This window comes from Frankia sp. AvcI1 (genome assembly GCF_001420875.1).
GTDB classification, from domain to species: domain Bacteria; phylum Actinomycetota; class Actinomycetes; order Frankiales; family Frankiaceae; genus Frankia; species Frankia alni.
This window is the reverse complement of sequence record NZ_LJFZ01000005.1, coordinates 1-55770: the sequence shown is the minus strand read 5'-3', so window position 1 is coordinate 55770 and position 55770 is coordinate 1. Positions and strand designations below refer to the sequence as shown.

General features: G+C 72.6%; 28 protein-coding genes, 2 tRNA genes, 2 rRNA genes and 69 pseudogenes. 21 read left to right on the top strand and 80 right to left on the bottom strand.

Features of this window, described 5'->3' with window-relative positions:
• Positions 1–24: 24 nt before the first annotated feature.
• Positions 25–383, bottom strand: a pseudogene (locus UK94_RS42555) (glycerol-3-phosphate dehydrogenase); the annotation flags it as partial.
• A 1-nt stretch (position 384) separates the two neighbouring features.
• A pseudogene (locus UK94_RS42550) lies at positions 385–616 on the bottom strand (glycerol-3-phosphate dehydrogenase); the annotation flags it as partial.
• Between the two features lie 550 nt (positions 617–1166).
• Here UK94_RS42550 and cofC point away from each other — a divergent pair.
• Positions 1167–1907 (top strand): 2-phospho-L-lactate guanylyltransferase, encoded by a 741-nt coding sequence (cofC, locus tag UK94_RS07045; protein ID WP_011606892.1) that lies wholly within the window; start codon positions 1167–1169, stop codon positions 1905–1907.
• Between the two features lie 48 nt (positions 1908–1955).
• Here cofC and UK94_RS42545 read toward each other — a convergent pair.
• Positions 1956–3320: pseudogene (locus UK94_RS42545) on the bottom strand (EAL domain-containing protein); the annotation flags it as partial.
• 1394 nt (positions 3321–4714) lie between these two features.
• Entirely contained in the window at positions 4715–5803 is a 1089-nt protein-coding gene (locus tag UK94_RS07035; RefSeq protein ID WP_041939766.1) for a transglutaminase family protein, read from the bottom strand.
• Between the two features lie 351 nt (positions 5804–6154).
• On the opposite strand from UK94_RS07035, the pseudogene UK94_RS42540 reads away from it, so the two are divergent.
• The 10 genes and pseudogenes from UK94_RS42540 to UK94_RS42495 form a co-directional block, all read left to right on the top strand.
• Positions 6155–6294, top strand: a pseudogene (locus tag UK94_RS42540) (hypothetical protein); the annotation flags it as partial.
• A gap of 1 nt (position 6295) precedes the next feature.
• Positions 6296–6726 (top strand): annotated as a pseudogene (locus UK94_RS42535) (RNA degradosome polyphosphate kinase); the annotation flags it as partial.
• A 1-nt stretch (position 6727) separates the two neighbouring features.
• Positions 6728–7162, top strand: a pseudogene (locus UK94_RS42530) (RNA degradosome polyphosphate kinase); the annotation flags it as partial.
• A gap of 1 nt (position 7163) precedes the next feature.
• A pseudogene (locus UK94_RS42525) lies at positions 7164–7466 on the top strand (RNA degradosome polyphosphate kinase); the annotation flags it as partial.
• Between the two features lie 6 nt (positions 7467–7472).
• A pseudogene (locus UK94_RS42520) lies at positions 7473–7595 on the top strand (hypothetical protein); the annotation flags it as partial.
• A gap of 1 nt (position 7596) precedes the next feature.
• Positions 7597–7670: pseudogene (locus tag UK94_RS42515) on the top strand (hypothetical protein); the annotation flags it as partial.
• Position 7671: 1 nt separating this feature from the next.
• Positions 7672–7883 (top strand): annotated as a pseudogene (locus tag UK94_RS42510) (hypothetical protein); the annotation flags it as partial.
• A gap of 1 nt (position 7884) precedes the next feature.
• Positions 7885–8067 (top strand): annotated as a pseudogene (locus UK94_RS42505) (hypothetical protein); the annotation flags it as partial.
• A gap of 1 nt (position 8068) precedes the next feature.
• Positions 8069–8253: pseudogene (locus tag UK94_RS42500) on the top strand (hypothetical protein); the annotation flags it as partial.
• A 1-nt stretch (position 8254) separates the two neighbouring features.
• Positions 8255–8353: hypothetical protein (locus UK94_RS42495; RefSeq protein ID WP_235486974.1), on the top strand; the 99-nt coding region annotated here is incomplete at its 5' end.
• 20 nt (positions 8354–8373) lie between these two features.
• Here the strand turns inward: UK94_RS42495 and UK94_RS07025 are convergent.
• From UK94_RS07025 to UK94_RS42485, 4 genes and pseudogenes are all read right to left on the bottom strand, one after another.
• Positions 8374–8658: an HU family DNA-binding protein gene (locus tag UK94_RS07025; protein WP_009742300.1), complete on the bottom strand. Its 285-nt coding sequence runs from the start codon at positions 8656–8658 to the stop codon at positions 8374–8376.
• 546 nt (positions 8659–9204) lie between these two features.
• Positions 9205–9767: 3-isopropylmalate dehydratase small subunit (gene leuD / locus UK94_RS07020; protein WP_235486845.1), on the bottom strand; the 563-nt coding region annotated here is incomplete at its 3' end.
• A gap of 100 nt (positions 9768–9867) precedes the next feature.
• Positions 9868–10696, bottom strand: a pseudogene (locus UK94_RS42490) (aconitase family protein); the annotation flags it as partial.
• A 1-nt stretch (position 10697) separates the two neighbouring features.
• Positions 10698–11265 (bottom strand): aconitase family protein (locus UK94_RS42485; RefSeq protein ID WP_235486843.1); only part of this gene is annotated, 568 nt, incomplete at its 3' end.
• A 156-nt stretch (positions 11266–11421) separates the two neighbouring features.
• On the opposite strand from UK94_RS42485, the pseudogene UK94_RS42480 reads away from it, so the two are divergent.
• From UK94_RS42480 to UK94_RS07005, 5 genes and pseudogenes are all read left to right on the top strand, one after another.
• A pseudogene (locus UK94_RS42480) lies at positions 11422–11525 on the top strand (IclR family transcriptional regulator); the annotation flags it as partial.
• 30 nt (positions 11526–11555) lie between these two features.
• Positions 11556–11637, top strand: a pseudogene (locus UK94_RS42475) (IclR family transcriptional regulator); the annotation flags it as partial.
• 1 nt (position 11638) lies between these two features.
• Positions 11639–11837: pseudogene (locus tag UK94_RS42470) on the top strand (IclR family transcriptional regulator); the annotation flags it as partial.
• Position 11838: 1 nt separating this feature from the next.
• The coding region (locus tag UK94_RS42465; RefSeq protein ID WP_235486841.1) for an IclR family transcriptional regulator C-terminal domain-containing protein at positions 11839–12129 on the top strand (291 nt) is incomplete at its 5' end.
• A 467-nt stretch (positions 12130–12596) separates the two neighbouring features.
• The gene (locus tag UK94_RS07005; protein WP_041940999.1) at positions 12597–14741 is read left to right on the top strand and encodes a serine/threonine-protein kinase; all 2145 of its coding nucleotides are present in this window, start codon (positions 12597–12599) and stop codon (positions 14739–14741) included.
• 258 nt (positions 14742–14999) lie between these two features.
• Here UK94_RS07005 and UK94_RS42460 read toward each other — a convergent pair.
• From UK94_RS42460 to UK94_RS42450, 3 pseudogenes are all read right to left on the bottom strand, one after another.
• Positions 15000–15800 (bottom strand): annotated as a pseudogene (locus UK94_RS42460) (ATP-binding protein); the annotation flags it as partial.
• A gap of 102 nt (positions 15801–15902) precedes the next feature.
• Positions 15903–16267, bottom strand: a pseudogene (locus UK94_RS42455) (sensor histidine kinase); the annotation flags it as partial.
• A 1-nt stretch (position 16268) separates the two neighbouring features.
• Positions 16269–16580 (bottom strand): annotated as a pseudogene (locus UK94_RS42450) (sensor histidine kinase); the annotation flags it as partial.
• Between the two features lie 201 nt (positions 16581–16781).
• On the opposite strand from UK94_RS42450, the gene UK94_RS06995 reads away from it, so the two are divergent.
• Positions 16782–17066, top strand: a complete 285-nt coding sequence (locus UK94_RS06995; RefSeq protein ID WP_041941000.1) for a hypothetical protein — start codon at positions 16782–16784, stop codon at positions 17064–17066.
• Between the two features lie 117 nt (positions 17067–17183).
• On the opposite strand, the gene UK94_RS06990 is transcribed toward UK94_RS06995, so the two are convergent.
• The 18 genes and pseudogenes from UK94_RS06990 to UK94_RS42380 all read right to left on the bottom strand — a co-directional run.
• Positions 17184–17256: transfer RNA gene (locus tag UK94_RS06990), tRNA-Glu, on the bottom strand.
• Positions 17257–17350: 94 nt separating this feature from the next.
• Positions 17351–17422, bottom strand: a tRNA-Gln gene (locus tag UK94_RS06985).
• A 219-nt stretch (positions 17423–17641) separates the two neighbouring features.
• Positions 17642–18306: pseudogene (locus tag UK94_RS06980) on the bottom strand (fumarylacetoacetate hydrolase family protein); the annotation flags it as partial.
• Position 18307: 1 nt separating this feature from the next.
• Positions 18308–18421, bottom strand: a 114-nt coding sequence (locus tag UK94_RS42445; protein ID WP_235486970.1) for a DUF2437 domain-containing protein, incomplete at its 3' end; no start/stop codon positions are given.
• A gap of 743 nt (positions 18422–19164) precedes the next feature.
• Positions 19165–19302, bottom strand: a pseudogene (locus UK94_RS42440) (alpha-isopropylmalate synthase regulatory domain-containing protein); the annotation flags it as partial.
• Between the two features lie 36 nt (positions 19303–19338).
• Positions 19339–19585, bottom strand: a pseudogene (locus UK94_RS42430) (alpha-isopropylmalate synthase regulatory domain-containing protein); the annotation flags it as partial.
• A gap of 1 nt (position 19586) precedes the next feature.
• Positions 19587–19658, bottom strand: a pseudogene (locus UK94_RS42425) (hypothetical protein); the annotation flags it as partial.
• Between the two features lies 1 nt (position 19659).
• Positions 19660–20194 (bottom strand): annotated as a pseudogene (locus tag UK94_RS42420) (citramalate synthase); the annotation flags it as partial.
• A gap of 1 nt (position 20195) precedes the next feature.
• A pseudogene (locus tag UK94_RS42415) lies at positions 20196–20769 on the bottom strand (citramalate synthase); the annotation flags it as partial.
• Positions 20770–21197: 428 nt separating this feature from the next.
• Positions 21198–21875: a Crp/Fnr family transcriptional regulator gene (locus tag UK94_RS06965; protein WP_041941001.1), complete on the bottom strand. Its 678-nt coding sequence runs from the start codon at positions 21873–21875 to the stop codon at positions 21198–21200.
• A gap of 109 nt (positions 21876–21984) precedes the next feature.
• Positions 21985–22367, bottom strand: a pseudogene (locus UK94_RS06960) (CBS domain-containing protein); the annotation flags it as partial.
• A gap of 394 nt (positions 22368–22761) precedes the next feature.
• Positions 22762–23173: pseudogene (locus tag UK94_RS42410) on the bottom strand (aminotransferase class IV); the annotation flags it as partial.
• 1 nt (position 23174) lies between these two features.
• A pseudogene (locus UK94_RS42405) lies at positions 23175–23228 on the bottom strand (hypothetical protein); the annotation flags it as partial.
• A gap of 1 nt (position 23229) precedes the next feature.
• Positions 23230–23389, bottom strand: a pseudogene (locus UK94_RS42400) (branched chain amino acid aminotransferase); the annotation flags it as partial.
• A 1-nt stretch (position 23390) separates the two neighbouring features.
• Positions 23391–23446, bottom strand: a pseudogene (locus UK94_RS42395) (hypothetical protein); the annotation flags it as partial.
• A 1-nt stretch (position 23447) separates the two neighbouring features.
• Positions 23448–23688: pseudogene (locus UK94_RS42390) on the bottom strand (branched chain amino acid aminotransferase); the annotation flags it as partial.
• 294 nt (positions 23689–23982) lie between these two features.
• Positions 23983–24436 (bottom strand): annotated as a pseudogene (locus UK94_RS42385) (isocitrate/isopropylmalate family dehydrogenase); the annotation flags it as partial.
• Between the two features lies 1 nt (position 24437).
• Positions 24438–25011, bottom strand: a 574-nt coding sequence (locus tag UK94_RS42380; protein ID WP_235486839.1) for an isocitrate/isopropylmalate family dehydrogenase, incomplete at its 3' end; no start/stop codon positions are given.
• 627 nt (positions 25012–25638) lie between these two features.
• Between UK94_RS42380 and UK94_RS42375 the strand changes: the two are divergent.
• The 3 genes and pseudogenes from UK94_RS42375 to UK94_RS06940 form a co-directional block, all read left to right on the top strand.
• A pseudogene (locus tag UK94_RS42375) lies at positions 25639–26515 on the top strand (EAL domain-containing protein); the annotation flags it as partial.
• 1 nt (position 26516) lies between these two features.
• A pseudogene (locus tag UK94_RS42370) lies at positions 26517–27000 on the top strand (EAL domain-containing protein); the annotation flags it as partial.
• A gap of 98 nt (positions 27001–27098) precedes the next feature.
• Positions 27099–27293: a DUF1059 domain-containing protein gene (locus UK94_RS06940; protein ID WP_041941003.1), complete on the top strand. Its 195-nt coding sequence runs from the start codon at positions 27099–27101 to the stop codon at positions 27291–27293.
• A gap of 93 nt (positions 27294–27386) precedes the next feature.
• Here UK94_RS06940 and UK94_RS42365 read toward each other — a convergent pair.
• The 34 genes and pseudogenes from UK94_RS42365 to gatC all read right to left on the bottom strand — a co-directional run.
• Positions 27387–27723 (bottom strand): annotated as a pseudogene (locus UK94_RS42365) (alpha-isopropylmalate synthase regulatory domain-containing protein); the annotation flags it as partial.
• Position 27724: 1 nt separating this feature from the next.
• Positions 27725–27980, bottom strand: a pseudogene (locus tag UK94_RS42360) (2-isopropylmalate synthase); the annotation flags it as partial.
• Between the two features lies 1 nt (position 27981).
• A pseudogene (locus UK94_RS42355) lies at positions 27982–28026 on the bottom strand (hypothetical protein); the annotation flags it as partial.
• A 1-nt stretch (position 28027) separates the two neighbouring features.
• A pseudogene (locus UK94_RS42350) lies at positions 28028–28160 on the bottom strand (hypothetical protein); the annotation flags it as partial.
• 1 nt (position 28161) lies between these two features.
• Positions 28162–28406, bottom strand: a pseudogene (locus UK94_RS42345) (2-isopropylmalate synthase); the annotation flags it as partial.
• Position 28407: 1 nt separating this feature from the next.
• Positions 28408–28626, bottom strand: a pseudogene (locus UK94_RS42340) (2-isopropylmalate synthase); the annotation flags it as partial.
• Position 28627: 1 nt separating this feature from the next.
• Positions 28628–29156, bottom strand: a pseudogene (locus UK94_RS42335) (2-isopropylmalate synthase); the annotation flags it as partial.
• Positions 29157–29463: 307 nt separating this feature from the next.
• Positions 29464–30288: a septum formation family protein gene (locus tag UK94_RS06930; protein WP_041939770.1), complete on the bottom strand. Its 825-nt coding sequence runs from the start codon at positions 30286–30288 to the stop codon at positions 29464–29466.
• 429 nt (positions 30289–30717) lie between these two features.
• A pseudogene (locus tag UK94_RS42330) lies at positions 30718–30851 on the bottom strand (hypothetical protein); the annotation flags it as partial.
• 1 nt (position 30852) lies between these two features.
• A pseudogene (locus UK94_RS42325) lies at positions 30853–31019 on the bottom strand (ACT domain-containing protein); the annotation flags it as partial.
• Between the two features lies 1 nt (position 31020).
• Positions 31021–31472: pseudogene (locus UK94_RS42320) on the bottom strand (phosphoglycerate dehydrogenase); the annotation flags it as partial.
• Between the two features lies 1 nt (position 31473).
• A partial coding sequence (locus UK94_RS42315) for a hydroxyacid dehydrogenase (RefSeq protein WP_268761241.1) occupies positions 31474–32310 on the bottom strand: 837 nt, incomplete at its 3' end.
• Positions 32311–32585: 275 nt separating this feature from the next.
• A pseudogene (gene ilvC, locus UK94_RS06920) lies at positions 32586–33318 on the bottom strand (ketol-acid reductoisomerase); the annotation flags it as partial.
• 1 nt (position 33319) lies between these two features.
• Positions 33320–33536: pseudogene (locus UK94_RS42310) on the bottom strand (NAD(P)-binding domain-containing protein); the annotation flags it as partial.
• A 211-nt stretch (positions 33537–33747) separates the two neighbouring features.
• Positions 33748–33957, bottom strand: a pseudogene (ilvN, locus tag UK94_RS42305) (acetolactate synthase small subunit); the annotation flags it as partial.
• A gap of 24 nt (positions 33958–33981) precedes the next feature.
• Positions 33982–34185: pseudogene (ilvN, locus tag UK94_RS42295) on the bottom strand (acetolactate synthase small subunit); the annotation flags it as partial.
• Between the two features lies 1 nt (position 34186).
• A partial coding sequence (locus UK94_RS42290) for an ACT domain-containing protein (protein WP_235486969.1) occupies positions 34187–34272 on the bottom strand: 86 nt, incomplete at its 3' end.
• A gap of 40 nt (positions 34273–34312) precedes the next feature.
• Positions 34313–34706, bottom strand: a pseudogene (locus tag UK94_RS42285) (thiamine pyrophosphate-dependent enzyme); the annotation flags it as partial.
• A gap of 1 nt (position 34707) precedes the next feature.
• Positions 34708–34759: pseudogene (locus tag UK94_RS42280) on the bottom strand (hypothetical protein); the annotation flags it as partial.
• A gap of 1 nt (position 34760) precedes the next feature.
• Positions 34761–35423, bottom strand: a pseudogene (locus tag UK94_RS42275) (thiamine pyrophosphate-dependent enzyme); the annotation flags it as partial.
• A gap of 1 nt (position 35424) precedes the next feature.
• Positions 35425–35805 (bottom strand): annotated as a pseudogene (locus UK94_RS42270) (thiamine pyrophosphate-binding protein); the annotation flags it as partial.
• Between the two features lie 15 nt (positions 35806–35820).
• A partial coding sequence (locus UK94_RS42260; RefSeq protein WP_235486967.1) for a thiamine pyrophosphate-binding protein occupies positions 35821–35927 on the bottom strand: 107 nt, incomplete at both ends.
• A gap of 10 nt (positions 35928–35937) precedes the next feature.
• Positions 35938–36026: pseudogene (locus tag UK94_RS42255) on the bottom strand (hypothetical protein); the annotation flags it as partial.
• 1 nt (position 36027) lies between these two features.
• Positions 36028–36153 (bottom strand): annotated as a pseudogene (locus UK94_RS73015) (hypothetical protein); the annotation flags it as partial.
• A gap of 262 nt (positions 36154–36415) precedes the next feature.
• Positions 36416–38245 (bottom strand): penicillin-binding transpeptidase domain-containing protein, encoded by a 1830-nt coding sequence (locus UK94_RS06905; protein ID WP_055749159.1) that lies wholly within the window; start codon positions 38243–38245, stop codon positions 36416–36418.
• A 585-nt stretch (positions 38246–38830) separates the two neighbouring features.
• Positions 38831–40164, bottom strand: a pseudogene (gene gatB, locus UK94_RS06900) (Asp-tRNA(Asn)/Glu-tRNA(Gln) amidotransferase subunit GatB); the annotation flags it as partial.
• Between the two features lies 1 nt (position 40165).
• Positions 40166–40216, bottom strand: a pseudogene (locus tag UK94_RS42245) (hypothetical protein); the annotation flags it as partial.
• Position 40217: 1 nt separating this feature from the next.
• Positions 40218–40348, bottom strand: a 131-nt coding sequence (locus UK94_RS42240; protein WP_235486963.1) for a hypothetical protein, incomplete at its 3' end; no start/stop codon positions are given.
• A 43-nt stretch (positions 40349–40391) separates the two neighbouring features.
• Positions 40392–40694: a hypothetical protein gene (locus tag UK94_RS06895; protein WP_055749157.1), complete on the bottom strand. Its 303-nt coding sequence runs from the start codon at positions 40692–40694 to the stop codon at positions 40392–40394.
• A 94-nt stretch (positions 40695–40788) separates the two neighbouring features.
• A pseudogene (locus tag UK94_RS42235) lies at positions 40789–40928 on the bottom strand (hypothetical protein); the annotation flags it as partial.
• A gap of 1 nt (position 40929) precedes the next feature.
• A pseudogene (locus UK94_RS42230) lies at positions 40930–41041 on the bottom strand (hypothetical protein); the annotation flags it as partial.
• Between the two features lies 1 nt (position 41042).
• Positions 41043–41254: pseudogene (locus UK94_RS42225) on the bottom strand (amidase family protein); the annotation flags it as partial.
• Between the two features lies 1 nt (position 41255).
• Positions 41256–42348, bottom strand: a 1093-nt coding sequence (locus UK94_RS06890; RefSeq protein ID WP_235486837.1) for an amidase family protein, incomplete at its 3' end; no start/stop codon positions are given.
• Between the two features lie 13 nt (positions 42349–42361).
• Positions 42362–42658, bottom strand: coding sequence for an Asp-tRNA(Asn)/Glu-tRNA(Gln) amidotransferase subunit GatC (gene gatC, locus UK94_RS06885; RefSeq protein ID WP_011606924.1), 297 nt, complete (start codon positions 42656–42658; stop codon positions 42362–42364).
• 340 nt (positions 42659–42998) lie between these two features.
• Between gatC and UK94_RS42220 the strand changes: the two are divergent.
• Positions 42999–43130: pseudogene (locus tag UK94_RS42220) on the top strand (ACT domain-containing protein); the annotation flags it as partial.
• Positions 43131–43743: 613 nt separating this feature from the next.
• On the opposite strand, the pseudogene UK94_RS42215 reads toward UK94_RS42220, so the two are convergent.
• The 17 genes and pseudogenes from UK94_RS42215 to UK94_RS06835 form a co-directional block, all read right to left on the bottom strand.
• Positions 43744–44664, bottom strand: a pseudogene (locus UK94_RS42215) (helix-hairpin-helix domain-containing protein); the annotation flags it as partial.
• Position 44665: 1 nt separating this feature from the next.
• Positions 44666–46050: NAD-dependent DNA ligase LigA (ligA, locus tag UK94_RS42210; RefSeq protein WP_235486833.1), on the bottom strand; the 1385-nt coding region annotated here is incomplete at its 3' end.
• Positions 46047–47120: a methionine synthase gene (locus UK94_RS06870; RefSeq protein ID WP_055749154.1), complete on the bottom strand. Its 1074-nt coding sequence runs from the start codon at positions 47118–47120 to the stop codon at positions 46047–46049. The genes ligA and UK94_RS06870, both read right to left, overlap by 4 nt.
• A gap of 62 nt (positions 47121–47182) precedes the next feature.
• Entirely contained in the window at positions 47183–48241 is a 1059-nt protein-coding gene (mnmA, locus tag UK94_RS06865; protein ID WP_011606929.1) for a tRNA 2-thiouridine(34) synthase MnmA, read from the bottom strand.
• 69 nt (positions 48242–48310) lie between these two features.
• Positions 48311–49513, bottom strand: a complete 1203-nt coding sequence (locus UK94_RS06860; protein WP_011606930.1) for a cysteine desulfurase family protein — start codon at positions 49511–49513, stop codon at positions 48311–48313.
• Entirely contained in the window at positions 49510–51006 is a 1497-nt protein-coding gene (mftF, locus tag UK94_RS06855; RefSeq protein WP_235486960.1) for a mycofactocin biosynthesis glycosyltransferase MftF, read from the bottom strand. Before mftF ends, UK94_RS06860 begins: the two co-directional genes overlap by 4 nt.
• Before the next feature lie 163 nt (positions 51007–51169).
• A pseudogene (locus UK94_RS73010) lies at positions 51170–51399 on the bottom strand (MarR family transcriptional regulator); the annotation flags it as partial.
• Between the two features lies 1 nt (position 51400).
• Positions 51401–51454, bottom strand: a pseudogene (locus tag UK94_RS42205) (MarR family transcriptional regulator); the annotation flags it as partial.
• Position 51455: 1 nt separating this feature from the next.
• Positions 51456–51676 (bottom strand): annotated as a pseudogene (locus UK94_RS75830) (MarR family transcriptional regulator); the annotation flags it as partial.
• 185 nt (positions 51677–51861) lie between these two features.
• Positions 51862–52776, bottom strand: a pseudogene (locus UK94_RS42200) (methylmalonyl-CoA mutase family protein); the annotation flags it as partial.
• A 1-nt stretch (position 52777) separates the two neighbouring features.
• A pseudogene (locus UK94_RS42195) lies at positions 52778–53795 on the bottom strand (methylmalonyl-CoA mutase family protein); the annotation flags it as partial.
• A gap of 44 nt (positions 53796–53839) precedes the next feature.
• Positions 53840–54290 (bottom strand): annotated as a pseudogene (locus UK94_RS42190) (methylmalonyl-CoA mutase); the annotation flags it as partial.
• A gap of 1 nt (position 54291) precedes the next feature.
• Positions 54292–54813: pseudogene (locus tag UK94_RS42185) on the bottom strand (methylmalonyl-CoA mutase); the annotation flags it as partial.
• Between the two features lie 13 nt (positions 54814–54826).
• A pseudogene (locus UK94_RS42180) lies at positions 54827–54934 on the bottom strand (hypothetical protein); the annotation flags it as partial.
• Between the two features lie 13 nt (positions 54935–54947).
• A partial coding sequence (locus UK94_RS42170; protein WP_235486958.1) for a hypothetical protein occupies positions 54948–55287 on the bottom strand: 340 nt, incomplete at its 3' end.
• A 177-nt stretch (positions 55288–55464) separates the two neighbouring features.
• A 5S ribosomal RNA gene (gene rrf / locus UK94_RS06840) occupies positions 55465–55581 on the bottom strand.
• Positions 55582–55656: 75 nt separating this feature from the next.
• Positions 55657–55770 (bottom strand): 23S ribosomal RNA (locus UK94_RS06835); the annotation flags it as partial.

Genomic DNA, 55770 nt, shown 5'->3' with positions numbered 1-55770 from the left:
AACCCATCCCCTCGAGCATGCCCNCAGCAAGAGCGATGACGTTCTTCACCGCGCCGCCGAGCTCGCAACCCGTCACATCATGGTTGGTGTAGGGCCGGAAGTACGGGGTCCAGCAGGCGGCCTGGACGACTTCCGCCGTCCGGGCCGAGGTGCTGGCCACCACGGTCGCCGCCGGATGCTCCGCGGCGATCTCATGGGCCAGGTTCGGGCCGCTGACGACCGCGATCCGGTCCGGCGTCACTCCGGCGACCTCGGCGATGACCTGGCTCATGCGCAGCCGGCTACCCGCCTCGACTCCCTTCATCAGACTGACGTAGATCGCGTCGGGAGCGATCCGCGGTACCCAGCGACTGAGCACCGAACGCAGCGCCTGGGAGGGAACGNCCAGCACCACGAGCTCAGCGCCCGCCAACGCGCCGCCCGGATCGGACCTCGCCCGGATCCGGTCGGGGAGCTGGACGGAGGGCAGGTAGCGCGGGTTGACGTGCCGGTTGTTGATTGAGCGGACGACCTCCGGGTCCCGCGCGACCAGGTCGACCCGGGCGCCCGCATCCGCAAGGACCTTCGCGAAGACGGTCCCCCACGACCCGGCGGTCAGCACCGCCGCCCGCCTCACCTCGTCCTCCGGGGAGCGGCGCGACGACCGCCCTCGGTCGCGACGACGCGGGCTCCGCCCGGCCGGGCCGAGGCCGGGGGCGGGGCCGCGACACCGCTCGCGGCATCCTCGGATCGGTTGTTGGGATCGGCGGTAATGGTTCCCTCCGGATGGGTCACGGGACCGGCGTCGGCGTCCGGTGCGGCGAGCACCCCGACGCTGCGATGGCGTGCCCACCGCGTCCTCACACTCGACCGTAGACGCCGCTCTGGCGGGCATCGCGCAAGATGCGGCGCTCACCAGCGACGTTGCCACCCACCAGGGAGATTCCCACAGCTCCATCGCCAAGAGGCCACGCTCAGCGAAGGGCCGCGTCCGCCGCCCACACGATCAACGCGGGCAGCGATCGGAGGCGGACACTGGGGATACGCGTGCGGACGACGCTCACCCCACGACCAAGGCGAGGCGTCGGCCGATTCTTGCGATATCCCCTCGTCCTTCGCTGGCCATCGACCGGACCGGGGCGTGCGGCTCGCGACGCCACGCGGCGTCATGGCCTATGGTCACCTTCGTGTGGCTCCCACGAGGCGGGGCGTCCTGGACGGTCCTTCTGCCCCTGAAGAACCTGGCACGGGCGAAGAGCCGGCTGGACCGGCCGGACCGAAGCCTGCTGGCGCTCGCGATGGCCCTCGACACCGTGACGGCCGTGCTCGCCTCGGCAACCGATCTCGTCGGCGCCGTCGTGATCGTGACCAATGACCAGACGGTCCGCCGGGCGCTGTCGCGGTTGCGGGACCAGGGTGACGTCAGCGCCGGACACGAAGCGGGCCGGACGCCGGCCCGCGCGCTGTCGACGCAGGAGCGGGCCCGCCTCGTCATCGTTCCGGACACCCCCGATCAGGGGCTGAATCCGGCCCTGGCGCACGGCGCAGAGCTCGCGGCGGACCGCTGGCCAGGGCGTTCGCTGGCGGCCCTCTCCGGGGATCTGCCGGCGCTGCGGACCGCGGAGCTGCACCAGGCCCTGGCCGCCGCCGGCAGTCACCGCCGCGCGGTCCTCGCCGACGCCGCGGGCACGGGCACCGTGTTGCTCACCGCCACGACCGGGTCGCCGCTGGGCCCGTCGTTCGGACCGCTCAGCCACGATGCGCACCGTCGCTCAGGCGCCGTCGACCTGACCGACGCCCTCGGATCCTCGGTTCCCGGGCTGCGACGCGACGTTGACACTGTCGATGATCTCGCGCAGGCACGTCACCTCGGGGTGGGCGGTGCAACAGCGGCAGCGCTCCTGGTCGGCCAGGCGCCGGTGCCCTGACCAGGCTCGGCTGCCTGCCCGGCAGGGACCGCCGCGCAGGCGACGTCGTCAGCCGCCCAGGTCCGCCCCTCGCATGGGCCTGGCGGCCGGCAGCCGGCCACCGGACGGGGGCCACGGCCGGATCGGGGGGAGCGGCAGCGGACCCGGCCGCGCAAAGAGGAATCCCTGGCCCAGCTCGCACCCAAGCTCCTCCAGCTCGGCGATCTGGCCCTCGCGCTCGATGCCCTCGGCCACGACGACGGCGCCGAGCGCGTGTGCCAGAACAATCATGGAGCGGCGCATCGCCGCGGCCCGGCCCCCGTCCTGCGGCGGCTCCAGCAGCGTCCGATCCAGCTTCACGACGTCCACGGGAAGCAGGTGCATCGCGGCAAGCGTGCTGTTGCCCGCGCCGACGTCGTCCAGAGCGACGGCGACGCCCAGCGCACGCACCTCGTCGAGCACCTCGCGCGCACCATGCAGGTCGTCGATCCGGCTCGTCTCGGTGATCTCGACCACCAGGCGCCGGGGATCGAAGCGACTGGCGGCGAGCGCGCGGGCAACGCTGTCGAGCAGGGTGGTGTCGGTGACCCTGCTGGCCGAGACGTTCACGTGCAGGCGCAACGTGGAGTCCGGGTAGGCCAGCGCTATCTCGGCGCAGGCCTGGGTGAGGATCGTGTCGTCAAGCGCGCCGACGATGCCGCCGTTCTCCGCCGCGGCGACGAAGGTGCCGGGCGGCACCGGCCCGCGGCCCGGCGCCGTCCACCGGGCGAGTGCCTCCAGGGCGACGGGACTGCGGTCGCGCAGGCGCACGATGGGCTGGTAATGGACGTCGAACCCGGCCGATCGGCCACCCCGGCGCAGCGCGGTGGCCAGTGCGTCGGCGAGATGGGTGCCGGCGACGAGGTGGGGGCCGGCAGTGACGCACTGCCCGGGCCGATAGACGACCAGGCGGTTCTTGCCCGTCCGCTTCGCCGCGTGCACGGCTGTGTCGGCCCGGCGCAGCAGGGCCTCGGTCGTCTCCTGGGTGCGGCCGGCCACGACCAGCCCCACGCTGCCCCGTACGGCCCAGTGATGGCCACCCACCGACACGGGTTGGCGCAGGGCCGCGAGCACGCGTTCGGCAACCGTCTCGGGCAGCTCCCGCCCCCCGTCGAGCAGCACGGCGAACTCGTCGGAGCCCAGCCGGGCGACGGTGTCCGTGGCGCCCACGCAGTGTCGCAGGCGCTGGCCGACGGCACGCAGCAGATGGTCCCCGGCCGCATGACCGAGGCTGTCGTTGATGATGCGGAAGTCATCGAGGTCGCAGTACAGGACGGCGACGTCCCGACCGTCGTGACGGCTGGCGGCGAGGGCGTCGGTCAGCCGCCGGTGGAACAGTGTGCGGTTGGCGAGCTCGGTGAGCGGATCGTGGGACGTCCAGTGCCGCGCCTCGCGNTCGGCGTTCCCGACGAGGGCGATCAGTCGCTGGCTCGCCCGCAGGGTGACCATCTGCCGGACGAGGACCGCGGCGATCAGGGCCGAGCCGACCACGATCTCGACCGGGTCGAGCACGACACCTGCCCTCGATCGGTCGAGCATCAGCGCGGCGACTCCCGCGGCGGGCACATAGGGCAGCGCAAGACGCAGCCAGCCGACGAGGTCGCCGCATGGCCTGTCCCGGGCCGCCCGGACGCCGTCGCCCGCCCAACCCGCACGCCACGCAGCCAGGACGACGAGCAGAGCGCCGATCACCGCGCCAAGGCCCGCCAGCGAGCTCCCCAGTCGGCCGGCATCGCCGCCGACCTGCGTGCACCAGGCTCCGACCACGGCCAGGAACACCAGGCCGGTCCCGGCCGCGGCGACGGCCGGCAGGTCGACCGGCTGGCGAAAGCCCGCGACGTGCAGGACCGCGAGCNCCAGGACGAGGACGACGATCGGGTGCGCGACCATTATCAGGTGTCGCAGCACCCCGACGCCGCTTTCGCCCCCTGCGACGTCGGCGGCGTCGGCCTCACCGAGGCCGGCCAGGATGCCCGACCAGGTGAGCAGGAACAGTGAACCGCCAAGGATGATCTCGTCCAGAGCGGTGGACGGAACGCCGACGAGCCCGCCGGTGGACCGGAACCCTCCGCCCGCGCCTCCCCCGCCACCACCTCCCGGGTCACCATCGCCACCCGCACCGCCGGCCCCGCCGGCGGACCGTACGCCGTCGGCGAGGCGGCTCAGCCGTGTGCCTGCGCCGACGGGCCAGCCCGTCTCGCCCCGTCCCCCGCCCGAGGTCGAGGAGGCGAGCAGCGAGCAGCGGGCCCGGGAACGCCGCGCCCGGCTCGCCGGTACCGCAGCGAGCGCGGCGAGGGCCAGGACGGGCATGGCGAGCTGCCCGGCGTCGGCGAGGTACCCGACATCCGCGACCGACGGGCGGGCGGTGGCGAGCCGATCCCAGCGACGCAGGGTCCAGGCCGCCTGCCCCACGGTCCAGGCGGTCAGCGCGAACGCCAGCCAGACCAGCCAGCGGCCGCGGGGCCGGCCGAGCCGGCGCCCGGCCCATGCGCAGCTCAGCGTCGCGATCAGGCCGGCAGCGATTGCGGCGGCGTTGACGAGCATCCCCTGTCCCGCCCTTCNCCCCGTGCGTCGGCCGCCTGGGACAGAGGATCCTTGAGCGACGGAAACAACCAGGCAAATCACCGCATGTCATCAACAAGCGCGTGGACGCCCGTCGCCAAAGTAGCGCGTGACCGCTCTACCACAAAGAGTAGGTAGATGCCTCGCGTGCCGCGCGGTCCTCTCGGGCGTTCACCGTGGCGACCGTCACGCTCCGACCCCTGGAAGCGGCGCACCCCGACGGGGAATCACGACACGGGTTGGACGTCGACGACGGTGACCTGCTGACTGGCGGCCAGGGTCCCCCGCCCCGCTCCGGTGTACCAGCCGGACGTCGGCGCGACGTCGGAGTAGTCGCGGCCGACCGCGATCGTCACGTAACGAAGATCCGCAAGCCGGTCGTGGCACGGATCGTAGGCGACCGCGAGAGCGCCGGGTTCCCAGCTGGCCGCGCCGGTCGCCACCCCTCCCTCCGCGCCGGTCCGGGGAACGCCATCGGCCGCCCCATCGCTCATGACGACCTCCACCCAGGCATGCGACGGGCCGTCCCCGACGAGATGCCCGGACACATAGCGGGCGGGCAGCCCCGCCGCGCGGCACAGGGCGAGCATCACATGCGCCTGGTCCTGGCAGACCCCCGAGCCGCCGGCAAGGGCCTGGGCCGCGGTGGTCGTCACGTCCGTGCTGCCGGGGACATAGCGGATCCGGCTGTGCACCCAGCCGCAGAACCGGCGTGCCGTCGCCGCCGGATCGTCGGTGGCCAGGGCGCGGGCAGCCGCGGTGAGCGCGGCGTCCGGCGCGGTCAGTGGGGTGGCGTCGAGCAGCCGACGGCCGGCGAGCGCCGTGGCCCGCAGCCAAGGCCGGGCACCCCCGGCAATTCGGTCGACCGTCACGGTCACCTCGAAGTCGAGTCTGGGCGGTACCCGGTCGAGGCGCACCAGCGCACTGCGCGTCCCGTCGGCGCCACGTCGCCAGGTGGTACGCGCCGCGTCGGAGGAGACCGCCAGCCGAGCGTCGCGGACGGTCTGGTCGCCATGTCTATTCGGCGGGACCACGACGAGCCGGTGCACCAGATCAATGGCATCGCCGTCGTAGGTGTAGCGGAAGCGCTGCGTGACCCGATAGGTCACCCGCGTTCCAGCCGGCAGGGCGGTCAGGTCGATCTGTGCAGTCGGGTCGATCTGTGCAGTCGGGTCGATCTGTGCAGTCGGGTCGGTGAAGTCGGTCAGGTCGGCGGCAGCCGCCCCTGGATGGTCCCCGGCGGGCAGATCACCCCCGGACGCCGTCGGGGGTTGCGGCAGCGTCGCAGCCCCGCCTGGTTCGAACGGATCCGCCATCCTCACCCGAGGTCTCCCCGCTCCAGCACCAGCCCGCCATTGCATGTGATATCAGACACACAGCGCACACTTGACCGAGGAACGGCCACAAGGACCAGTTTCGAGAGGAAAGACCGGTCAACGGCGGATGTTTCCATCACGCTGCCGATCGTCGCCTTCGACTGTTTCCACGCCGTTAACCATGGCTCCCGGAACCCGACGCGCAACCACCGAGCGGCGACCAGACCACTACAACGGGCACGGATCGAACCGGTGGCCCGCCGTGATGCCCCCGATGCGTCATCACCACCGCCGTATCCGGACATCGTCCCGCGCTGCCGAGTTCACCGTCGGCTGGCACCATCTACAGGCATGAGCGAGCTGGTGGCGACCCGTCCAGAACAGCCTCAGCGCAAGGCCCGCAGCGGCCTGCTCGAACCTCTGGAGGCGCCCCGCCCGCCCGCGCCGTCCGATCTGCCGGCCGATCGGTTCATCAACCGCGAGGCGTCGTGNCTCGATTTCAATGCCCGGGTGCTCGCGCTCGCGGAGGACGTCGCCACGCCCTTGTTGGAGCGGGCCAAGTTCCTGGCGATCTTCGCCAGCAACCTCGACGAGTTCTACATGGTCCGGGTCGCCGGTCTGATGCGCCGCGAGGCCACCGGGCTCGCGGTCCGCTCGGCCGACGGCCTGAGCGCACGCGAGCAGCTCGACCTGGTCAGCCGGGCGACCGCCCAGCTGACGGAGCGGCACTCGCGCTGCTTCACCGACGAGGTCGTGCCGTCGCTGGCGCACGCCGGGATCAGCATCCGGTTCTGGTCCCAGCTCAGCGAGGCCCAGCGGGAACACCTGCACGACTATTTCCACGAGCAGATCTTCCCGGTGCTCACCCCGCTCGCGGTCGACCCGGCGCATCCGTTCCCCTACATCAGCGGCCTGTCGCTCAANCTCGCTGTTCAGGTCCGCGAGCCGGGCGGGGAGGTCGACCACTTCGCCCGGGTGAAGGTGCCACAGAACGTGCCGCGGCTGGTCGCCGTCGCGGTGGATCCGGCCGCGGACTTCCCCGCCGATGGCCCGACGCCGGCGCAGAGCGCCTGTTTCGTCCCGCTCGAAGAGTTGATCGCCGCCCACCTCGACCAGCTGTTCCCCGGAATGGAGGTGATCAACTCCCACCTGTTCCGGGTCACTCGCAACGCCGACCTCGAGGTCGAGGAGGACGAGGCGGAGGATCTGCTGCAGGCCCTCGAGCGGGAGCTGGCCCGCCGACGCTTCGGTCCCGCCGTCCGGCTGGAGGTCGACGACGACATCGATTCCGACCTGCTGGCGCTGCTCATGCGCGAGCTCGAGGTGACCGAACGGGAGGTACACCGAGTCGCGGGAATGNTGGACCTGTCGGCCCTGTGGGCCCTGTACGACGTCGACCGGCCGGAGCTGAAGGACGCGCCCCGGGTACCGATCACTCATCCTCGACTGATCACCGAAGAGGGGGAAACCCCCGACTTCTTCAGTGTGCTGCGCGAAGGTGACATCCTCGTTCACCATCCGTACGACTCGTTCACGACCTCGGTGCAGAGGTTCATCGAACAGGCCGCCGCCGATCCGCACGTCCTGGCCATCAAGCAGACGCTCTACCGCACGTCGGGCGACTCCCCGATCGTGGATGCCCTCGTCTCGGCGGCCGAGGCGGNCAAGNAGGTCGTCGTGCTGGTCGAGATCAAGGCGCGGTTCGACGAGAGCGCCAACATCCGATGGGCGCGGGAGCTGGAGCGGGCCGGCTGCCACGTCGTCTACGGTCTGATCGGGTTGAAGACCCACTNCAAGACCTGCCTGGTCGTCCGGCAGGAGCGCGGAGGGCTGCGCCGGTACTGCCACGTGGGCACCGGCAACTACANCCCCAAGACCGCGCGGCTCTACGAGGACCTCGGCCTGCTCACCGCCGATCCGGAGGTGGGCGCCGACCTCACCGACCTGTTCAACGTGCTCACCGGGTACAGCCGGCAGACCGAGTACCGATCGCTGCTGGTCGCTCCGCAGCACATGCGGGACGGGATCCTGCAGCGCATCTCCGCGGAGGCGCGGGCGGCGCAGGAGGGCCGTCCGTGCGNCATCCGCCTCAAGGTGAACAGCCTGGTCGACGAGCAGGTGATCGACGCGCTCTACCGCGCGTCCATGGTGGGTGTTCCCGTGCACTGCCTGGTGCGGGGTATCTGCGCCCTACGGCCCGGCGTACCGGGCCTGTCGGAGACGGTGCACGTCCGGTCGATCCTCGGCCGCTTCCTGGAGCACAGNCGGGTCCTGGAGTTCGCGTCCTCGGACGAGTTCTGGATCGGTAGTGCCGACATGATGCATCGCAACCTGGACAGGCGGATCGAGGCGCTCGTCCGGGTGCCGCATCCGGAGCGCCGCGACACCGTGCGCCGCATCCTCGATCACGCCTTCTCCGACGAGGTGTCCGGGTGGGTGCTGCAGTCCGANGGCCGGTGGGAGAGGCGGACGGCCGGACCGGACGACGTCCGGCTGTCGGACTACCAACACGACCTCATGGCCGAGGCCATGCGGCGCGGGCACCGGTAGCCCGGCGCCCGCACCGTGGATCAGTCGCCGCTCGCGGAGACGCTCGACTTGAACTCGGAGCCGGGCCGGAACTTCGGCACCACCGAGGCCGCGACGTGCACGGGCTCGCCCGTCGCCGGGTTGCGCCCGGTGCGCGCGGCCCGCTCGACCCGCTCGAACACGCCGAATCCGGTGATGGTCACCTTCTCGCCGCTGGCGACGGCTTCCTGAATGGCGTCGAACACGGCGTCGACGGCTTTGGTGGCGTTCGACCGTCCGCCCTCGATCTGCTGGGCGATGCGGTCAACCAACTGGGACTTGTTCACAACAACCTCCGGACGCCCCCCGCAGGCGCGGGGTGGGGAGCAGATCGGGCATCACACTGCGCTGCACCGTAGGCATCTCCACTGTCGAGGGCAATTCCCACGAGCGTGTCGCGTCACACAAACCCGCACGTCAACGGGTTCGAGCCAGTGGGCGACGGGATGCGTGCTGTACGGCCAGCGCGCAGCATCCGGTACTTTCATCACGTTGAGTAACGATAGGCGTCTGTTTTTTTGGGCACAATGTCACGCTTTGGTAGCCAGCCGCCTCCGCCACCGTGGGACCAGCTCTGCTACGTAATCGACCAAACGCCACAGGCGATGACGGACGAGGCGGCGTCAGTCGGTAGTCGGCCGCCCACTCGGGCGGACCTGCCCATACATCGGCCCCGATGTTATTTTCATCACATCGGGGCCGATGGTCGAGTAGGGCGGCCGAATCGACTGTGCCGCAGTCCTGCGCCCGGCCGGCACGCAACCCCCCGGCGGAGCCGCTGCCGACGTCGCAGCGCCCGCCCGTGGCACTACACCGCCGAGGGCAGCCAGGCNGGCCGGGTCGCCTCGAAGCCGGTGATCAGCTCCTCGTGCCGCAGCGTCAGGCCGACGTCGTCGAGCCCCTCCATCAGCCGCCAGCGGGTGAAGTCGTCGAGTTCGAACGGGGCCACCAGTCCGGCTCCCCGCACCTCGCGCGCGGCCAGATCGACAGTGATCTCGACGGACGGGTCCTGCTCCGCGGCCGTCTGCAGGGTCTCGACCGTCTCCGCCGGCAGCTGAACCGGCAGCAGCCCGTTGCCGAGCGCGTTGCCCCGGAAGATGTCGGCGAACCGGGGCGAGATCACCGCCCGGAAACCGTAGTCCTGCAGCGCCCACACGGCGTGCTCACGCGACGAGCCGGTGCCGAAGTCGGGGCCCGCAATCAGGATCGACGCCTCGGCGTAGGCCGGGTTGTTGAGCACGAACCCCTCGTCGGCCCGCCACTCGGAGAACAGACCGGCACCGAACCCGGTGCGCTCGATGCGCTTGAGCCACTCGCTCGGAATGATCTGGTCGGTGTCGACGTCGCTGCGCCGCAGCGGCACGGCCCGACCGGTGTGAATCGTGAACGCCTCCATCGCCGGAAACGCTCCCCTCTGGACGATGTCGTGATCGGATGGCGGTCGCGGTCGCGGGCACCCGCCGGTTCGACGGGAACGGCGACCACGCAGGCGCGGCCTACAGCTGAGCCGGGGCGGTGAGCTGGCCGGTGACCGCGGTGGCGGCGGCGACCGCCGGCGAGACGAGGTGGGTCCGCCCGCCCGGACCCTGGCGTCCCTCGAAGTTCCGGTTCGACGTGGACGCGCTGCGCTCCCCCGGACGCAGCGTGTCCGGGTTCATCCCGAGGCACATCGAGCAGCCGGCGCTGCGCCACTCCGCCCCCGCGGCCCGGAAGACCTCGTCGAGCCCCTCCGCCTCGGCCTCGGCCTTGACCTGCATCGACCCGGGGACGACCAGGGCCCGGACACCGTCGGCCACGCGTCGGCCACGCAGCACGTCGGCCGCGGCCCGCAGGTCGCTGAGCCGGCCGTTGGTGCAGGAGCCGATGAAGACCGTGTCGACGGTCACCTCGGACAACGGCGTTCCCGCCGTGAGTCCCATATAGGTCAGCGCACGTTCGACGGAGGCCCGCGCGGCCGGGTCCGCGTAGTCGGCGGGCGCGGGGATCAGCGATCCCAGCGGCGCCGCCTGGCCCGGATTGGTCCCCCAGGTCACGTACGGGGTGAGGCTCGCGGCGTCGATGACGACCTCCCGGTCGAACACGGCGTCGTCGTCCGAGGCCAGCGTGCGCCAGTAGGCCACAGCCTGGTCCCAGTCCGGTCCGGTGGCGGCGTGTGCCCGACCGGCGAGGTACTCGAACGTCGTGTCGTCGGGAGCGATCATCCCGGCCCGCGCCCCGGCCTCGATGGACATGTTGCAGACGGTCATCCGGCCCTCCATCGACAGGCCCCGGACCGCCGCGCCGCGGTACTCGATGACGTGCCCGGCACCGCCACCGGTGCCGATCNGGGCGATGATCGCCAGGATGAGGTCCTTCGCGGTGACGCCGGCCGGCAGGTCGCCGTCGACCGTGACCGCCATCGTCTTCGGGCGGCTCTGCGGCAGCGTCTGGGTTGCGAGCACATGTTCGACCTGGCTGGTGCCGATGCCGAAGGCCAGCGCCCCGAACGCGCCGTGGGTGGAGGTGTGGCTGTCGCCGCACACGATCGTCATCCCCGGCTGGGACAGCCCGAGCTGCGGGCCGACGACGTGGACGATCCCCTGGCCGGGGTCGTTCATCGGGTACAGCCGCACCCCGAACTCCGCGCAGTTCTTGCGCAGCGCCTCGACCTGGGCCGCGGAGATCGGATCCGCGATCGGCGCGAGCGTGTTCGTGGTCGGCACGTTGTGATCCTCGGTGGCGAGGGTCAGGTCGGGACGGCGCAGCGGCCGCCCGGCCAGCCGCAGCGCCTCGAACGCCTGCGGCGAGGTGACCTCGTGCACGAGGTGCAGATCGATGTACAGCAGATCCGGTTCACCGTCGGCGCGGCGCACCACGTGGGCGTCCCAGACCTTCTCCGCGAGTGTGCGCCCCATGGCCCACTCCCCTCCCTGCGCCGGGCAAGCTGCCCGCGCGGTCGTCCGACTGTCCTGAGTTCGGGGTCGTGCCACGACCAGGTGCCGCGCCGTCGACCCGATCCTGCCATCTCAGCATCCTTGCCATCCCATTATTTGGGATGGCAGTATCAACTTATGGAACAGCCTAGCGGAGTCGGGGTCCTGGACAAAGCAGCACTCGTCCTGGCCGTGGTGGAGCAGGGGCCGGCCTCCCTCGCCGACCTGGTGGCTCGGACCGGNCTCACCCGGGCGACNGCACACCGCCTGGNCAGTGCGCTCGAGATTCACCGCCTCGTCGGACGGGACGGCGCCGGCCGGTTCGTCCCCGGCCCGCGGCTGGCGGCCGGGGTGNCCACCCCGCTGCCGTGGGACGTGCTCGACCGAGCCGACCGAATACTTACCGACCTGCGCGACGTCACCGGAGAGAGCACCCAGCTCTACGTCCGGCGCGGCGCGCTGCGACTGTGTGTGGCCGCCTCCGAACGGGCGAGCGGCCTGCGCGACACGGTGCCGGTCGGCGCCGCGCTGCCGATGACGGCGGGGTCAGGGGCNCAGGTCCTGCTCGCGTTCGCGGATCACCCCGCCCCCGACCTGCTTGCCGCCGCACCGTTCGACAGCACGACGCTCGCCCTGGTGCGCGAGCGCGGGTGGGCCGAGAGCGTCGGCGAGCGGGAGACCGGTCTGGCCTCGGTGTCCGCCCCCGTGCGCGGGGAGTCGGGGGCAGTGATCGCGGCGGTGTCGCTGTCCGGCCCGCTGGAGCGCCTGACCCGATCGCCCGGGCGCCGGCACGGGGCGGCCGTGCTCGCCGCGGCGGCACGGCTGTCGACATCGGCCGTCGACTGACGCATCCACCCGCCGTCAACCCCAGGCCACCGGAGATCGGCCGGCCGGCCCGTCCGGTCGGGCCCTGCGTGCGGCTGGCGTGACCACGCGGACACGTTTTCCCCGCTTGTCCTGGCTTTCTCGAGATTGCGGATGCCCCGATCGGGCCCCACAACCAAACGGAACGCGGACTACGCCCGCCGGGCGCATGTCGGCGTCCCGGTGGCACGGGTCTCCCCCGCCGCAGGCAGTGTCCTTCCGCCGTCGTAGCCTGTTCGAGTCGTCCGTCTCGGATGATCGGAGAAGTAGGCCGGATGACCCAGTGGGGTCATTGCCATCCAGCGAGCAAGCGATATAGGTCGCCCGCGCACTGGGGGCGCCCGTCCGGAGGACTCTTCCGGGTTCCGCATGGCCGGGCGGTCGCCGCCCGCGGCGGCGCCGCCGTAGGTTCGGCCGCCTCGTGCGGCGCCAAGGAGGGACAGGGCGCGGTGCGCAAACTGGGTTCGCGGTACGTACTGCACGAGCTGCTCGGGCAGGGTACGACCGGCCAGGTCTGGCGAGGTGTCCGGGTCCAGGACGACGCCGCGGTGGCGATCAAGGTGCTGCGTCCCGAGCTGGCGGGCGACCCGGAAATCGTCGAGCGGTTCCTGCGGGAGTGGGATCTCCTCGTGGATCTCGACAGCCCCGATCTGGTCGCCGTCCGCGACCTCGTCAACGAGCCGGACGCGCTGGCCATCGTGATGGATCTCGTCGAGGGCCACGACCTGCGGGCGCACCTGCGCGAGTTCGGCCCGCGGCCGGCCCAGGAGGCGGTCCGGCTGGCGATCGGCACCCTCTGGGCGCTCGACAGCGTGCACGCCGCCGGCATCGTCCACCGGGATGTCAAGCCCGAGAACATCCTCATCGACACCTCCCAGCCCGACCGCCCGATCGTCCGCCTCACCGACTTCGGCATCGCCCGCGTGATCAGCACTCCGTCCCGCATCAGCGCGACCGGGCCGATCGGCACCCCCCTCTACATGGCGCCCGAGCTCGGCACCGGCGCCCCGCCGACCCCCGCCGCCGACGTCTACTCGGCGGGAGTGGTGCTCTACGAGCTCCTTGCCGGATCGCCCCCGTTCGACTCGACGAATCCCGCGGAACTGCTGCGGGCGCACCGGGAGGACGACCCGCAGCCCATCGCCGGGGTGCCGGCGCCGGTGTGGGACGTGCTCGTCGGCATGCTTGCCAAGTCCCCGCGGCGACGGCCGGCGAGCGCCGCCGACGCGGCCGACGACCTCAGCGACGCGCTCGAGGTGGGCCTGCGCGGCGCTGCGGGCGCCTCCGACAAGCGCGACCGGGCCGGCGCCGCGCGCAGTTCGGGACCCGGCGCGCTCCCCGACGAGGCGGCGCCGACCGGCGCCTTCCACCGGCGGGCCGGCGAGCGGCCGGCAGCACCGACCGCCACCCGGCGGGTGGTCCGGCCCGCGGCGGCCGTCGGGGCCGCCGCGGGCGCCGGTGCCTGGAACGACCTCGAACACACCCAGATCGCGGGCAGCCTCACCGCGGCCGCGACGAAGGTCAACGGCTGGAACGGCGGCGAGCCCGAGCACACCCGGATCGCCCCGGTGACCGGCACCCAGAGCGGCGATCGCGGCGGTTGGGACAGCGACGCGCCGACCGGGATGAGCCCCGCGGTACGCGTTCCCGCCCGCTCCGGTGGCCCCGCCGCCGACACGAACACGGTGATGTCGGCGATTCCGGCCAGCAAGCAGCCCGGAGCGTCCGGCGGAGCCGCCGGGGGCGGTTCACGGGCGGCGGCCGACCGCCGCCGGCGCACCCGGATCGCGGCCGGTGCCGGTCTCGTCGTCGCCCTTGTCGCCGGGGCCGGGGGCTGGGCACTCGCGTCCGGCGGCAGCACCGACACGGCGTTGTCCGCCGACCTCGCCGTCGAGTCCTCGGCCGATCCGAGCGCGGGCGCCCCGGCCGCCGGTTCCCCCGGTGCCGGTGCGCCCGGCATCGCGGTCGGCGTCGATGGAAGTGCCCCCGGAGCAGTCGCCGGCCGGCCCGGGGCGAAGGACACCCCCGCGCCCGGCGCGCACCCGTCGGCCGGCGCCTCCGCCGCGGCCACGACCCCGGCCGGCAGCCCGACCGCGGGCAGCAGCCCATCGCCATCGCCGACCGACGATGGCACGGCGACGGTCCCCAACACCGAGGGCAGCGCGGCCGACACGGCGGTGAACACGCTGAAGTCCGCCGGTTTCACGAACGTCAACAAGACCTTCGGCTGCTACAACACCGGCAAGGCCGACAACGTCGCCCATCAGTCCCCGAAGACCGGCAAGGTCGCCAGGACGACGGCCATCAGCCTCCAGGTCGAGGACTGCGCCCAGGTCCCGAACGTCACCGGGATGTCGGAGTCGGACGGCAAGTGGCAGCTCTACTGGGCCGGCTTCACCTCTACCGCGGTCAACGGCGCGTGCGCCAACGGTGAGACGAGCAAGATCTCCGGGTACGCGCCGACAGGACAGCGCGCCCGGCACTCCACCACGGTGACGCTGACGGTGACCTGCACCAAGCCGGCCCCGGCCCCGACGACGGCCGCTCCCGCGCCGACCCCGTCGACAGCTCCCACGACGGCCACGAAGGCCTGACGCGATCGGGCGGGCCCCGGCACTCCTCCGCGGCCCGCCCGACTACCGGCGAAGCCGCGACTCCTGCCTCGCGTGCGGCGGGAGTCGCAGCCGACAGGTCCGCCCGTGCGGCGTGGTCGGCTACCCGGGACGGATCCCAGCTGCCGCCTCTCCGTCCGAACCAGATCGCGGTCATCACCGCCCCGGATCTCATCGAACACACGGCCGCCACCTGTTCGGCGTCTCGGCCGGCACAGGCGTGGGGGGTCAGGCCGCCGCTCAGCCGAGCTTGTCCATGGGCAGCGACCGGAGGTCGTCCCGGGCCAGCGGACCGCCGCCCAGCCGCCGCACGCGAGGCTCCTCGTCGTCCGCCCGGATGCTGCGGGGTAGCGGCATGGGCACCGGCAGCGCCGCCTCCGGCTCCGGCGTGAGGGCCGCGTGAGCGGTGGCCGCCCACAGGTCGACCTCGACGATGATCTCGCCGTTTTCCGACGACATCCGCAGCCGCCCACCGTGCACCTCGACGAGCCGCCGGACGACGTACAGGCCCATGCCGGCACCGTCGGTGGGCCGGGTGGCGGTGCCGTCCCGCTGCGTGAACGGTTCGAAGAGCTGGCGGATCGTGCCGGGGTCGAGGTCGGGCCCGGGGTTGCGGACGCGGAGAACGACCTCGTCGCCGACCCGACCCGCGATCAGCCGCACGGGCGCACCCGGCCAGGAGTGCACCAGGGCGTTGTCGACCAGGTTCGCCACCACCTGGATGAGGGCCTGCCGCGCCATCCGCACGGGTAGTTCGGGCGGCAGATCCACCGTGATGCTGCTGGGCGAGCTGGTGTACGACAGGTTGGCGATCACATGCCGGACCACCTCCGGCAGATCGGCGATGGTCGTCTCGTCCGTGCCGGTGGCCGTGGCGGCCGTCAGCATGTTCTCCAGCAGGCGAGAGAGCCGGTCGGAGTAGTTCACCGCGGCATCCAGCAGATCGTCGAGCTGGGCGTCGGAGAGCCGGTTGCGGCGCCGCTTGATGGTGAGCAAGTTCCCTCGGATTCCGGTCAGCGGCGTGCGGAACTCGTGCGAGACNGTCGCGACGAGGTCGCTGCGGATGCGGTCGGTCTCCTCCAGCCGGGCCATCAGGCTCTGCTGGCCCTCGTAGAGCTGCTGGCGGTAATGCTCCACCCGCCNCCGGGACTGCTCGTTGTAGTGCCAGAAGACCATCTGCGCGCAGGCGAGGGCGAAGATGAAACCCGCGTGCAGGCCGGCGAGCAGCCAGGCGTTGTCCAGCACCGCCGCGCCGGCGCTGACGATGTTTCCCATCGCCAGGTTCGCGACGAACACGAACGCGATGGCCAGCAGGTAGACCGTCCACTCCTCATACAGCGCGATCAACGCCACGACCACGAAGAAGTGGAAGTACATCGGGGTGAGGCCGTCGGAGATGTGCACGAGCACGACCGAGCAGCACAGCAGGCCGAGGCTCGCGGCAAGGGCACGGACCCGGCGCCGGCCGGGCACGACCGCGGCGGCGAACAGCAGGGCAGGCGGGCTGGNCGCCAGGAACCCGTGGGCGAGGCTCAGGTTCTGCCAGATTGCGTAGCCGACGATGACCGGCAGGTGCATCGCCAGCACCAGGCACATGAGGGTGTGCCGGGCCGTCCAGTCCTCGATCGGCAGACCGCGACCCTGCGGGAGCAGCGCGGTGAGGCGCCGGCCCATCCCCGGCTGCGATCCCCCGCCCTCGCCCTCCGGCCCCGCCGCCCCGGCCGAACGCAGCCGTCCGGCGCGGCGCGCGACGCGACCCGCGTGGGCGCTGCCGTGCCGGCGCCGGGCCCGTTCGGGCGTCGATGGACTGACGGTGGACATCCGCGCAAGTTTCTACCGTTCCAACCCGGGAGCACCATGGTTGTCAAGGGTGGTGTCGCATGGCGACAGTGCCCAGGTTTGACTAGGCCATCCGCACCACTCGGGACCGGGCTCAACGGAGCATGGCGCGAACCTTGGTCGCGCCGCCAGGCTGTGGTCCGCGAGGTGGCCCCAGGACGGCCGCCCATGGAGGAGGACACCGTGCCCCCAGTGGCCCTGACAGCCTCGACCGCGTCCGCGATCGTTCCGCCGACCGCGGGACGCGGCGGCCCGTCGACGGCCGGCGCCACCGACGAGCCCGCCGGGCCCGCCGTCCTGACCCACCCGGCCCGCCCGCAGCTTCGGCTCGTCGCGTCGGCCCAGGGTGGACTGGTCGGTCCCGAGGCCGAGGTGCACGGCTGGGGCGGTCCCGCCTCCTGCAGCTGCCGGGAGTGCGCGATGGCCCGCCACCCGGCTGCCATGCCCCGCCTCACCGTCGTGCGGTAGGCGGCACCTGGTCCCTGACATGACGATGGCCCCCGGAGGGAAATCCGGGGGCCATCGTGAGTTCTGGGAGGTGGNCATATCTCTGATCCTCTGCGAAGAAGGAAGATAAACCCGTTGTAGCCCCGACCGGATTCGAACCGGCGCTACCGCCTTGAGAGGGCGGCGTCCTGGGCCGCNAGACGACGGGGCCAAGACTTTCGCTATTCCGTGCTGAGGTGCACGTCGTACTGTACACGATACCGGAGCAGTCCATCGAAGCGGTGCAACTCCGACCTTTGGTGCAGCTGGGGTACCAGGACTCGAACCTAGACTAACGGAGCCAGAATCCGTTGGGCTGCCAATTACCNCATACCCCATGGGGCCCTGTTCGGGCGTTGCCCACTGTACCTCATGACGCGGGGTCGTCTGCGCTCCGGGGGTCCGATGCACACCCGTCATCCCCGACACCGCAGCCGTCCCGCGCCACCCCACCAGGGCAGGCGCCCGGGTGAGCCCCCGCAACCCGCAGAGCGGTGCGGGTTGTCCGGCCGGCGCAGGACCGAGGAATGCCCCACCCCGCCCGCGGGCGGGGGAACTCAGCGGGCCGTCACCGGGTTGGTCAGGGTGCCGATGCCCTCCACGGTCACCGCCACGGTCTGGCCCGGTCGCATCGGCCCCACCCCCGCCGGCGTGCCCGTCAGGAGCACGTCGCCAGGCAGCAGGGTCATGGCGGCGGACATGGCGGCGATGAGGGCGGGCACGTCGCGCAGCAGCAGCTTCGTGCGGGAGTTCTGCCGCAGCTCACCGTCGAGGGTGGTGCGGATCGAGAGGTCCGTGGGATCGAGCTCCGTCTCGATCCAGGGACCGATCGGACAGAACGAGTCGTGTCCCTTGGCCCGGGTCCACTGGCCGTCGGTCTGCTGCTGATCCCGCGCCGTCACGTCGTTGGCGCAGGTGTAGCCGAGCACCACGTCGAAGGCCCGCTCCGCGGGGACGTCCCGGCACAGTCGCCCGATGACGACCGCCAACTCCCCCTCGAAGTCGACCCGGTCGCTGTCCGGCGGGAGCGTGATCGGATCGCCCGGGCCGGAGACGCTCGTCGACGGCTTGAGGAACAGGATCGGGCGCTCCGGCGGGGTGTCACCGCCCATCTCCCGAACATGGTCGGCATAGTTCTTGCCGACGCAGAGCACCTTGCTGGGCAGGACCGGAGCAAGCAGCCGGACGTCGCCGAGCGGCCGCCGGGCGCCGGTGAAGGAGANGGGGCCGAAGGGATGGGGGGCGATGACCGAGATGACGGCGTTGCCCTCCTCGACCGCCCCCTCGACGACCCCGAATCCGGGCTCCGAACCATCGGTGAACCTCGCGATACGCACACCCTGACCGTATCCAGCCGGGCGACGGAACCCGGCGGCCGTCGCCGCGGGCGTCCGGCGAGCGCACCACGAGGCGGCGGCCTGTGATCGGGTTCGCCAGAACGCCGGGTGTGCCAGAGAATCGGGCCAGATCGAGTGACAGGTCCAGGCACCGGGCGGCAGCCGTTGCGGCCCGGCGTCCCGCCTGCCCGGTACTTCCGGCGCCGGCGGCGGTGAGCCCGTATCGGGCGTGTCACACCCGGATTGGAAGGAGAACGGTGAGCGAAATCGATACCACCCCCGTCTACGACGTCGGGGCGCCGGAGCCCAAGCCGATCGACGAGGAGCTGAGCGTCAAGCTGGGCCACCTTGCCGACGACGCGATCCTGCGCGGCAAGNCCAACGGGGACGAACGGTGCGACAACTGCCTGTACTACCTCGACACCGACAAGGACCTCACCTACTGCTGGCACCCGAAGCTGCGGATCCTCGTCGGCGGTGACTGGTGGTGCCAGTGGTGGGAGGAGATCCCGGAGGACTGACGGGCCGTCGGACGCGGCTGGTCGGTCCGATCGCGGCCCCCGGTGCCGCGGCACCCCCTGAGCCGGCCGCTGTGTGCCTGCCAGGGGGTGCCGTCGGGGCTCGTCACCCGAGCGGCCGGCGCGTCCCTCTGCCGACCCAGCCGCCCCAGCCGTGAACGCGGCCAGCCGATCAGCGGCTGNCGGCGGCTACGAGGCTGTTCAGGTCGCGTTCGGATCGGCGCGTCAGGTCGCGTTCGGATCGGCGCGCTCGCCCTGCCGCCGCAGCCCGTAGTTCACCGCGTCCTCGAGAGCCGACCAGGAAGCGGCGATGATGTTCTCGTCGACACCGATGGTGTCCCACCGTGACCGCCCGTCGCTGGTNCCGACCAGCACCCGGGTGACCGCGCCGGTGCCCTNCTTGCCGTCGAGGATGCGGACCTTGTAGTCGACGAGCTCCAGGTCGGCCAGGCCGGGGTAGGACTTCTCCAGGGCGTCACGCAGGGCGGTGTCGAGCGCGTTGACGGGCCCGTTACCCTCGGCCGTCGCGACCTGCCGCACCCCGTGCGAGCTGAGCTTGACGGTCGCCTCGCTGACCACCTGGCCGTCGGAGCGCTGTTCGACGATCACCCGCCAGGATTCCAGGGTGTAGAAGCGCTGGCGCCCCNTCACCTCGTCACGCAGCAGCAGCTCGAACGACGCCTCGGCCGCCTCGTAGGCGAACCCGGTGGCCTCGCGCTNCTTGACCAGGTCCACCACCCGGCCGAGGGCCTCACGCTCGTGGGACAGGTCGAGCCCCAGTTCGCGGCCCTTGAGTTCGATGGTCGCGCGGCCGGCCAGTTCGGAGACCAGCATCCGCATGTCGCTGCCGACCGCTGCCGGGTCGATGTGCTGGTACATGTCCGGGTCGATCTTGACCGCGCTGGCGTGCAGCCCGGCCTTGTGCGCGAACGCGCTGGCGCCGACGTAGGGCCGGTGGGGGTCCGGAACCGAGTTGGTGACCTCGTCGATGGCGTGGGAGACCCGGACGAGCTCCCGCAGCCGCCCCGGTGGCAGCGCCGCGCGGCCGAGCTTGGTCTCCAGGCCGGCGATGACGCTGAGCAGGTTCGCGTTGCCGCACCGCTCGCCGTAGCCGTTCGCCGTGCCCTGCACGTGGGTCACTCCCGCCTCGACAGCGACCAGGGTGTTCGCCACCGCGCAGTCGGCGTCGTCGTGGCAGTGGATGCCCAGCCGGGCACCGGTCCTGGCGAGCACCTCGGTGACGACGGCGCCGATGNGGGTGGGCAGCATGCCGCCGTTCGTGTCGCAGAGCACGACGACCTCGGCGCCGGCCTCGGCCGCGGCCGAGACGACCTCGAGGGCGTACTCGGGATGCACGCGGTAGCCGTCGAAGAAGTGCTCGGCGTCGAGAAAGACCCGCTTGCCCTCGGCCCGCAGGTGGGCGACGGTGTCCCGGATCATCGCCAGGTTCTCGTCGGGGCTGGTGCGCAACGCTCGCTCGACGTGCCGCAGATCCGACTTCGCGACCAGGCAGACCACCGGGGTGCCGGCCTCCCGCAGGGCCGCCACCTGTGGATCGTCCGCTGCCACTCGGCCGGCGCGCCGGGTCGCCCCGAAGGCGGTCAACACCGCGGTCGACAGCGTCAGCTCGGTGCGGGCCCGGGCGAAGAACTCCGCGTCTTTCGGATTGGATCCCGGCCAGCCGCCCTCGATGAAGCCGACGCCGAGGTCGTCGAGGTGGCGGGCCACCGCGAGCTTGTCACCGACCGAGAGCGACAACCCCTCCTGCTGGGTACCGTCGCGCAGGGTGGTGTCGTAGATGTGCAGGGAATCGGGATCGTATGGCCGCACGGGGGCGCCTCTCCGGTGGATCGGGGGCCGTGGGACCGCGTCGTCCGGCACGGCCGTCCCGCGTCCCACCGGGTCACGCACGGACCGTGCTCCGGCAGCGACGTCCGGCAGGGTTCGGGGACCATGGGACCGCCACGCGCCCGGTCCCATGGGTCAGCGACCGGAGCGCGCGACGGAGACGGGTTCGCCGCCGGGTGACAAGCCTACGAGGTAACAGACTCGACATGTATCGAGTGTGTTACGCGCCACAATCTACCCAGCTCCGCCACTCGCGGGATCGCTGAGCCGATCCCCGGAGGCCGCCCACGGCCCCGACCCCACCCCCATGGGGATCGCCGAAGGCGATTCCCGGAAACCACCCATGGCACCGACCACCAGCAGGGGTCCCCGTGGATTCGCGAAGCGAATCCACGGGGCTGCTCGGTTGCTCAGTCTCCGGCGAAGCGGCGCAGGCGGTCGACCTGGAGGATCGTGATCGTCTGCCCTTCCGACAGGATCCATGTGCGCCGTTCGAACTCGCGCAATGCCTGGTTGACGGACTGGCGGGAACCGCCGAGCAGCGAGGCGATCTCCGTCTGGGTGAGGCCGAGCTCGATCACCGGCCGGCCTGCTTCTCGCATCCGCAACAGCAACAGCTTCGCCACCCGGCGTGGCAGGTCGAGGAAGACGAGGTCGGCGTTGGCGCCGGTGAGCCGCCGGACGTGGGCGACGAGCGCCCGGATGAGCTGCTCGGCGACGGCCGGGCGTTCCCGGACAAGCTCCCATACGGCGGCCCGGTCGAGAACCAACGCCGTGCTGGGTTCCAGGGCCTCGACACTGGCGGATCTCGTCCCGGCTTCGACGATGTTGAGTTCGCCCAGCGTCTCTCGGGGGCCGGCGATGTTCAGCACGTGATCGCGCCCGTCGTCGGCCTTCGTGAGCACCTTGAGCCGCCCCGTGGCGACCACGAGGAGGGTGTCTCCTGGCTCACCCTCGGTGAAGACGACCTGCCCGCGGCGGAATCGCCGCGTGACCGCCCGTGAGGCGAGCCGCAGCAGGTCCTCCTCGTCCAACTCCTTCAGCAGCGTGGTCGCTCGGAGCAGGGCGACCGCCTCATTGTCGTGCATGCGGTGACCGTAGCGCCGTTGCTCCACCTGATGTTCCACAGCCACNGGGGTTTGCCGGTCCGAAGTGGACGGCGCATCGGGAACATCCTTGGCGTACGTCACGGACGCATCATACCGTTATATGTTGGTCACTCCAGCACCGCACCACGTCGCGCATGGAAAGAATTCCGGCCACTCCACCACCCGACGTGACGATAAGATGACGAAATCCTCCGCGCAGCATCGCGGCTGCCGCGTCGTCGAGCGACCAGGCTGGATCGGCGAAGACGACATCGCGGGTGAGGTGATCGCCGGCGATCTCGACATCCGGATCCTGTTCCGCCGCGATCGAACGGAGAATGTCCCGTTCGGTGAGAATTCCGTAGCCCTGACTGTCCGCGTCGTGGACGACCGCCGCGCCCACCTTGCGAGCGGCCATCAGCCGCGCAGCCTGGCGGAGCGTGTGGCCCGGACCGATCATGAGAACAAGGGAGCTCATCCCCTCCGACACACNCACGATGCCCTCCGAACCCCGCTATACCGTCCGAAACCTCGGCATACCATCCAGGGCCGCCGGTACCCGCCGGCGTCGACGGGGCCGTCCGCAGCGGTAATGCCGTCCACAGGCTCCGCGCTGCCCGCACGGCGCTTGTGCATTCGTGAAACCCGCTACTCGCGACGGTAGGCGCCGCGGAGCCCATTGGCCAGAGCGAAACGGGAATTACCGTGACCTCGTTGTGACCTCGACCACTCCGCTAATCGGTATTAATGCGGCCAAAGCGGGCCCATCCGCTTGCCAGGACGGGCCCAACCGTCGCCAGGAAGCCCGCACGTGGACTCCGCCGAGGCATCCCGCGGCCGCGTGCACCGGTGTGCCTCGACGGCGGGCGACGCAGCGCGGCTCCGCCTAGTTGCGGACCAGCTCGTTCCAGGATCGGTAGCGATCCAGTTCACCTCGCGTGGCCCGGTGGAAGATCTCCAGCAGCTCGCGAGTCACCGGGCCGGGCTTGCCCGCCCCGACCTGCCGGTCGTCGACTGAGACGATCGGCACGATCTCGGCCGCCGTCCCGGTGAAGAACGCCTCGTCGGCCAGGTAGAGGTCGGTGCGCACGACGTGCTGCTCGACCACCTCGTAGCCCTGGTCGGCGGCGATCTGCATGATCGAGGCGCGGGTGATGCCGCCCAGCGGCCCGTCGGTCAGCAGCGGAGTGATGACCTGACGGCCGGAGACGATGAAGACATTTTCCCCGGTGCCGTCCGCGATATGGCCGTTCGGGCTCGTCAGAATGGCCTCGTCGTAACCCGCCTTCACTGCCGCGNCCTTCGCCAAGGACGAGTTCAGGTACTGCCCGGACGCCTTCGCCGCCGGCGGGGNGATGTTGGGGTCGTTCCGCTTCCAGGAGGAGATCTGTGCTCGCACGCCGTTCGCCTCGGCCTCCTCGCCGAGGTAGGCACCCCACGGCCACACCGCGATCATCACCTCGACGGGCGAGGGCAGCGGGTTGAGACCCATCTCCCCGTAGCCGAGGTAGACCNGGGGCCGGATGTAGCAGGAGGAGATGTCGTTGACAGCGATGGTCTCCTTGGTGGCCNCCACCACCTCCTCCTGGGTGAAGGAGGGCTCCATCACGTAGATCTTCGCACTGCGGTAGAGGCGGGCGATGTGATCCGACAGCCGGAAGACGGCGGGACCTTCCGCCGTCTCGTAACAGCGGATGCCCTCGAACACGCCCCAGCCGTAGTGCAGGGTCGGGTTGAGCACGTGGATGCGGGCGTCGTCCCAATCGACGAGCTCGCCACTCATCCAGATCTTCGAGGTGGGGGTGATGGGCACAGCGCACTCCAGGCCAGGATCGACGAACCGAACAGGGATGACGAATTCGCCGATCATCGCCGTGGTGGGCCCCGTCGGCTGCCGTCTACCGGATCTACGGCTCCCACGTCGAGGATAACCACCTCGCCGCGCGGCGGGGAAAGCCGCGAGGACGACCGACGACGACCGGCACGAGCAGGCCGGCGCGAGCAGGCCGGCGCGAGCAGGCCGGCACGACCGGCACGGTCCCGGCGGTCGCACCGCCGGGGCTGGACGCCGGCGCGGCAAAGGTCGCGCCGGCCCGGGTCGAGCGGGCTAGCCGACCGCCCGCGCGGCGAGGTCCTCGCCGCGCTCTCGGGTCGACAGGGCCGCGGCTCCCGCACCCACCCGGTCCGCGAGCGACGCCGCGACCGCGGCCTCGACCCGTGCCGCCTCCTCGGCGTGCCCCAGGTGGTCGAGCAGCATCGCGACGGAGGCGACCGTCGCCGTCGGGTCGGCGAGCTGCTTGCCGGCGATGTCGGGCGCGCTGCCATGGACCGGCTCGAACATGCTCGGATGGGCGCCGGAGGGGTCGAGATTGCCGCTGGCGGCCAGCCCGATGCCACCGGTGATCGCCGCGCCGATGTCGGTGATGATGTCGCCGAACATGTTGTCCGTGACGATGACGTCGAACCGTCCCGGATCGGTCACGAAGAACATCGAGGCCGCGTCCACGTGCTGGTAGTCGACCCGCACGTCGGGAAACTCGGGCGCCACCTCGGCGACCGTGNGCGACCACAGGTCGCCGGCCTTGGTCAGGACGTTGTTCTTGTGCACGAGGGTGAGATGGCGGCGCTCGCGGCGAGCGGCGCGGCGGAAGGCGTCCCGCACGACCCGCTCGACGCCGTAGCGGGTGTTGAGGCTCTCCTCGGTGGCGACCTCGTGGGGAGTACCCCGCCGCAGCACACCACCGGCACCCGCGTACGGGCCCTCGGTGCCCTCGCGCACCACGATCATGTCGATCGTCGGATCGCCGGCCAGCGGCGAGGCGACCCCGGGGTACAGCCGCACCGGCCGCAGGTTGACGTGGTGGTCGAGCTCGAAGCGCAGGCGCAGCAGCAGGCCGCGCTCGAGCACGCCGCTGGGAACACCCGGATCGCCGACCGCGCCGAGCAGGATCGCGTCGTGACCGCGCAGTTCCTCGAGCACCGCGTCGGGCAGCGTCTCCCCGGTCTGATGCCAACGCCGGGCGCCCAGGTCGTACTCGGTCGTGTCGACCTTGGGGTGCACGGCCCGCAGTACCCGCAGCCCCTCCGCCACCACCTCGGGGCCGATCCCGTCACCGCCGATCACCGCAAGCCTCATGTGCCCGACTGTAGCCGGAACCGGCGGATCGGAGCGGCTCGACTCGATCCGGCGCCGGGGGCCCGGCGGGGACCGCGGAAGCACCGCGGTGAGCTTCCCGACCAGGACTGCGGGACGACGCGACGAGGGCGTCCTCGGACAGCACCCGAGGTGGACGCACGGTGACGGACGGACACGGTGGGATGAGCCGGTAGGCNGCCCGCTACCACAGGGCATCGCCGGACGACCAGCGAGACCACCACACCGCGGCCTGACGATTACCGATCGTAACTCTGGTCGGGTCGGCGCACGCGGGCTATCAGGTTCGTTGTTCCCGAATTGATGTGTGCTCTCCGGAGCACCCACTCCGACCTTGCGGCGCCGATACCTCAGAAAGTGAGGTGCATTGTCATGGTCGACAACAGATCGGTGACGATCGACGGCCCAGCCGCATAGAACACGCCGCCCCTGCCGGGCGGACGCAAGAAAGACGACAACCAGCAATCCGACCGCCACCCGCCGGTCACACAAAAGACCGCAGGATTCACAACTCCGGACGGTACTCGCGACCGGCGTCGAGGCCAGATGGTAAGAAACTCACTTACAGGACAGGTGCGACGTGCTTCGAGGCGAGGGGGTGCACGGCGCATGATTACTCGACAGCGGACTCCCGCGGGATCTCCATCCCGCGGCCGCTCCGATGTCGGCGACTCCGCAGAGACATCCGGCGAGGTGCCCGACGCCCGACGCACGGTCGCGTCCGCGGGCGCCGAGGCGTCGGGTGCGGCGAGTCCGCCGAGACTCACCGGTGGGGAACAGGACGCCTGCGAGGCCGACCACCCCGACCTGGCCCGGGTTCTCGCCGATCCCGCCGAGCCCGCGCTGTACTTCCAGCCGATCGTGGATCTGCAACGCGGGGTCATCGCGGGATATGAGGCGCTCGCCCGCTTCCACAGTCATCCGACGCACTCCCCCGACCGCATATTCGCCGCGGCGGACCGGCTCGGGCACGCGGCCGAACTCGAGGCCCGGGTTCTCGCGGCCGCGCTCGCGGCCCGTGATCGGCTTCCCGACCGGTGTTTCCTGGCCGTCAACGTCCTGCCGCACCTGCTGGACGAGCCCGTGGTCGCCGAGGTCTGGCAGGACGCGGACCTGCGCCGGCTCGTGCTGGAACTCAACGAGGCGGTCGACCTCGACGCCACCACCGGTCTGACCACCACCGCGAGCGCGCTGCGCAATCGCGGTGCCTTCGTCGCCATGGACGACGTCGGCTCCGGCTACGCCGGGCTACGGCAGCTCGCCCGGATCCGACCGGACTTCGTCAAGCTGGACCGCTCGCTGGTGGTCAACATCGACGACGACCAGGTCAAGATCGCCCTGACCGAGCTCGTCGGCAACTTCGCCAGCCGGCTGAACGGCTGGGTGATCGCGGAGGGCATCGAGCGGGGCGACGAGCTGGCCATGCTCGTCGCGCTCGGGGTGCCCCTCGGGCAGGGATTTCTCCTCGGTCGCCCGTCCGAGGGCTNGCAGCAGCTCGATCCGGGGGTGGCCCGGCGCATCCGGCAGCTCTCCGAGCGCAGCAACCGGGCGGCGAGCATCGAGAGCCTCATGGAACAGGTCACCATCCGCGTGGGTGACTCGGGCTCGTGCGCCCAGTCGCCGGACTGCCCGAGCTGCCCCATGCGAGCGGCCGCGAACCGCGGAGATCCGACCACCGCCGGCCCCGACGACGAGCAGGCCCCCAGAGCGACCATCATCGTGTCCAACCGGTGCCGCCCGGTCGCGCTGCATCTGTCCAACGGTCCCGGCGGCGGTACCGAACCCCGCCGGGTGCCCACCACGCTGTTCGCCCGTCCGGAGGAGTCGGTGACGGAGGTGGCGCGGCGCGCCATGACCCGCGCCCGGGCCAGTCGGTTCGACCCGGTGATAATCGTGACCGAGATGGGTCGACCCCTCGGCCTGGTACGGATGGAGCGTCTGATGCTGCGTCTCGCGGAAATGTCCACATGAGACGGAACCGATATTGGACCGCCCAGGCGCTGATGTCACCGAGCCCGGCGGCCGGGGGTCATTCCCTGCCCGCGGAGATCACCNTCCGGCGGCCGGCCATGAAGGAATTCTACTGCGGCGCGATCATTCACGGGTGCGAGACGCGCATCGTCGCGTCTGCCGAGGACGACCTGGTCCGTGCCGTGGACACCCACGCCCGCGTGGACCACGGCATGACCGACGTCCCGGAGGCGATGCTGGATCAGGTCCGCCGCAGCGTCCGGGACGTCGAACCGGCGGATCTCCGCGACTGATCGTCGCCGTGGCCGACCCGGCGGCGGCCGGCGGATCGGCCTGTGGCAGCCACGAGGCCGCCACAGGCCACCGGCCAGACCACCGCGTCCGGCTCAGGCCACCGGTGCCGCGGCGGGTCGACCGCCATCCCTCGGCGCCGCGACCGCCGGCTCGGAGGTCGGCAGGGCCGCCCGGTCACGGGAGGCACGGTTGACGGCGCTCACCACGGCCCGCAACGATGCGGTGACGATGTTGGGATCGATACCGACCCCCCAGTACACCCGGTCGTCGACGGAGACCTCGAGGTAGGCCGCCGCCCGAGCGTCGGCACCCGAACCCAGCGCGTGCTCGTTGTAGTCGAGGATGCGCACGCTCAGGCCGCGGGTCGCCAGGGCGGCCACGAAGGCGTCGATGGGGCCGTTGCCGACCCCGGTGATCACCGAATCCGCGNCGTCGAACCGCACCGAGACCGAGACCTCGTCGCGTTCCCCCGAGGCGGCGTTCGTCCGCGACCCCAGCAGCTCCAGCGGGCCCGCCGTCTCGGCGCCGTCGAGGAAGTACTCGCCGCGGAAGATCCGCCACAGTTCCGCCGCGGTGACCTCGCCGCCCTCGGTGTCGGTGTGGCGCTGCACAACCCCGGAGAACTCGATCTGCAGCCGTCGCGGCAGTTCCAGCGAGTGCTCCGACTTCAGCAGGTAGGCGACGCCNCCCTTGCCGGACTGGCTGTTCACCCGGATGACGGCCTCGTAGGTGNGGCCCACGTCCTTGGGGTCGATCGGCAGGTAGGGCACCTCCCACCGGGTCTGGCCGGTCCGCTCCATCGCCTCCAGGCCCTTCTTGATCGCGTCCTGGTGCGAACCGGAGAAGGCGGTGTAGACGAGGTCGCCNCCGTAGGGATGGCGGGGGTGCACGGGCAGCTGGTTGCAGTACTCGACCGCCCGGCGGACCCCGTCGATGTCCGAAAAGTCGATCATCGGATCGATGCCCTGCGAGAACAGGTTCAGACCGAGGGTGACCAGGCAGACGTTGCCGGTACGCTCACCGTTGCCGAACAGGCAGCCCTCGACCCGGTCCGCACCGGCCAGCACGCCGAGCTCCGCCGCGGCGACCGCGCAGCCCCGGTCGTTGTGCGGNTGCAGCGAGAGGATCACCGCGTCACGCCGGGTCAGGTTCCGCCCGACCCACTCGATCTGGTCGGCGTAGACGTTCGGCGTCGACATCTCGACCGTCGCCGGCAGGTTCAGCACCACCGGTTGCCGCGGCGTCGGCGACCACACGTCCATGACCGCCTCGCACACCTCGACGGCGTAGTCCAGCTCGGTACCGGTGAACGACTCCGGGCTGTACTGCCAGNGCACGTCGGTGCCCTCGAGCAGCTTCTCGGCGTACTGGACGCACCAGCGCGCCCCCTGCACGGCGATCTCGGTGACGCCGGCCCGGTCCAGGCCGAACACGACGCGGCGCTGCAGCGTGGACGTCGAGTTGTACAGGTGGATCAGCGCCCGGTCGGCCCCCACCAGGGAGGCTGCGGTGCGCTCGATCAGCTCCTCGCGCGCCTGGGTCAGCACCTGGATGGTGACGTCATCCGGGATGCGGTCGGACTCGATGAGCTGGCGGATGAAGTCGAAGTCCGTCTGGCTCGCGGCGGGGAACCCGACCTCGATCTCCTTGTAGCCCATCGCGACCAGCAGCTCGAACATCTGCATCTTGCGCGCGGGGGTCATCGGGTCGATCAGCGCCTGGTTGCCGTCGCGCAGGTCGACGCTGCACCACTGCGGGGCGCGGACGATCGACTTCTCGGGCCAGGTCCGGTCCGGCAGCGACACGGGGGTGAACGCCTGGTACTTCTCGATCGGCATGCCGGACGGCTGCTGCGTGGTCATCGTGCTCCTGCTTCCTCGGAAGAGCCCCACGTCGACCGGATCTCACGATCGCACAGGGGACTTGGGGGCCGGCAGATCCTCCGCGGCGCCGGACGGGCGGCCGCCCGGGCTGGGCGTGACCGCCGGGCCACCATGACCGCGAGGATCCCGACGCTGGCGCACGAGAACACCGCGACGGGGAAGCCAGCTGGATCAGGCCCCGCCGCGGCGGCTAAGGAGGAGCAGCGCACGCATCGCGGATAAACAGTACCCGATGTCGGCCCGATAGGTCGGTGGTGAGCCGGCGCGGCGCGGCGCGCTCGCGCCCTCAGGCGCCGATCGAACCGATGACCCGGAACGGGCCGGTGCGGGCCCGCAGGTCGTCGGTGCGCACCGTACAGGCGACCGAGCGCGCACCATCCTGCCAGCTCGGCTCGGACGGGTAGATCGTGCCGACGATGTAGTGCGGGGTGGCGTCGATGGCCCCGGCGAAGTCCCGCAGCGCCCCGGCGCAACGCGTCTCCGCCGCCTGGGTCACCGCCGACGCACCGGGCCAGCGGCCGAACAGCGGCGCGAGGTTCACCAGCCGGGTGACCTCGTCGATGTGCGGCCGGTCGCAGCCCACCCGGACCGGGACCACCGGGACCATCGGCACGGACACGCCGGCCGGGTAGGGCGCCCAGTTCAGGCAGTCGCCGCGGTGCAGGGCGGCCAGCAGCGTCGGGGCGACCGCATAACCGGCGGGAGGGCCGGTCAGAGAGCCGGTGACCGCGGGTCTCGCACCCGCGGCGCTCGCCGCGCCACCCTGTGCCGCGGTCGGTGCGGCCAGGCGGGTGGCGGTGCCCGGGCCGCCCCGGGTCGCCGTCTGCCGCAGGGCCACCACCGTGATCGTGATCATCCCGACGATGATGGCGACGAAGGTGACCATCTGGGCGATCTGCCGTGAGCGTCCCGGCGGCTTCGGCGGCGACACGAGCCGGTGGAAGAACCCGGGCAGCCCGCGGGGAGCGGGGACGACCTGGCAACGACCGGATGCGGTCCGGCCGTGCTGCCGGCTGCGTTCGGCCGCGGACGGCTCGAGGAAGCGGGCTCCCCGGACGAATCGCTCATCCAGGCGAAGCCCCTCGAACGGGTCCTGATGCCGCGACGCCATGCTAGCCACGGTAAACCCGACACCCAGCTGAGGCCGCCTGTTCGGCGTAAAGATCACTCCAGGCACCTCCGGGCGGGAACCGGGCGGCCGGCACCGCCGCGCCGGGCCGGTGGGCGGCCCCGACCGGCCGCCGCCGACGACCCACCTGCGGCGTCGCGAGGCCCCGACGGCAGTCGACCGCCGCGCCGTCGCGGCACCGTCGGCGGGCCCGCCAGCCTGCCGCCGCGGTGCGCCCCCACCGGGGTGCCNCCGACCCGGCCCGGCAGCCCGGCGCCGACCGGCACCGACCGGCCACCCGATCCCGGGGGGTCGGGCCCGGACTGCCACCCACCCGGTCCCGGCGCGCGGGCCCGAACTGCCACCCACCCGATCCCGGCGTGNGGGCCCGGACTGCCGGTCAGCCGGTCCGGCGCCGCTCGGCCCGGATCGCTACTCGGCCTGGATGCTGACCGCGCGCGCGTAGGAAGCACCGATGATCTTCGCGATGTCGGCGAGGATGTCGGGGGCGACCGCGTCGTCCAGCGACAACGACATCAGCGCCTCCCCACCCGCCTGGATCCGGCNCACCTGAGCACTGGCGATGTTGATGTTCGCCTCGCCGAGCAGGGCGCCGACCGCGCCGACGATGCCGGGCCGGTCCTCGTAGCGGAAGAAGGCCAGGTGCGCCTCGGGTCGGATGTCGACCTCGAAGCCGTCGATGGCGGTGATCTTCTCGACCTGCCGGGACCCGANGAGGGTCCCACTGACCGACACCGGGGTGCCATCGGCGAGCACGCCACGGACGGTCACCAGGTTGCGGTAGTCCCTGGAGCCCTCCTCGGAGGTCTCCAGGGCGACCTCGACGCCGCGCTCCTTGGCCAGCAGGGGGGCGTTGACGTAGGTGACCTGCTCCTCGATGACGTCGGTGAAGACGCCCTTGAGCGCGGCGAGCTGGAGCACCGAGACGTCGTGGACCGCGATCTCCCCGCGGACCTCGACGGTGATGGCGGCGGCGAGCCCGCCGGCGAGGCCCGAGAACAGCTGCCCCAGCTTCTCGGCGAGCGGCAGGCCAGGGCGAACGTCCTCGGCCACCACTCCGCCGGCCTGCACGTTGACCGCATCCGGCACGAACTCGCCCTGCAGCGCGAGACGCACCGAGCGGGCGACGGCGAGTCCGGCCTTGTCCTGGGCCTCCTGGGTGGAGGNGCCGAGATGCGGCGTGACGACGACGTTGTCGAGCCCGAACAGCGGCGACGCGGTCGTCGGCTCGGTGACGAAGACGTCGATGCCGGCGCCGCCGACATGCCCGGAGGCGATCGACTCGGCGAGCGCCGCCTCGTCGACGAGCCCGCCGCGGGCGGCGTTGACGATGATGACGCCGGGCTTGGTCCGGGCGAGCTCGTCGGCGCCGATCAGGCCGAGCGTCTCGGGCGTCTTGGGCAGGTGGATCGTGATCACGTCGCTGCGCTGCAGCAGTTCGTCCAGGTCGACGAGGCTGACGCCGAGCTGGGAGGCGCGCGCTACCGACACGTACGGGTCGTAGGCGATGACCTTCATGCCGAAGCCGGCGAGCCGCTGCGCGACGAGGACGCCGATGCGGCCGAGGCCGACGACGCCGAGCGTCTTCTCGACCAGCTCGACGCCGGAGAACTTCGACCGCTTCCACTCCCCGCCGCGCAGCGACTGGTTGGCCGCCGGGACCCGGCGGGCGACGGCGAGCAGCAGCGCGATCGCGTGCTCGGCGGCGCTGACGATGTTCGACGTCGGCGCGTTGACGACCATGACGCCGCGCTGGGTGGCGGCGGCGACGTCGACGTTGTCCAGGCCGATGCCGGCCCGGGCGACGACCTTGAGCCGGCTCGCCGCCGCGAGCGCCTCCGCGTCGATCTTGGTGGCGGAACGAACGATCACGGCGTCGACGTCGGCGATCGCGGGCAGGAGGGCCGACCGGTCGGCGCCGTCGACGTGACGAAGCTCGAAGTCCCCGGACAGCACCTCCAGCCCGGCCGGCGACAGCTCCTCGGCAACGAGTACGACGGGCACAGGACCTCTCCTAGCAACCTCTGGTCAGGCCGGAGGCGACGCGCGGAACGAGGTGTGATCACGTGGCCGTCGGCCTGGCGGTGGTGAGCGTGTGGACTGCGCCGGGTGGCGCGGCGGGCCCAGCCTACCGACGCGGACTGCGCCCGCCGAACGCTTTGCGCACCGGTCCCGACGGAAATGCGCGATCCCGGCGATGTGGTCCGACTGTCCTCGCCGTTCGGCGGCCGGGCTCCGCCACCATCCGGCGGCGGCGCCCGGCACCGGCGTCCGGCGACCTACTTGGCGATCCAGGACATCAGCGGGCGCAGCTTGGCGCCGACCTGCTCGATCGGGTGCTGCTTGCCCTCCTCCACGAGCTTGGTGAAGTTCGGCCGGCCGTTGTCGTCCTCGGCGACCCACTCGCGGGCGAACGTGCCGTCCCGGATCTCGTCGAGGATCTTGCGCATCTCGGCCTTGACGGCCGGGGTGACCACGCGCGGACCGCGGGTGACGTCGCCGTACTCGGCCGTGTCCGAGATCGAGTAGCGCATCTGCGAGATGCCGCCCTCGTACATGAGGTCGACGATGAGCTTGAGCTCGTGCAGGCACTCGAAGTAGGCGACCTCGGGGGTGTAACCCGCCTCGACCAGCGTCTCGAAGCCGGCCTGAACCAGCGCGCTGGCGCCGCCGCAGAGCACCGCCTGCTCACCGAACAGGTCGGTCTCGGTCTCCTCGGTGAAGGTGGTGCGCAGCGCCCCGGCGCGGGTGCCGCCGATGCCCTTGGCGTAGGCCAGCGCGACGGCGAGCGCGTTGCCGGAGGCGTCGTTCTCGACGGCGACGAGGACGGGCACGCCCTTGCCCTCCTCGAACACCCGGCGCACCAGGTGGCCGGGGCCCTTCGGCGCCACCATGAACACGTCGACGCCCGCCGGCGGCTCGATGAGCCCGTAGCGGATGTTGAACCCGTGCCCGAACGCCAGCGCCTTGCCCTCGCTCAGGTGCGGGGCGATGGAGTCGGCGTAGATCTTGNGGTGGGTGGTGTCCGGGGTGAGCAGCATGATGATGTCGGCCTCGGCGGACGCCTCCGCCGGGGTGAGCACGCGCAGGCCCTCCTCGGCGGCCTTCGCCCGGCTGCGGCTGTCCGCGGGCAGGCCGACCCGCACGTCGACGCCGCTGTCGCGCAGGTTCAGCGCGTGCGCGTGGCCCTGGCTGCCGTAACCGATGACGGCGACCTTGCGGCCGGCCAGNACGTCGAGCGACGCGTCGTCGTCGTAGTAGATCTCGACCATCGTGGGGGTGTCTCCTCGTTGAGTGATGGGAGGTGCGGGCGCGGCCCGACCAGGATCGCCGCGGGACGCGCCGGGACGCCCCGGCCGGCCGGGCCGGGTGAAGCGGGTGGAACGAGTGGGACGGGCAGAACTGGCGGAACGGGCAGAACGGGTGGAACGGGGCGACCGGTCAGGCCGACCGGTCGACGGCGCGCAGGCTGCGATCGGTGATCGAACGCGAGCCGCGGCCGAGCGCCACCATGCCGGACTGGACGAGCTCCCGGATCCCGAACGGTTCCAGCATCCGGATGAGGGCGTCCAGCTTGTCGCGGGTGCCCGTCGCCTCGATCGTGACGGCGTCCGGGGCGACGTCGACCACCTTCGCACGGAACAGGGCGACNGTCTCCAGCACCTGCGATCGGANGGACGCCTCGGCGCGGACCTTGACCAGCATCAGCTCGCGCTGCACCGAGACCGACGTGTCCATCTCGACGATCTTCAGGACGTTGACGAGCTTGTTGAGCTGCTTGGTGACCTGCTCCAGCGGCAGGTCCTCGACCGCGACGACGATCGTCATCCGGGAGACGTCCGGATGCTCGGTCGGGCCGACGGCGAGCGACTCGATGTTNAACCCGCGCCGGGAGAACAGGCCGGAGACCCGGGCGAGCACCCCCGGCTTGTTCTCCACCAGCACGGACAGGGTGTGCCGGGTCATGACGTCGCGCTCCTGGGGTCGGGGGTCGGGTCGGGGGCCGTCACAGGTTCACCTCGGCGTCCCCGGAGTAGTCGAAGTCGGGCGCGAGATCGCGGGCGACCCGGATCTCGTCGTTGCTCGCGCCGGCGGCGACCATCGGCCAGACCATGGCGTCGGGGTGGACGACGAAGTCCACGACCACGGGGGCGTCGTCGATCGCCATCGCCTTCTCGATCGTCGCGTCGACCTCGGCGGCCGAGTCGCAGCGCAGACCGACGCAGCCGAGCGCCTCGGCGAGGCGGACGAAGTCGGGCACCCGCTTGACCCCGGTCCGCGGCGACCCCGGGTGCGTGCCGAGCTCGGTGTTCGAGTAGCGCTTGTCGTAGAACAGGGTCTGCCACTGCCGGACCATGCCGAGCGAGCCGTTGTTGATGACCGCGACCTTGATCGGGATGNCCTCCAGTGCGCAGGTGGCGAGCTCCTGGTTGGTCATCTGGAAGCAGCCGTCNCCGTCGATCGCCCACACGGTGGTGTCCGGGCGGCCGACCTTGGCGCCCATCGCCGCCGGAACGGCGAAGCCCATCGTCCCGGCGCCACCGGAGTTCAGCCAGGTGTAGGGGTGCTCGTAGGAGATGAACTGGGCGGCCCACATCTGGTGCTGACCGACCCCGGCCGCGAAGATCGTCTCCGGGCCCGAGATGCGGCCGAGCCGCTCGATGACATGCTGCGGGGCCAGGGAGCCGTCGGCCGGGGTGTCGTAGCCCAGCGGGTAGGTGCGCCGCCAGCCGTCCAGGGTGTGCCACCAGGCGTCGAGCTCCGGGCGGGGCTCGGCGGCCAGGGCGGCGATCAGCTCGTTGATCACCTCTCGGCAGTCACCGACGATGGGCACGTCGGCGGTCCGGTTCTTGCCGATCTCGGCGGGGTCGATGTCGGCGTGGATGATCGCGGCCTTCGGCGCGAACGAGGCCAGCCGGCCGGTGACCCGGTCGTCGAAGCGGGCGCCGAGGGTGATGAGCAGGTCCGCCTTCTGCAGCGCGGTCACCGCCGCGACCGAGCCGTGCATGCCGGGCATGCCCAGGTGCTGGGGGTGCGAGTCGGGGAAGGCGCCGCGGGCCATCAGCGTGGTGACCACCGGGATGCCGGTCATCTCCGCCAGCGTGCGCAGCTCCGCGNCGGCGCGCGCCTTGAGCACGCCGCCGCCGATGTACAGCACCGGACGCCGGGACGCGCTGATCAGCTTCGCCGCCTCCCGCACCTGCTTGTTGTGCGGCCGGGTGATCGGGCGGTAGCCGGGCAGGTCGAGCGTGGGGGGCCAGATCTCGTGCGGCAGCACCGACGTGACCGACTGCAGGATGTCCTTGGGCAGGTCGACCAGGACGGGACCGGGGCGCCCGGTGCCCGCCAGGTGGAACGCCTCGGCGATCGTCCGCGGGATGTCGTCGACGGACTGGACGAGGAAGTTGTGCTTGGTGATGGGCAGGGTGATGCCGCAGATGTCCGCCTCCTGGAAGGCGTCCGTCCCGATCGCGGCGCTGGCCACCTGCCCGGTGATCGNGACCATCGGCACCNAGTCCATGTAGGCGTCCGCGATCGGGGTGACCAGGTTCGTCGCCCCCGGGCCGGACGTCGCCATGCACACCCCCACCCGCCCGGTGGCCTGCGCGTACCCCTCGGCCNCGTGGCCGNCACCCTGCTCGTGACGGACGAGGATGTGGCGCACCCGGGTGGAGTCGAACAACGGGTCGTAGGCGGGCAGGATCGCGCCGCCGGGGATGNCGAAGACCACATCGGCTCCGACCGCTTCGAGCGAGTGGACGAGCGACTGGGCTCCGGTGATCTCTCGTGTCATCTGGGCGTCTTCCTTGACAGGCCGGGAATCTGCGACAGCGGGTGGTCTCGGCGNGCGGAACGCGGGGGCGCGCGCAATGGGGCTGGATCACGAAACTGTGCTGGATCACGAAACTGGGCTGGGCACGAAAAAGCCCCTCGTGCCTAGGGCACTGAGGGGCGGCGCACGGGGTCGAGATCGTCGACTACGCGCGCTCTGAACGTACGAGAATCTGACTGTGCACAGACATACCGTGCCGGAGTTCGGGCCGTACGTCAAGCAGCGACCGCAGGTCGCCGCCCCGCAGCTCCTGCCGGCGGGGCCGCGACCTGCGGATCAGCGGCCGCCGGAGCCGGGCGCGGCCACCGCGCCGCCGTCGAGCGCGGTCAGGAAGCGGGCGGCGACCGGGGCCGCCGTCTCGGCGCCGAAGCCGCCGTCCTCGACGACGACGGCGAAGGCCACGTCACCTCGGTAACCGACGAACCAGGCGTGGGTGGGCGGCGGGTCGCCGTCGGCGTACTCGGCCGTGCCGGTCTTGCCATGGACCTCGCCGGGCATCGGCACACTCGCGGCGGTCCCCTCGGTGACGACGGCCCGCATGAAGTCCCGCAGCGGCGGGAGCACCGCGGGCGGGATGGCGTTGCTGCGCGCCGGCTGGCCGGTGACGAACGGCTGGCGCCAGGTGCCGCTGGCGACGGCCGCCGCCACGCTCGCCATCTGCAGGGGCGAGGCCTCGATGCGGGCCTGTCCGATCGACGCCGAGGCGGACTCGACCGAGTCGCGCGGGGTCGGGAAGCTCCCGCCGACGCTGGCGATGTCCAGCGGCGCCCGGCCGTCGAAGCCGTAGAGCGCGGCGGCCTTCTCCAGCGCGTCGGACGGCAGCGACTCCTCCAGCCGGATGAAGGCGGTGTTGCAGCTCTTGGCGAAAGCGGTCCGCAGCGGGATGGGCCCGAACTGCTCGGACTCGGAGTTCTGGAAGGTCCGCCCGCCCACGCTGACCGTCTGGGTGCAGTCCAGCGGGGTGTTCGCCGACTTGCCGTTCATCAGCGCGGCGGTGGCCGTCACGATCTTGAAGGTGGAGCCCGGCGGGTACTTGCCGCGCACGGCGCGGCTCGCCCCGCTCGGCGGGTGGTTCGCCAGCGCCAGCACGCCGCCGGTGCGGGTGTCGACGGCGACCATCGCCGCGGTGGGTCGGGCGGCGGTCGCGAGCGCCGTCTCGGCGGCCTGCTGGACCCGCAGGTCGAGGGTCGTGCGGACCGACTCGCCGTCGGTCATCGGGTAGGTGTGCAGCGTCTGGACGGTGGTGCCCCGCGCGTCGCGCACGACCACGGCGCCGCCCTGGGCGCGCAGCCGGTCGTCGTAGACGCGCTGCAACCCGGACAGCGGATCGGTGCGGCCGACGAGGTTGCTGGCGAGGTCCCCGGAGTCGCGCAGCGGCTGGCCGTCGGCGGCGAGCAGGTCGCCGCGGTGGCCGGTCGAGGCGGTCCGGTCCAGGTGCAGCCCGGGGCGCAGGGCGGGATGCACGGACGCCGGCTCCGCCCGGACCTTCCAGCCCCGGCCGGTGTCGACGAGGTTCAGCACGCCCGCGTACTCCAGCGGCGCCGGCAGGCCGGACAGGTCGAGTCGGGCCAGGTAGGGCGCGGTCGCCGTCGTGCCGTTGCGGTCGATCGACCCCGCGGTGTAGGTGGCGCCGGTGACCAGGAGCCGATCCCGCACGTCGGCCATCGCGGTCAGCAGGGCGGCCACGTCGATGCTGCCGGGCACGGTCACCGCGCTCACCGCGGCCCGACCGGCCCCGTCACGGTTGCCGGCCGCGGCTGACCCGCTGGCTCCGGCACCCGCACCCGCACCGGCCGCGGCCGGTGACGCGGCCGCGCCGCTCCCGCCGCCCGGGACTGCCCCGGCCGCGGACGCCGAGCCGGCCGGGGTGCGGGTCGCCGTCCCGCCGGTGGTGGTGAGGGTTCGCCAGGCGACGAGGTAGGCCGCGGCCGCGGCCTGGGCCCGGTGGTCGGCCGCCCGCTCGTCGGACCGGTTCTTCAGGACGTAGCCGACCCCGCTGGCGGCGGCCAGGACGACGACCACCACGGCGGCGATGATCGCCCGGCGCCGGCCACGGCCACGGCGGCGCGAGGTCGACGCGGTGAATCCGGACGGAGTGAGGGGCATGACGAGACGCCTCCCCTCGCAGACGACTGCCCGATCGGAGACCCACCCTACGAAGGCCTCCGGCACTGCGCATCCGACGCGCCGGTCGGCGTCGGCAACTCGACACGCGGGTCCNACACGGACGGAAAACGTGGTCTTCCCGGGCCCGGGCTACGCCGGGGCAACCTTCGGCACCCGCGCCTGACACCCCGAACCCGAATGACTACGCCCAACCGGGCGACATCCCCCGAATCGGGATTGTCGGCCACGAAAAAGCGCAAGGCCCCACGATGACCGCGAGAGCGATCATATCGAGCGACCCGCACAGGCCGGAGCGGCCCCGGACGGCGTCGCCGACGACCCGGGCCCGCCGCAGCCCCCGGTCACCGACGAAGGCGCCCGACGCGGGGTTGGCGCGGGCGGGCGGGCAAGCGCGGCGACGGCCGCCGGGGGCGGTACACGGGACAACGGATGCGGCACGCCGAGTACGGTCCGCCGGCTCAGACCGTGCAGAACGCACCGCAACCTGCCGGCCCCCCGCGGTCCGGGCCCACTCCTCGACCGTGCAGAACAGGCCCGCCGCTGCGGGCCCGCTCGTCCCGGCGGTCAGGACGCGCCGAGGCGCTCCAGCAGCAGGCCGCGCACGCTCGCCGCGTCCGCCTGGCCTCGCATCGCCTTCATCACCGCGCCGACGAGGGGGCCAACGGCGTTGACCTTGCCGCCGCGGACCTTCTCGGCGATGTCCGGCGCCGCGGCGATGGCGGCGTCGACCGCCGCGGTGAGCGCTCCGTCGTCCGCGACGACGGCGAGGCCGCGCCCGGCGACGACCTCGTCCGGGGTGCCCTCCCCCGCCAGCACTCCGTCGATGACCTTGCGGGCGAGCGCGTCGGTGAGCTCGCCGCCGGCGACGAGCACGGTGATCCGCGCGACGTCGGCCGGGCTGATCGCGAGCTCGCTCGGCTGGCTGCCGGCGTCGGCGGCGCGACGGGCCAGCTCGTTGAGCCACCATTTGCGCGCCGCGGCGGGGGTCGCCCCGGCGGCCACGGTCTGCTCCACCAGGTCCAGCACGCCGGCGTTGCGCATGTCCGTCAGGTCTCGCCCGGTGTAGCCGTGCTCGGCGACGAGCCGGGCGCGCCGCGCCGCGGGCAGCTCCGGCAGGCCGGCGCGCAGCTCGTCGACGTACTGCTCGGGCAGCGCCAGCGGGGTCAGGTCCGGTTCCGGGAAGTACCGGTAGTCGGTCGCCTCCTCCTTGGACCGGCCCGGCGACGTCCGCCCGGACGCCTCGTCGAAGTGGCGGGTCTCCTGCAGGATCCGCTCGCCGTCGTCGAGCCGCCCGGCCTGGCGGGAGATCTCGTAGCGCACGGCCCGCTCCACCGACCGCAGCGAGTTGAGGTTCTTCGTCTCGGTGCGGGTGCCGAACGGCGCGTCGGGCTCGCCGGGGGCGGGGCGCCGGCGCAGCGAGACGTTCGCGTCGCAGCGCAGCGAGCCCTGCTCCATCCGCACGTCGGACACGTCGAGGGCACGGATCAGCTCGCGCAGCTCGTCGACGTAGGCGCGGGCCACCTCCGGCGAGCGGACGTCGGGCTCGGTGACGATCTCGACGAGCGGGATCCCGGCCCGGTTGTAGTCGACCAGCGAGTGGGTCGCCCCGTGGATGCGACCGGTGGCGCCGCCGACGTGCAGCGACTTGCCGGTGTCCTCCTCCATGTGCACGCGGGTGATCCCGACCCGGTGCACCTCGCCGTCGACCTCGACGTCGAGCCAGCCGTCCGTGCACAGCGGCTCGTCGTACTGGCTGATCTGGAAGTTCTTCGGCATGTCCGGGTAGAAGTAGTTCTTGCGGGCGAACCGGCACCAGGACGCGATGTCGCAGTGCAGCGCGAGGCCGATCATGACGGCGAACCGCACCGCCGCCTCGTTGACCACCGGCAGCGCGCCGGNCAGGCCGAGGCAGACCGGGCAGACCTGGGTGTTGGGCTCGGCGCCGAAGGCNGTGGGACAGCCGCAGAACATCTTGGAGACGGTGCCGAGCTCGACGTGCGTCTCCAACCCGATCACCGGCTCGTAACGGGCGAGCGCGTCGGCGTAGGAGGGCAGCGCGCTGGCGGGAGCCGCAGTGCTCACCGGGGGTTCTCCTCGTGGGTCGCTGGTTGCGCGGGTCGGCCGGTCATGACAGCGGGTCCTCCCCGGAGCCGGCACCGGAACCGGGCTCGGCGGAGGTGGGCTCGGCGGAGGCGGGCTCAGCGCCAATCGGTCCGGCGGGACCGGCGGGACCGGCGGGTCCGGCGGGCGGGCGGGTGTCGCGCAGGTGCACGTAGCTGAGGAACACCGCGGCCGGCAGGCCCAGCACGCCCCAGACGAGCAGGATCGGGTTCACCGTGGCGATGCCGAGGCCCAGCACCACGACGGTCAGCAGCCAGACCACGACGACCAGCAGACGGTCCTGCCGCCCGCTGCGCAGACTCACCATCGCCGACCCCCTTCGTCCTGCCCCGTCCCCCGTCCGGTCCGCACCTCCTGGCGGCCGGTCCGCACCTCCTGGGCGGTCCGCGCCTCCTGGCCGGTCACAGCGCGGGGGCCTCGTCGAGCAGCGAGTGCCCGCGCTGGGCGTCCAGGGCCTCCTCCAACGCCCCACCGACCAGGTAGAGCCGATCGTCGGCGAACGGCGGCGCCATGATCTGGATGCCCACCGGCAGCCCGTCGGNCAGGCCCGCGGGCAGGCTCATCGCCGGGCCGCCGGCCAGGTTCGACGGGATGGTGCACAGGTCCGACAGGTACATGGCGACCGGGTCGTCCACCTTCGACCCGAGCGGGAACNCCGGGGTCGGGGTGGTCGGCGAGACCAGCACGTCGACCCGCTCGTACGCCGCGGCGAAGTCCCGGCTGATCAACGTGCGGACCTTCTGCGCCTGGCCGTAGTAGGCGTCGTAGTAGCCCGAGGACAGCGCGTAGGTGCCGAGAATGATCCGCCGCTTCACCTCCGGGCCGAAACCGGCCTCGCGGGTGCGGCTCATGACCTCCTCGGCGCCGNCCTGGCCGTCGTCGCCGACCCGCAGCCCGAACCGCATCGCGTCGAAGCGGGCCAGGTTGGACGAGCACTCGCTCGGCGCGATCAGGTAGTAGGCCGCCAGCGCGTAGGTGAAGTGCGGGCAGCTCACCTCGACGACCTCGGCGCCAAGCTCGGTGAGCGTCTCGACGGCGGCGGCGAAGGCGGCCTGCACCCCGGGGTCGTAGCCCTCGCCGGCAAGCTCCCGTACGACGCCGATCCGCAGGCCGCGGATGTCGCGCCGGCCCGCCGCCTCGACGACCGCGGGCACCGGCACGTCCACGCTGGTGGAGTCGAGCGGGTCGTGGCCGGCGATCGCGGCGTGCAGCAGCGCCGCGTCGGTGACCGTGCGGGCCAGCGGGCCGGCCTGGTCCAGCGAGCTGGAGAAGGCGACCAGGCCGTAGCGGCTCACGCCGCCGTAGGTCGGCTTCACCCCGACCAGCCCGCAGACCGCGGCCGGCTGGCGGATGGAGCCGCCGGTGTCGGTGCCGATCGCCAGCGGCGCCTCGAAGGCGGCGACCGCGGCCGCGCTGCCGCCGCTGCTGCCGCCGGGGATGCGGGTGGTGTCCCACGGGTTGCGCGTCGGCCCGTAGGCCGAGTTCTCCGTGGACGAGCCCATCGCGAACTCGTCCATGTTGACCTTGCCGAGCAGGACGACGTCCGCCGCGCGCAGCCGGCCCACCACGGTCGCGTCGTACGGCGCGTGCCAGCCCTCGAGGATTCGGCTGCCGCAGGTGGTCGGCATCCCGCGGGCGGTCAGGACGTCCTTGAGCGCCAGCGGCACCCCGGCGAGCGGGCCGAGCCGCTCCCCGGCGGCGCGGCGTTCGTCGACGGAGCGGGCCGCGGCCAGCGCGCCCTCGGTGTCGACGTGGAGGAAGGCGTGGATGGTGTCGTCGACCTTGGCGATGCGGTCGAGTGCGGCCTGGGTCGCCTCGACGGCGCTCAGCTCGCCCGCGGCGATCGCCGCCGCCGTGGCCGCGGCGGTCAGGTGCACGACGTCGGCCGCGGCGACCGGAGTGGCCGGCGCGGTCGCGGCGGTCACGGTGGTCGGGATGGAGGGTGTCGGGTGGTCCGTCATGCGGGCGGCGACCTCACTCGTCCGGATCGAGGATGCGGGGCACCCGGAAGCGGCCGTCCTCGGTGGCGGGGGCGCCGGCCAGGGCCTCGGCGGCGGGCAGCGACGGGCGGGCGACGTCCGGGCGGAAGACGTTCGTCAGCGGCACGGCGTGACTGGTCGGCGGGATGTCCGCCGCAGCGACCTCGGCGACCCGGGCGACCGCCGACAGGATCGCCTCGAGCTGCGGTGCCAGCGCGTCGAGCTCGTCGTCGGTCACCGACATCCGCGACAGCCGGGCGAGATGGGCTACCTCGTCCCGCGTGATCCCCATTGCGTGTGGCCCCTTCGTGGGCGGTGGGCACGAGGCCCGTGACTGGTCGTGCGTGCCGCGGGCGGCAGCCGGAAAAGCCGGGGACTCCGGGCCGCCCGGAGGCTGGCCGCGGGGGGGAGAACCGGACCGGACGCTTCGCCGCGTCGACGTCATGTCATGGTACGGGCCGCGGCGCGACCGGGACGGACCCCGTCCCGCCGGCCTGGCGGCCGCGCCGGCCCCGCGCAGGCGGCGGGCGGCCCGTCGGCGCCTCCCGCCGGGCCCCTGACCTGGTCGGTGGCGGCGCGGCGCGTCATCTCGGCGTGACCGGTCGGCCATGCCGACGACACACTCTTTGTGCATGCTCAACTACATGTCGTACCTGCTCCGCGTCGTGTTGCCGGACCACCCGGGCACCCTGGGCGCCGTCGCCACCGCCCTGGGCGCCGCCGGCATCGACATCGTCAGCGTCACCGTCGTGGAGCGCACCGCCNCCGGGGCGGTGGACGACCTGCTCGTCATGCTGCCGCCGGGCGGACTCGCGGACCGGGCGATGAGCGCGGCCCACTCGGTACCGGGTGTGGTTGTCGAGTCGCTGCGGCCGTTCCTCGCCGACGGCGGGGGCGTGGCCAGCGACCTCGACCTCGTCGACGCGCTGACCGAGCGGCCCCTCGACGCCCCGGCGACCCTGACGGAACTGGCCCCGGGCGTGTTCAACGCCGACTGGGCGGTGCTGCTCGAACACGTCGGCGCCGACGACGTGCGGGTGCGGGAGACCTCGGTCGGCGCGCCCACCCTCGGCGGGGACGACCTCGGGGTGCCCGAGCGGGTGCGGTTACCGCTGCCCTGGCTGCCGCTGGACCGCGCGCGGCGGATCGGGCCGGCCGAGGGCACCTTCCCGCCTCGCTGGGAGGCGGTCAGCATGGAACTCGCCGCGGCGCCCGTCGGCGGCGACCGGCTGGTCATCCTCATCGGCCGCCCGGGTGGCCCGGCCTTCCGCCCCTCCGAGATCGATCGGCTGGCCCACCTCGCCGGCATCGCGGCGAGCCTGAGCAGAACGGACCGCCCCTGACGCCGACGGCGCCCCCGCCGGCGCCCCGCCCCGGTCACCCCGGCGGGGCATCATCCTGCGCCCGCTGCGCCCGGCGGGCGGAGTCGACGTCCGGTGCGCCCTGGCCACCCGAGGTGTCCGGCGCGGCCGGGGCAGCCGGGGCGTCGGCGGCCACGGCACGCTCGCGCGCGGCGTCCGCGCCCCGTTCGAGCAGCACGGCGAACCCGGCCTCGTCGAGCACCGGCACGCCGAGGCTGCGCGCCTTGTCGTACTTGGCCGCCCCCGGATCGGCGCCGACGACGACGAAGGCCGTCTTCTTGCTGACCGAGCCGGTGACCTTGCCGCCGCGGCCCTGCACCGCCTCGGTCGCCGAGTCGCGGCTCCAGCCGTCGAGCGTCCCGGTGATGACCACCGCGACGCCGTCAAGCGGGCGGGGGCCCTCCGCGGCCCCGGCGTCGGCGAGCGAGGCGCCACCCGCGGCGATGCGGGCGACGATGTCGCGGTGGCGGGCGTCGGCGAACCAGTCCACCACCGCACTGGCGATCTTCGGACCGACGCCCTCGACGGCGGCGAGCTGCTCGGCGGGGGCGGCGGCGATCGCGTCGAGCGAGCGCAGCTCCCGGGCGAGCGCGCGCGCCGCGGTCGGCCCGACGTGGCGGATGGACAGACCGACCAGCAGCCGCCACAGCGGCCGGTGGCGGGCCGCCTCGACGCCGCGCAGGATCTGGTCGATCTTCTTCTGACCGAAGCCGCGCAGTCCCTCGAACGACTCCGGGGTCAGGTGGAAGATGTCGCCGATGTCGCCGACCCGGTCGGCCTCGAGCAGGGCGATCGCCGTCTCGTAGCCGAGGCCGTCGATGTCCAGCGCGTTCCGCGAGGCAAGGTGGAAGATCAACTCGCGGAGCTGCGCCGGGCAGGCGTCGGTGTTCGGGCAGCGGATGTCCACCTCACCCTCGGGTCGCACCAGCTCGGTGCCNCACTCGGGGCAGTGGGTGGGCATGACGAAGGCGCGCTCGGTGCCGTCGCGCAGGTCGACGACGGGGCCGACGATCTCCGGGATCACGTCGCCGGCCTTGCGCAGCACGACCGTGTCGCCGATCAGGACGCCCTTGCGGCCGACCTCGTCGACGTTGTGCAGGGTCGCCAGGCCCACCGTGGAGCCGGCGACGAGCACCGGTTCGAGCTCGCCGAACGGGGTCACCCGGCCCGTGCGGCCGACGTTCACCCGGATGTCGCGCAGCTTCGTCGTGACCTCCTCCGGCGGGTACTTGAAGGCCACCGCCCACCGCGGCGCCTTCGACGTCGACCCGAGCCGGCGTTGCAACGCGAACGCGTCGACCTTGACGACCACCCCGTCGATCTCGTGCTCGACGTCGTGGCGGGCCCGCCCCCAGCGGTGGATGAACGCCAGCACGTCGCCCACCGACGCCAGCACCTCGAAGTGGGTCGAGACGGGCAGCCCGAACTCGGCGAACCGGGCGTAGGCCGCGGACTGGGAGGCGGCGTCGAACCCGCGCTGCGCCCCCAGGCCATGGACGATCATGTCGAGCGGGCGGGTGGCGGTGACCCGGGGATCCTTCTGGCGCAGCGACCCGGCGGCCGCGTTGCGCGGGTTGGCGAACGGCTTGCCGCCGCCGGCCACCAACGACGCGTTGAGCTCGGCGAACTTCTCGGTCGGGAAGAAGACCTCGCCGCGGACCTCCAGCAGCTCCGGCACGCTCGCCCCGCGCAGCCGGGTCGGCACGCTCGCCAGCGTGCGGATGTTGGGCGTGATGTCCTCCCCCGTGCGCCCGTCGCCGCGGGTCGCCGCGCGCACGAGCCGGCCCTCCTCGTAAACCAGGTCCACGGCGAGCCCGTCGATCTTCAGCTCGCACAACCAGCCGTCGACCTCGGTCTCCCGTGCCGCGCGCGCGGCCCACAGGTGGAACTCGTCGTCGTCGAAGACGTTGTCCAGCGACAGCAGCCGCTCGAGATGCTCCACGGGGGTGAACAGGGTCGAGTACGACCCGGCCACCTTCTGCGTCGGCGAGTCCGGGGTGCGCAGCTCGGGGTGGTGCTCCTCGAGCGCGGTGAGCTCCCGCATCAGCCGGTCGTACTCGGCGTCGGAGACGGTCGGCGAGTCCAGCACGTAGTACCGGTAGGCGTGCTCGTCCAGCTCGCGGGCGAGCTCGGCGGCGCGGGCCCGGTCCGCGACGGAGGCGGCGACGGCCGGTTGCACCGCGCCCCCGGCCCCGACCGCGGACGCAGCCTCGACCGCGGAGGCAGCCTCCGCCTCGGACGCCTCCACCTCGGACGCCTCCGCCTGGGACGCGGCCTCGAGCGCGGACGCAGCCGCGTCGCCGGAGCCCGGTGGCGCGTTCATGCCGGCGCGTCGACCAGGGCGCGGCCCGCCCGGCGGCAGTGCCGCATGACCGCCCTGGCCGCGCCGACGTCGAATCCCGCAAGGCCGCACGCGGGTGCCACGGCGACCACCTCCCCGAGCTGTTCGGGCCGGAATCCGAGCCGGCTCCACAGTGCAGTGACGGGCTCGACGGTACGGCGGACGTCCGACAGTTTCGCCGACCCGCCGCCGGTGGCCACCGAGCCGCCGGTGGGCACCGAGGCGCCGGTGGCGATCAGGCCCGCGATCAGGCGCACCCCGGCCTCCACGAGCTCGCCGACCGCGTCGTCCAGCGCGCGGGTCAGCAGGGCCGCGTCGAGGCCGACGAAATCCACCCCGGCGTCGCGCAGCGCCGCCAGCGGCACGTCCGCCGCGCAGCAGTGCACCCCGACCCCGGCGACGCCGGGCAGCGCGCGGGTGGCGTCGGCGACGGCACGCAGCCGCTGCACCACCAGGCCCTCCTCGACAGCCGGCACCACCGAGAAGCCGCTGGGGGTACGCACCCGACCGGCCAGCACCAGCGGCAGCGACGGCTCGTCGAGCTGGACGATCAGCCGCGCGCCCGGCACCCGCCGGCCGATGTCGCCGAGATGGTCGGCCAGACCGGCGGCGAGTGCGTCGGCGAGGTCCCGGGTGGCGCCGGCGTCGGACAGCGCCTTGTGCCCGCGGGGCAGCTCGATCTCGGCGGCCAGCGTCCACGGCCCGGCCACGGCGACCTTGAGCGGCCCGGAGTAGTCGGCGGCGACGTCGGTCAGGGCGTCCAGATCCTGCCGGAGCAGGTCCCGGGAACGGCGCAGGTCCAGACCCGGGCGGGGCACCAGCCGCCAACCGGCCGGCTGCAGGTCGACGGGCAGGTCGAGCAGGATCGCCGCCGACCGGCCGATCATCGCGGCGCCGGGCCCGCGGGCCGGCAGCTCCGGCAGGTGCGGCAGGTCCGGCAGCTCGTCGAACACCGACTTCGTGGCATCGACGGGGTCGGTGCCCGGCAGCGAACCCACCCCGGTGGCCGCGCCGGCCGGCCACAGCGGCGCGGGGCCGGCCTCAGTGCTCATCGGACCTCATCCCGCCATTGTGGCCGACGTCGCCCGGCTCCCCGCCCAGCCCCGCCGCCCGCTCACGCGGCGGTGACGCGGATGTGACCCCCTCCGAGCACCCGGTCGCCGTCGTAGAGCACGACGGCCTGACCCGCCGCGGTCCCGCGCACCGGCGTGTCGAGGGTGACGACGAGATCGTCGCCGCGCGCCTCGGCCTCGGCGGCCACGACCCCGCCGTGCGCCCGAACCTGGGCCTGGCAGGTCACCACGCCCTCGTGCGGCCAGGCCGCGCGGTCGGCGACCAGCCGGCGGATGTCGAGCTCCTCCGCCGGGCCGACGGTGACCGTCGAGGTCACCGGGGAGATGTCGAGGACGTAGCGGGGGCGCCCGTCCGGCGCCGGGTGCCCCAGGCGCAGGCCGCGGCGCTGACCGACGGTGAAGGCGAAGGTCCCGTCGTGTTCGCCGAGCGTCTGCCCGGTCCGGGAGTCGACGATGGGCCCCGGCCGCGAGCCGATCCGCTCCCGCAGCCAGCCGCCGGTGTCCCCGCCGGAGATGAAGCAGATGTCGTGGCTGTCGGGCTTGTCGGCGACGGCCAGGCCGCGCGCGGCCGCCTCCCGGCGCACCTGCGCCTTGGTGGAGTCGCCCAGCGGGAAGCGCGCGGCGCCGAGCTGCTCGGGCCGCAGCGTGCCGAGCACGTAGGACTGGTCCTTGGCGGGGTCGACGGAACGGCGCAGCGTGCCGTCCGGGTCGAGGCGGGCGTGGTGGCCGGTGACGACGGCGTCGAAGCCGAGGGCGAGCGCCCGGTCCAGCACCGCGGCGAACTTGATCCGCTCGTTGCAGCGCACGCACGGGTTGGGGGTGCGCCCCGCCGCATAGGACTCCACGAACTGGTCGATGACCTCGGTCTCGAACCGCTCGGCCAGGTCCCACACGTAGAACGGGATGCCCAGTACGTCCGCGGCGCGGCGCGCGTCGCGGGCGTCCTCCAGCGTGCAGCAGCCCCGGGCGCCGGTCCGGTCCGACTCGGGCGATCGGGACAGGGCGAGATGGACGCCGGTGACGTCGTGGCCGGCGTCGACGGCCCGCGCGGCGGCGACGGCGGAGTCGACCCCGCCGGACATGGCGGCGAGCACCCGCATCAGACCTGCACCTCCCCAGAACCCCTCGGTTCCCCGAATCCTCCGGCGACGCCGCGCTCGCGNCGCGGATCAGGCGCCGGTCATCCCCGCGAGCGCGCCGGCGCGGCTCGCCCGCTCCACCACCGGCCCGATCGCCTCGACGAGCGCGTCCACGTCGGCGGCGCGCGACGAGTGGCCGAGCGAGAAGCGCAGCGAACCTCGCGCATGCTCCTCGCCAGCCCCCATGGCCAGCAACACGTGGGAGGGTCGGGCTACTCCCGCCGAGCAGGCCGAACCGGTCGAACACTCGATGCCGCGCGCGTCGAGCAGCATCAGCAGCGAGTCACCCTCGCAGCCGGGGAACGTGAGATGGGCGTTGCCGGGCAACCGCTGCGGATCGCCGGGCGCGCCACCGAGCGCAGCGCCGTTGAGCACGGCGCCCGGCACCTTCTCCTGAACGCGGCGGACGAGGTCGTCGCGCAGCGCGGCCAACCGGGCGCCCTCCCGGGGCGCCTGGGCGCAGGCGGTCGCCGCCGCGGCCGCGAACGCCGCCACCCCGGCGGTGTTCAGCGTCCCGGAGCGGATGTCGCGTTCCTGGCCGCCGCCATGGGTCAACGGCTCCAGCACGAGGCCGCGGCGCACCACCAGTGCGCCGACCCCGACCGGCCCGCCGATCTTGTGGGCACTGACGGTGATGGCGTCGGGCCCGCCCTCGCCGACCGCGACGGGGATCTGGCCGAACGCCTGCACCGCGTCGGTGTGGAACGGCACCCCGTGCCGATGCGCGACGGCGGCGAGCTCCGCGACCGGCTCGACCGTGCCGACCTCGCTGTTCGCCCACATCACCGAGACCAGGGCCACCGCTGCGGGATCGCGCTCCAGGGCGGCGGCGAGGGTGTCCGGGTGCACCATGCCGGCGGCGTCGACGTCGAGCAGCTCCACCTCGGCGCCCTGCTCGGCGCCCAGCCACTGCACGGTGTCCAGCACCGCCCGGTGCTCGACCGCGCTGACGAGCACCCGGCGCCGGGTGGGCTCGGCCCGCCGCCGCGCCCAGTACAGGCCCTTGAGCGCGAGGTTGTCGCCCTCCGTGCCGCCGCCGGTGAACACCACGTCGGACGGCCGGGCGCCCAGCACGCCGGCCAGCGTCTCGCGCGACTCCTCGACGATGCGGCGGGCCCGGCGGCCGCTGGCATGCAACGACGAGGCATTGCCGGTGTCGGCGAGCACCGCGGCGTACGCGGCGAGCGCTTCCGGTCGCATCGGCGTCGTCGCCGCGTGGTCGAGATAGGTCACACGGTAGAGGGTAGTCGCGCGCGGCCGGGCGACGTCGCCGCGCCGATCTCGCCCCCGCCCCGGCCGCCCGCCTGCCCGCGGCGCGGGACCGACGGCGCCACCGGGAGCAGCGGTTCGAGGTGGCCCCGCAGCAGGCAGCCGGACCAGACGCCGGCGCAGTAGGCGGCGTCGTCGGCGACGCGCAGGAGCAGGTACGGCACGAGGCCGACCGCCGGGCGCGCCACCCACCACTCGTGCGCCAACGGCAGCGTCGCCGCGGCCAGGACCAGCCGACCCGGCGTGCCGGCGCAGGCCAGCAGGGGCAGCCAGGTTCGCCGGGATGTCTCGGCGGCGGCCAGCAGGGCGTGGCGGCGCCCCCGCACGGTCAGGGCCAGCGCGGCGCGGCCGGGACGGTCGGTGCGGCCCAGCCGGCGGGCGAGCCGGGCGGTGGTCAGCGCCACGGAGCCCGCGGCCACGGCGCCGACCACGGCGGCCCCGCCCCGGTCCCGGCGCAGCGCCATCAGGCCCACCGCCGCCACCGCGCTCGCCGCTCCCCGGGCCGGCCGCAGCGGTCCCGGATGGCGCCGGGCGAGCTCCGCCGCCGACGAGCCGTAGCCGTGACGCTGGCGTGCCCAGGCCCACCAAGTCGGCCGCGGATCGTGGTGTACCACCGCCGTCGGCTCGTACCGGACGCTGTGGCCGGCGCCGACGAGCCGCCACACCAGGTCGACGTCCTCACCGAAGCGCAGCGCCGGGTCGAACGCGGCGTGCGCCCGCCGCAGGAGCAGCGCTGCCGACGGCACGTACGACACCCGGCTTCCGGGGCGCACCGCCGCCGGCCACGGCCCGAGATCGAGCGGGGAGCGGCCCGCCTCGTAGCGTTCCCGCAGGCCGGCGCGCGACGCCGGCGGCACCGGCGAGGCGACCCGCGGCGCGACGGCGACGACCGCCGGGTCCGCGAGGTGGGCGATGAGGCGGTCGAGCCAGTCGGCGGTGGGCCGCACGTCGCAGTCGCAGAAGACGATCAGCTCGGTGCGGGCGGCCCGGGCGCCGGCGGTGCGCGCCGCCGCGGGGCCGCGGGCTCGGTCGTGCCGGATCACCCGGGCACCGGCGGCGGTGGCCTCGGCCGAGGTGCCATCGCGGGAGCCGTCGTCGACGACGACGACCTCTGTGCACTGCCCGCGCAGTGCGCCGACCAGCGCGCCGATGCGCCCGGCCCCGTCCCGGACCGGAATGACGGCCGTGACCCCGCCGGCGCCGGCGACCTCGCTGCCGCCGCCGGTCCCGGCAACCCCGGCAGCTCCGGCAACCCCGGCGGGCTCGGCGGCTCCGGCGACCGCGGCATCCGCGGTGGGCGTGTCCACCGGCGCCGTGCGGCGCGGCGGCAGCGGATGAACGAGCCCGGCGTCGACGAGCCGGCGCGCCAACAACCCCGCACCGGGTCCGGCCGCACCAACCGTGGCGCCGCCACGCAGCGCCGCGAACACCCGCGCACCGGCAGCGGACAGTGCCATCAGCCGCAGCGGCGCCCCGCCGAGCAGCACGATCCCNCCGTCCGCCGCGGCGGCGGGCGCCGGCGCCAGGACCGCCAGGCCGGGATCGCACTGCACCCGGAACGCGGCCGGCAGTGCCACCCGAGCCGGCTCAGAAGTCACCGGCAGTGCCACCCGAGCCGGCTCAGAAGTCACCGGCCGCCCTGCGCAGGTCGGTGAGCAGGTCGATGAGCGTCCGCACACCCCCGTCCCCCAGACCGGGGTCGGCGAAGACGGTGTCGTTGAGCTTCTCCGTCGCGGCGAGGGCCGTCGCCCGCCCCTCCTCGGTGATCTCGGCGAGAATGGCGCGGCGGTCGGTGGGATGCGGGTTGCGGCGAACCTGGCCGCGGGCCTCCAGGCGGTCGACCGCGCTGGNGATGCTGGTCGGATGGACCTGAAGCCGACTACCGATCTTGTTAAGCGGCAGCGCNCCCCTTCGGGAGAACAACAGCAGCATCAGCAGCTCGTACCGGGCGAAGGTCAGATCGAGCGGGCGCAGGACCTCGTCGACCCGGGCCAGCATGATCTGCTGGGCACGCATCAGTGACGTGACCGCCGCCATCCCGTCCGCCACCGAGCCCCAGCCGTGCGCGGTCCAGTGCCGGTGGGCCTCCGCTATGGGATCGGTGGGCAGCGGTTTGGGGGTGGCCACGGTTTGGACGCTCCTGCACTTNAGGGGATGTCTCCCACCCGGCCGACATGGCCGGGGACCGCCCAGATGACGGCCGGCGTCCATTGCACCCCAGGACGCCACGTGCAGGCAAAGACTCATGCGTACCCGGAGATTACGGGTCGCCACCCTCAGCGCACCGTGCGGCGCCACCCCGTGCGGGAATGTCAGACATTGCGCCGATACTGGCCGCCCACGTCGAAGAACGCCTGGGTGATCTGACCGAGCGAGCAGACCCGGACCGCCTTCATCAACGCCGCGAAGGTGTTTCCCGTGCCGGCGGCAACCGCGCGCAGCTCGGCCAGGGCGGCCTCGGCCTCGGCGGCGTGCCGGCGCTGGAAGTCGGTCAGGCGGGCGAGCTGGGAACGCTTCTCGTCCTCGGTGGCCCGGGCCAGCTCCAGGGGGCCGGCGGCATCGGCGGCGCGCTCCGGGTCGTCGGCGGCACGGTCGGGCGCGAGGAAGGTGTTGACCCCGACGATCGGCAGCGTGCCGTCGTGCTTACGGCGCTCGTAGAGCATCGACTCGTCCTGGATCCGACCCCGCTGATAACCGGTCTCCATCGCACCCAGAACGCCTCCGCGGTCGCTTATCCGCTCGAACTCGGCGAGCACGGCCTCCTCGACCAGGTCGGTCAGCTCGTCGACGATGAACGACCCCTGCAGGGGGTTCTCGTTGGCCGCGAGCCCCCATTCCTGATCGATGACCACCTGAATGGCGAGCGCACGGCGCACCGAGCTCTCGGTGGGAGTGGTCACGGCCTCGTCGTAGGCATTCGTGTGCAGGCTGTTGCAGTTGTCGTAGATCGCGCACAGCGCCTGGAGGGTCGTGCGGATGTCGTTGAACGCCATCTCCTGGGCGTGCAGTGACCGGCCGGAGGTCTGCACGTGATATTTGAGCATCTGCGAGCGGGGGGCGGCTCCGTATCGCTCGCGCATCGCGACCGCCCAGATTCGCCGCGCCACCCGCCCGATGACCGTGTATTCCGCGTCCATCCCGTTGGAGAAGAAGAACGACAGGTTCGGCGCGAAGTCGTCGATTCGCATTCCTCGGGCGAGATACGCCTCGACGTAGGTGAATCCGTTNGCCAGCGTGAAGGCGAGCTGCGTGATGGGGTTCGCGCCGGCCTCGGCGATGTGGTAGCCGGAGATCGAGACGGAGTAGAAGTTGCGGACGTTGTGCTCGATGAACCATTCCTGCACGTCGGCCATCGCCCGCAGCGCGAACTCGGTGGAGAAGATGCAGGTGTTCTGCCCCTGGTCCTCCTTGAGGATGTCGGCCTGGACCGTGCCCCGCACGGTTGCGAGCGCGCCGGCGGTGACCTCGGCGGCCTCGTCGTCACGCGGCTCGCGGCCGCGCTCGTCGACGAACGCGGCCAGCCGCTGGTCGATCGCGGTGGTCAGGAACATCGCGAGGATGGCCGGCGCCGGGCCGTTGATCGTCATGGACACGCTGGTCGCCGGGTCACCGAGATCGAACCCGTCGAACAGGGCCGTCATGTCGTCCAGGGTCGCGATCGACACACCCGACGTGCCGACCTTGCCATAGACGTCGGGTCGGGGGGCCGGGTCGCGACCGTAGAGGGTGACCGAGTCGAAGGCCGTGGACAGCCGCGTCGCCGGCGACCCGGCGGACAGCAGGTGGAAGCGCCGGTTCGTCCGGAACGCGTCCCCCTCCCCGGCGAACATCCGCGCCGGCGCCTCCCCGGCACGCTTGAACGGGAACACCCCCGCGGTGAACGGGAAGTATCCCGGCAGGTTCTCCCGGCGCAGGAACCGCACCAGCCGGGCGTCGTCGTCGATGGCCGGCACCGCGACGCGGGAGACCTGGCTGCCGGCGAGGGTCACGCGACGCAGCGGAGTGCGGATCTCGGTCCCGCGCACCGTGTAGGAGAGCTGATCGCCCTGCCGCTCGGCCACGATCGCCGGCCACCGTTCGAGCAGCTCCCGCGCCCACGGCGCCAGCGCCGCACCCGCCTCGTCGCGCAGGGCGGTGAGGGCGCCGGCCTCTGCCGAGGAGGTACCCACGGCGTCGAGTGCGGTGGTCAGGTGCTCGCGGCGGCGGGCGAGCTGGGCCTGCCGCTCGGTCTCCGCGTGGTAGCCGCNCACCGTCTCGGCGATCTCGGCCAGGTATCGGGCCCTCGCCGGNGGGACGATGGTCGTCAGCCCCGTGGCGGCGCGCACCTCGACAGCGGGCAGCACGCCGGGCCGCGTCGGCAGGCCGACGTCGCGGAGCAGGCCGAGCAGATGCTGGTAGAGGGCGGTAACCCCGTCGTCCTGGAAGCGGGCCGCGGAGGTACCGAAGACCGGCATGTCCTCCCAGGACCGGTCGAACGCCTCCCGGTTGCGCACGAGCTGGCGGGCGACGTCGCGGCGGGCGTCCTCGGCGCCGCGACGCTCGAACTTGTTCACCGCGACCACGTCGGCGAAGTCGAGCATGTCGATCTTCTCGAGCTGCGAGGCCGCACCGTACTCCGGTGTCATCACGTACAGGGAGACGTCGCAGTGGGGCACGATCGCCGCGTCGCCCTGCCCGATACCGGGGGTCTCGACGATCACCAGGTCGTACCCCGCCGCCTTACAGGCCGCGATCGCCCCCGNCACGGAGGGGGGAACCTCGCTGCCTGCCGCCCGGGTGGCCAGGGAGCGGAAGAAGACCTCGCCGGCGTCGGACTCGCCCAGAGCGTTCATCCGGATCCGGTCGCCGAGCAACGCCCCACCACCGCGCCGGCGGCTCGGATCGACGGCCAGCACGGCGATGCGCAGCGCGTCGCCCTGGTCGAGGCGGAAGCGGCGCAGCAGCTCATCGGTCAGCGAGGACTTCCCGGAGCCGCCGGTGCCGGTGATGCCCAGCACGGGCACGGCCGGCCGCCGATCGGCCTCCTCGCGCAGCGCTGCCGCCAGCCCACCGTCCCGATCGGCCTCGAGCACCGTGATCGCCCGGGCGAGCGCGCCCTGTTCGCCGCCGATGACCTCCTCGAGCTTCGGACCGTCCCCGGCGAGGTCGACGTCGCAGCCGGCGATGATCGTGTTGATCATACGGGCGAGGCCCATCGCCTGGCCGTCCTGCGGGGAGAAGATCCGGGCGACGCCGCGGGAGTGCAGCAGCTCGATCTCGGCCGGNACGATCNCCCCNCCGCCCCCGCCGAAGACGCGGATGTCGCCCGCACCGCGTTCCCGGAGCCGCTCGATGAGGTAGCTGAAGTACTCGACATGGCCGCCCTGGTAGGAGGAAAGGGCGATGNCCTGGGCGTCCNCCTGGATCGCCGCGGTCACCACCTCGTCGACGCCACGGTCGTGGCCGAGGTGGATCACCTCCGCCCCCTGGGCCTGCAGCAGCCGACGCATGATGTTGATCGCCGCGTCATGCCCGTCGAACAGCGCGGCCGCCGTGACGATCCGGACTGGATGGACGGGGACATGCAGACCTGCCGTGTCCTGCTGGGCGTCGGATGACATCGAGCGGCTCCCGGGGAGAACGGACGGGCCGGCGTACCCGGCCCACAGCCTTTCGACTTCCGATAGTAGGACGTCCATCCGACAGGTGCCACTACGGCCAGCGTCGATGAGGGCAGGGCTGCGACAGCAGTCGGACACGGGGCGCGGCAGGCATCCGGAGCCGGGGCCGCCACGAAGTGTTCGGGGGGCCGGCTCGGGTAACGGGTGGACTCCGGCCGAAGGGCCGGGCGCGGAAGGTAGGGCCCGCAAGGCCCTAAAAGCGCCCCAAATACAAGTGTGGGGTTGCCTCGAAAGGCAACCCCACACTTTGTGTAAGTCCGGNGGCGTCCTACTCTCCCACACAGTCCCCCATGCAGTACCATCGGCGCTGAAGAGCTTAGCTTCCGGGTTCGGAATGAGACCGGGCGTTTCCCCTTCGCCAAAACCACCGAAACACTATTCAACTATACAACCAGCACCCAGCCGGCCATACAGCTGGGAACCGCACAGTGGACGCGTAGCACCTTCGAAGACAAGCCCTCGGCCTATTAGTACCGGTCAGCTCCATGCGTCACCGCACTTCCACCTCCGGCCTATCAACCCGATCATCTAGTCGGGGGCCTTACCAGGCTACCCTGTGGG

Excerpts from the sequence above, each read along its gene's own strand:
- mnmA (WP_011606929.1), bottom strand. The coding sequence starts at position 48,241 with ATGCGGGTGCTCGCCGCCATGTCCGGCGGGGTCGACTCCGCCGTCGCC.
- UK94_RS07035 (WP_041939766.1), bottom strand. The coding sequence starts at position 5,803 with ATGGCGGATCCGTTCGAACCAGGCGGGGCTGCGACGCTGCCGCAACCC.
- UK94_RS06895 (WP_055749157.1), bottom strand. The coding sequence starts at position 40,694 with ATGGTGAGTCTGCGCAGCGGGCGGCAGGACCGTCTGCTGGTCGTCGTG.
- UK94_RS06940 (WP_041941003.1), top strand. The coding sequence starts at position 27,099 with ATGAAGGAATTCTACTGCGGCGCGATCATTCACGGGTGCGAGACGCGC.
- UK94_RS06905 (WP_055749159.1), bottom strand. The coding sequence starts at position 38,245 with ATGCCCCTCACTCCGTCCGGATTCACCGCGTCGACCTCGCGCCGCCGT.
- UK94_RS06930 (WP_041939770.1), bottom strand. The coding sequence starts at position 30,288 with ATGGCGTCGCGGCATCAGGACCCGTTCGAGGGGCTTCGCCTGGATGAG.
- gatC (WP_011606924.1), bottom strand. The coding sequence starts at position 42,658 with ATGGGGATCACGCGGGACGAGGTAGCCCATCTCGCCCGGCTGTCGCGG.
- mftF (WP_235486960.1), bottom strand. The coding sequence starts at position 51,006 with ATGGCACTGTCCGCTGCCGGTGCGCGGGTGTTCGCGGCGCTGCGTGGC.
- UK94_RS06870 (WP_055749154.1), bottom strand. The coding sequence starts at position 47,120 with ATGAGCACTGAGGCCGGCCCCGCGCCGCTGTGGCCGGCCGGCGCGGCC.
- UK94_RS06965 (WP_041941001.1), bottom strand. The coding sequence starts at position 21,875 with ATGCACGACAATGAGGCGGTCGCCCTGCTCCGAGCGACCACGCTGCTG.